Annotated in this window: 50 protein-coding genes (1 of these 50 running past the window's edge); 33 read left to right on the top strand and 17 right to left on the bottom strand. The window is 60.6% G+C overall.

The features are described 5' to 3' along the window. Window positions 1–1,667, top strand: partial view of a TonB-dependent receptor domain-containing protein gene (locus tag DD235_RS12035; protein WP_109062348.1) — the 3' portion only. It extends 406 nt beyond the left edge of the window; the window shows 1,667 of its 2,073 coding nt (coding positions 407–2,073); its start codon lies beyond the left edge, outside the window; its stop codon occupies window positions 1,665–1,667. An 81-nt stretch (window positions 1,668–1,748) separates the two neighbouring features. Here DD235_RS12035 and DD235_RS12030 read toward each other — a convergent pair whose 3' ends face one another. Then, window positions 1,749–2,288, bottom strand: coding sequence for a cytochrome b (locus tag DD235_RS12030; RefSeq protein WP_109062347.1), 540 nt, complete (start codon window positions 2,286–2,288; stop codon window positions 1,749–1,751). Between the two features lie 229 nt (window positions 2,289–2,517). On the opposite strand from DD235_RS12030, the gene DD235_RS12025 reads away from it, so the two are divergent. The 4 genes from DD235_RS12025 to DD235_RS12010 all read left to right on the top strand — a co-directional run bounded on the left by DD235_RS12025 (window position 2,518) and on the right by DD235_RS12010 (window position 8,387). After that, window positions 2,518–4,125 (top strand): Na+/H+ antiporter, encoded by a 1,608-nt coding sequence (locus DD235_RS12025; protein WP_239990130.1) that lies wholly within the window; start codon window positions 2,518–2,520, stop codon window positions 4,123–4,125. Between the two features lie 54 nt (window positions 4,126–4,179). Then, window positions 4,180–4,644 carry a Smg family protein gene (locus DD235_RS12020; RefSeq protein WP_109062345.1) on the top strand — a complete coding sequence of 155 codons (465 nt, stop codon included), beginning with the start codon at window positions 4,180–4,182 and terminating at the stop codon, window positions 4,642–4,644. A 69-nt stretch (window positions 4,645–4,713) separates the two neighbouring features. Beyond that, entirely contained in the window at window positions 4,714–5,571 is an 858-nt protein-coding gene (gluQRS, locus tag DD235_RS12015; protein ID WP_239990129.1) for a tRNA glutamyl-Q(34) synthetase GluQRS, read from the top strand. 146 nt (window positions 5,572–5,717) lie between these two features. Next, window positions 5,718–8,387, top strand: a complete 2,670-nt coding sequence (locus tag DD235_RS12010; protein WP_109062343.1) for a DNA topoisomerase III — start codon at window positions 5,718–5,720, stop codon at window positions 8,385–8,387. 87 nt (window positions 8,388–8,474) lie between these two features. On the opposite strand, the gene DD235_RS12005 is transcribed toward DD235_RS12010, so the two are convergent. Next, window positions 8,475–9,194 carry a DUF554 domain-containing protein gene (locus DD235_RS12005; RefSeq protein ID WP_109062342.1) on the bottom strand — a complete coding sequence of 240 codons (720 nt, stop codon included), beginning with the start codon at window positions 9,192–9,194 and terminating at the stop codon, window positions 8,475–8,477. A 68-nt stretch (window positions 9,195–9,262) separates the two neighbouring features. Beyond that, a complete protein-coding gene (ilvB, locus tag DD235_RS12000) occupies window positions 9,263–11,017 on the bottom strand; it encodes a biosynthetic-type acetolactate synthase large subunit (protein ID WP_109062341.1) in 1,755 nt (584 codons plus the stop codon). 103 nt (window positions 11,018–11,120) lie between these two features. Here ilvB and DD235_RS11995 point away from each other — a divergent pair, with 103 nt between their 5' ends. From DD235_RS11995 to panB, 5 genes are all read left to right on the top strand, one after another. Next, window positions 11,121–11,591 carry an Lrp/AsnC family transcriptional regulator gene (locus DD235_RS11995; protein WP_109062340.1) on the top strand — a complete coding sequence of 157 codons (471 nt, stop codon included), beginning with the start codon at window positions 11,121–11,123 and terminating at the stop codon, window positions 11,589–11,591. Window positions 11,592–11,680: 89 nt separating this feature from the next. Then, the gene (locus DD235_RS11990; RefSeq protein WP_109062339.1) at window positions 11,681–12,193 is read left to right on the top strand and encodes an RNA polymerase sigma factor; all 513 of its coding nucleotides are present in this window, start codon (window positions 11,681–11,683) and stop codon (window positions 12,191–12,193) included. Further along, on the top strand, window positions 12,183–13,070 hold the full coding sequence (locus DD235_RS11985; RefSeq protein ID WP_162300481.1) for a FecR family protein: 888 nt from the start codon (window positions 12,183–12,185) through the stop codon (window positions 13,068–13,070). The genes DD235_RS11990 and DD235_RS11985 overlap by 11 nt, the downstream gene beginning before the upstream one ends. An 89-nt stretch (window positions 13,071–13,159) precedes the next feature. Next, complete coding sequence (locus DD235_RS11980) at window positions 13,160–15,547, top strand: TonB-dependent receptor (protein ID WP_109062337.1); 2,388 nt, start codon at window positions 13,160–13,162, stop codon at window positions 15,545–15,547. Window positions 15,548–15,599: 52 nt separating this feature from the next. Beyond that, window positions 15,600–16,427 carry a 3-methyl-2-oxobutanoate hydroxymethyltransferase gene (gene panB, locus DD235_RS11975; RefSeq protein WP_109062336.1) on the top strand — a complete coding sequence of 276 codons (828 nt, stop codon included), beginning with the start codon at window positions 15,600–15,602 and terminating at the stop codon, window positions 16,425–16,427. Here panB and DD235_RS11970 read toward each other — a convergent pair. Further along, entirely contained in the window at window positions 16,424–17,164 is a 741-nt protein-coding gene (locus tag DD235_RS11970; protein WP_109062335.1) for a GntR family transcriptional regulator, read from the bottom strand. The two genes, panB and DD235_RS11970, sit on opposite strands and share 4 nt — an antisense overlap. Before the next feature lie 173 nt (window positions 17,165–17,337). On the opposite strand from DD235_RS11970, the gene DD235_RS11965 reads away from it, so the two are divergent. From DD235_RS11965 to DD235_RS16825, 3 genes are all read left to right on the top strand, one after another. Beyond that, a complete protein-coding gene (locus DD235_RS11965; protein ID WP_109062334.1) occupies window positions 17,338–18,150 on the top strand; it encodes an amidohydrolase family protein in 813 nt (270 codons plus the stop codon). 33 nt (window positions 18,151–18,183) lie between these two features. Continuing rightward, complete coding sequence (locus DD235_RS11960; protein ID WP_109062333.1) at window positions 18,184–19,485, top strand: SLC13 family permease; 1,302 nt, start codon at window positions 18,184–18,186, stop codon at window positions 19,483–19,485. 328 nt (window positions 19,486–19,813) lie between these two features. Beyond that, on the top strand, window positions 19,814–20,098 hold the full coding sequence (locus DD235_RS16825; RefSeq protein ID WP_109062332.1) for a hypothetical protein: 285 nt from the start codon (window positions 19,814–19,816) through the stop codon (window positions 20,096–20,098). Window positions 20,099–20,255: 157 nt separating this feature from the next. On the opposite strand, the gene DD235_RS11950 is transcribed toward DD235_RS16825, so the two are convergent. Further along, complete coding sequence (locus DD235_RS11950) at window positions 20,256–21,428, bottom strand: YncE family protein (protein WP_109062331.1); 1,173 nt, start codon at window positions 21,426–21,428, stop codon at window positions 20,256–20,258. A 208-nt stretch (window positions 21,429–21,636) separates the two neighbouring features. Between DD235_RS11950 and DD235_RS11945 the strand changes: the two genes are divergently transcribed. The 3 genes from DD235_RS11945 to DD235_RS11935 are packed head-to-tail and all read left to right on the top strand — an operon-like array spanning window position 21,637 to window position 23,366. After that, entirely contained in the window at window positions 21,637–22,179 is a 543-nt protein-coding gene (locus DD235_RS11945) for a cytochrome b (protein WP_109062330.1), read from the top strand. A gap of 1 nt (window position 22,180) precedes the next feature. After that, window positions 22,181–22,759 (top strand): YceI family protein, encoded by a 579-nt coding sequence (locus tag DD235_RS11940; protein ID WP_109062329.1) that lies wholly within the window; start codon window positions 22,181–22,183, stop codon window positions 22,757–22,759. A 25-nt stretch (window positions 22,760–22,784) separates the two neighbouring features. Next, a complete protein-coding gene (locus DD235_RS11935) occupies window positions 22,785–23,366 on the top strand; it encodes a YceI family protein (RefSeq protein WP_109062328.1) in 582 nt (193 codons plus the stop codon). Between the two features lie 148 nt (window positions 23,367–23,514). Here DD235_RS11935 and DD235_RS11930 read toward each other — a convergent pair whose 3' ends face one another. Next, window positions 23,515–24,810, bottom strand: a complete 1,296-nt coding sequence (locus DD235_RS11930; protein ID WP_109062327.1) for an MFS transporter — start codon at window positions 24,808–24,810, stop codon at window positions 23,515–23,517. 45 nt (window positions 24,811–24,855) lie between these two features. Then, entirely contained in the window at window positions 24,856–25,812 is a 957-nt protein-coding gene (lhpI, locus tag DD235_RS11925; RefSeq protein ID WP_109062326.1) for a bifunctional Delta(1)-pyrroline-2-carboxylate/Delta(1)-piperideine-2-carboxylate reductase, read from the bottom strand. A 126-nt stretch (window positions 25,813–25,938) separates the two neighbouring features. Between lhpI and DD235_RS11920 the strand changes: the two genes are divergently transcribed. Continuing rightward, on the top strand, window positions 25,939–26,544 hold the full coding sequence (locus DD235_RS11920; protein ID WP_109062325.1) for a helix-turn-helix domain-containing protein: 606 nt from the start codon (window positions 25,939–25,941) through the stop codon (window positions 26,542–26,544). 144 nt (window positions 26,545–26,688) lie between these two features. Beyond that, window positions 26,689–28,320: a methyl-accepting chemotaxis protein gene (locus tag DD235_RS17160; RefSeq protein WP_162300480.1), complete on the top strand. Its 1,632-nt coding sequence runs from the start codon at window positions 26,689–26,691 to the stop codon at window positions 28,318–28,320. Between the two features lie 12 nt (window positions 28,321–28,332). On the opposite strand, the gene DD235_RS11910 is transcribed toward DD235_RS17160, so the two are convergent. From DD235_RS11910 to dnaA, 10 genes are all read right to left on the bottom strand, one after another. Continuing rightward, entirely contained in the window at window positions 28,333–28,872 is a 540-nt protein-coding gene (locus DD235_RS11910; protein ID WP_109062323.1) for a DNA-deoxyinosine glycosylase, read from the bottom strand. Beyond that, the gene (locus DD235_RS11905; protein ID WP_109062322.1) at window positions 28,838–29,122 is read right to left on the bottom strand and encodes an acylphosphatase; all 285 of its coding nucleotides are present in this window, start codon (window positions 29,120–29,122) and stop codon (window positions 28,838–28,840) included. The genes DD235_RS11910 and DD235_RS11905 overlap by 35 nt, the downstream gene beginning before the upstream one ends. A 3-nt stretch (window positions 29,123–29,125) precedes the next feature. After that, window positions 29,126–30,283: an alpha-hydroxy acid oxidase gene (locus DD235_RS11900; protein WP_109062321.1), complete on the bottom strand. Its 1,158-nt coding sequence runs from the start codon at window positions 30,281–30,283 to the stop codon at window positions 29,126–29,128. A gap of 76 nt (window positions 30,284–30,359) precedes the next feature. After that, complete coding sequence (locus DD235_RS11895; protein WP_109062320.1) at window positions 30,360–30,938, bottom strand: NUDIX domain-containing protein; 579 nt, start codon at window positions 30,936–30,938, stop codon at window positions 30,360–30,362. Window positions 30,939–31,061: 123 nt separating this feature from the next. Next, on the bottom strand, window positions 31,062–33,515 hold the full coding sequence (locus DD235_RS11890; RefSeq protein WP_109062319.1) for a TonB-dependent siderophore receptor: 2,454 nt from the start codon (window positions 33,513–33,515) through the stop codon (window positions 31,062–31,064). Between the two features lie 80 nt (window positions 33,516–33,595). Further along, window positions 33,596–34,534 (bottom strand): FecR family protein, encoded by a 939-nt coding sequence (locus DD235_RS11885; RefSeq protein WP_109062318.1) that lies wholly within the window; start codon window positions 34,532–34,534, stop codon window positions 33,596–33,598. A 3-nt stretch (window positions 34,535–34,537) separates the two neighbouring features. Continuing rightward, on the bottom strand, window positions 34,538–35,110 hold the full coding sequence (locus DD235_RS11880; RefSeq protein WP_109062317.1) for an RNA polymerase sigma factor: 573 nt from the start codon (window positions 35,108–35,110) through the stop codon (window positions 34,538–34,540). A 466-nt stretch (window positions 35,111–35,576) separates the two neighbouring features. Next, on the bottom strand, window positions 35,577–38,039 hold the full coding sequence (gyrB, locus tag DD235_RS11870; RefSeq protein WP_109062315.1) for a DNA topoisomerase (ATP-hydrolyzing) subunit B: 2,463 nt from the start codon (window positions 38,037–38,039) through the stop codon (window positions 35,577–35,579). Between the two features lie 21 nt (window positions 38,040–38,060). Further along, window positions 38,061–39,170, bottom strand: coding sequence for a DNA polymerase III subunit beta (gene dnaN, locus DD235_RS11865; protein ID WP_109062314.1), 1,110 nt, complete (start codon window positions 39,168–39,170; stop codon window positions 38,061–38,063). A 2-nt stretch (window positions 39,171–39,172) separates the two neighbouring features. Beyond that, the gene (gene dnaA / locus DD235_RS11860; protein WP_109062313.1) at window positions 39,173–40,657 is read right to left on the bottom strand and encodes a chromosomal replication initiator protein DnaA; all 1,485 of its coding nucleotides are present in this window, start codon (window positions 40,655–40,657) and stop codon (window positions 39,173–39,175) included. 238 nt (window positions 40,658–40,895) lie between these two features. On the opposite strand from dnaA, the gene rpmH reads away from it, so the two are divergent. The 15 genes from rpmH (at window position 40,896) to DD235_RS11785 (ending at window position 57,527) form a co-directional block, all read left to right on the top strand. After that, the gene (gene rpmH / locus DD235_RS11855; RefSeq protein WP_043679136.1) at window positions 40,896–41,030 is read left to right on the top strand and encodes a 50S ribosomal protein L34; all 135 of its coding nucleotides are present in this window, start codon (window positions 40,896–40,898) and stop codon (window positions 41,028–41,030) included. After that, window positions 41,027–41,416: a ribonuclease P protein component gene (locus DD235_RS11850; protein ID WP_239990128.1), complete on the top strand. Its 390-nt coding sequence runs from the start codon at window positions 41,027–41,029 to the stop codon at window positions 41,414–41,416. The genes rpmH and DD235_RS11850 overlap by 4 nt, the downstream gene beginning before the upstream one ends. Then, entirely contained in the window at window positions 41,410–41,706 is a 297-nt protein-coding gene (gene yidD / locus DD235_RS11845; RefSeq protein ID WP_109062312.1) for a membrane protein insertion efficiency factor YidD, read from the top strand. Before DD235_RS11850 ends, yidD begins: the two co-directional genes overlap by 7 nt. Before the next feature lie 84 nt (window positions 41,707–41,790). Continuing rightward, the gene (yidC, locus tag DD235_RS11840; protein ID WP_109062311.1) at window positions 41,791–43,503 is read left to right on the top strand and encodes a membrane protein insertase YidC; all 1,713 of its coding nucleotides are present in this window, start codon (window positions 41,791–41,793) and stop codon (window positions 43,501–43,503) included. 149 nt (window positions 43,504–43,652) lie between these two features. Next, entirely contained in the window at window positions 43,653–44,357 is a 705-nt protein-coding gene (locus DD235_RS11835) for a MarC family NAAT transporter (protein WP_109062310.1), read from the top strand. A 27-nt stretch (window positions 44,358–44,384) separates the two neighbouring features. Beyond that, entirely contained in the window at window positions 44,385–45,902 is a 1,518-nt protein-coding gene (gene mnmE / locus DD235_RS11830) for a tRNA uridine-5-carboxymethylaminomethyl(34) synthesis GTPase MnmE (RefSeq protein WP_109062309.1), read from the top strand. 183 nt (window positions 45,903–46,085) lie between these two features. Then, window positions 46,086–47,276 (top strand): tyrosine-type recombinase/integrase, encoded by a 1,191-nt coding sequence (locus DD235_RS11825; protein WP_109062308.1) that lies wholly within the window; start codon window positions 46,086–46,088, stop codon window positions 47,274–47,276. 161 nt (window positions 47,277–47,437) lie between these two features. Then, entirely contained in the window at window positions 47,438–47,755 is a 318-nt protein-coding gene (locus tag DD235_RS11820) for an HVO_A0114 family putative DNA-binding protein (RefSeq protein ID WP_035269521.1), read from the top strand. Between the two features lie 26 nt (window positions 47,756–47,781). Next, entirely contained in the window at window positions 47,782–48,774 is a 993-nt protein-coding gene (locus DD235_RS11815; protein WP_162300479.1) for a restriction endonuclease, read from the top strand. Window positions 48,775–49,079: 305 nt separating this feature from the next. After that, on the top strand, window positions 49,080–50,615 hold the full coding sequence (locus tag DD235_RS11810; RefSeq protein ID WP_109062530.1) for a class I SAM-dependent DNA methyltransferase: 1,536 nt from the start codon (window positions 49,080–49,082) through the stop codon (window positions 50,613–50,615). Beyond that, window positions 50,605–51,885: a restriction endonuclease subunit S gene (locus tag DD235_RS11805; RefSeq protein WP_109062306.1), complete on the top strand. Its 1,281-nt coding sequence runs from the start codon at window positions 50,605–50,607 to the stop codon at window positions 51,883–51,885. The genes DD235_RS11810 and DD235_RS11805 overlap by 11 nt, the downstream gene beginning before the upstream one ends. Next, window positions 51,882–52,622 (top strand): abortive infection family protein, encoded by a 741-nt coding sequence (locus DD235_RS11800; RefSeq protein WP_109062305.1) that lies wholly within the window; start codon window positions 51,882–51,884, stop codon window positions 52,620–52,622. The genes DD235_RS11805 and DD235_RS11800 overlap by 4 nt, the downstream gene beginning before the upstream one ends. Continuing rightward, complete coding sequence (locus tag DD235_RS11795; RefSeq protein ID WP_109062304.1) at window positions 52,622–53,296, top strand: hypothetical protein; 675 nt, start codon at window positions 52,622–52,624, stop codon at window positions 53,294–53,296. The genes DD235_RS11800 and DD235_RS11795 overlap by 1 nt, the downstream gene beginning before the upstream one ends. Then, window positions 53,296–56,505: a type I restriction endonuclease subunit R gene (locus tag DD235_RS11790; RefSeq protein ID WP_109062303.1), complete on the top strand. Its 3,210-nt coding sequence runs from the start codon at window positions 53,296–53,298 to the stop codon at window positions 56,503–56,505. Before DD235_RS11795 ends, DD235_RS11790 begins: the two co-directional genes overlap by 1 nt. Further along, complete coding sequence (locus tag DD235_RS11785) at window positions 56,502–57,527, top strand: virulence RhuM family protein (protein ID WP_109062302.1); 1,026 nt, start codon at window positions 56,502–56,504, stop codon at window positions 57,525–57,527. Before DD235_RS11790 ends, DD235_RS11785 begins: the two co-directional genes overlap by 4 nt. Window positions 57,528–57,671 lie beyond the last annotated feature (144 nt).

Genomic DNA, 57,671 nt, shown 5'->3' with positions numbered 1-57,671 from the left:
TCGGTCAGCAGGATCTGGACTGGATCTCGCCCGAAATGATCGAGCGCATCGAAGTGGTGCGCGGCCCGATGTCCTCGCTCTACGGTTCCGATGCCATGGGTGGTGTGATCAATATCATTACCCGCAAGGTCTCGCCTGTCTGGGCCGGCACCTTCACCAGCAACTACAGCAAGCCCGACAATTCCGACCGGGGCGATACCTATCAGTTGGGAGCCAATGTCAGCGGGCCACTGACCGAAAGCCTCGGCCTGCGCCTGGGTGGCAATGTCACTCGCCGTACTGCCGACGATGTCGCTGGCGGCGCTTCCGGCACGCGCAACCAGAACGTCAATGCGCTGCTCAACTGGCAGATCACGCCCGACCAAAGCATCAGCGCCGACGTGGCCCAGGGTATCCAGCGTGCCACGCCATCCACCCAATTGGCGGCCAACGGCAACCCCATCGTCGCGGCATGGGGTTCCAGCAAGCTGACACATACCAGCTACGGGCTGACGCATGATGGCCGTTATGGTTCGGTTTCGTCCAAGGTCAACCTGTACCACAACAAGTACGAAAACAAAGGCAGCTCTGCTGCCAGCAACTCGAGCGAAACCATCCTCGACGGCAAGATTGATCTGCCCTATACCCTGTTCGTCGACAACCTGCTGAGCACCGGCCTGCAGTGGAAACGCGAAGAACTCGAAAACTCGGATACCATCGGGACCGTGCCTGTCACCTGGAATGGCGACGCCTCGCCCGGTGCAAAACTCGACAGCAACACCTGGGCCGTCTTCGGCGAAAACCAGATGTTCCTGCGCGACGACCTGACGCTGACACTGGGCCTGCGCATGGATCACCACGAGAAATACGGCAACCACTGGTCGCCACGCGGCTACCTGGTCTACCACCCGACCGAAGCCTGGACCCTCAAGGGCGGCATCGCGCGGGGCTTCCGCGCCCCCAACCTCAAGGAGAACTCGGCCGGTGCCGCCACCCAGTCGGGTGGCAACGGCTGCCGCAGTCTGGCCGGCATGGGCTGGACCAGCAGCAGCACCAATGCTGACGGCACACGCGGTTGCTACATGGCCGGCAATCCCAACCTCGAACCGGAAACCAGCACCAGCTATGAATTCGGAGCCGGCTATGCAGCCAACGGCTGGAGCGTCGAAGCCACCTACTTCCATACCGACTTCAAGAACAAGATCGACTACGCGCCGCTGGGGCTGATCAACGGCTACTGGTGGACCCGCATGGAAAACGCGCAGAAGGCCCGTACCCGCGGCCTGGAAGCCAGCCTGAGAGTCCCGCTGCTGAGCACGCTGGAGTGGCGCAGCAACCTGACACGCATGTTCGAATCAAAGAACCTGTCCACAGGCCAGGATCTGCTGGTCGTACCCAAGCTGACCATCAATTCCGACCTCAACTGGCGCATCACCGACCGCTGGACGGCCAACCTGAGCGCGCAGTACGTGGGCAAGCAATCCGTACCGTCGGAAATTCCGCGCGGCGGCCTGACTTTTGCCAAGGCATACACGACCTTCGACCTGACCACGCACTACGACGTGAACCAGAACCTGACCCTGCGTGCGGGGGTCATCAACTTGACCAACAAGTCCACGCTCGATAGCGGCAACAACTACGACAGCGGCAACCGGACCTACTTCGTGGGGCTGACCAGCCGTTTCTGAAACCAGCCGCCATGAGCGCAGGGACGGACAAGGTGCCGGGACATCCGGCATCCCGCCCTGCCCGAAAACGCATGGCATCTGTCAGGCCATGCGCTGCCACACATCATCACGCTTGGCTACGCGGTGCCAGATCGCCATGCCGAGGTGACCGACGATGATGGCCAGCAACACCCAGCCGAGCAGGCCATGGGCCGCATTGCCGGCTGCCGTCATCCACTCGACCTTGTCCTCGCCTGCCGACCACAGTGGAATGCCGAAGGGCGAAAATGCACGGCCCGAACCATAGCTGCGCAGCAAGGCCAGACTCGGCACCGCGAACATCAGCACATACAGGGCCACGTGTCCAAGGCGGGCCATCAAGCCACTACAGGATGCCTCATAGCCTGGCCGACGACGGGCGTTGTACAGGGCCCAGACCAGACGCAATGCCACCAGCAGGAACAGCAGAGCCCCCAGCGAGGCATGCGAACTCGTAAAGAATCCCGTCAGCGGGGTCTTGCCCAGGGTGACCTTGAAAATCATGCCGAGGAATTGCCAGGCGAAGATCGCCGCCATGCCCCAGTGAAGCAGTCGTGAGACGAGTCCATACTTGCCGGGACTGTCGAGCCAGTTCGCTTTCATTTTTTCTCCTGTCTGCGAATGAATTTAGACACCCCGAAGAGTGCCACACGCTGTTGCCTTTTATCTACACGCAGATCAAGCACGCGCCATTTCTCACGGGATCTGCACACAATCTTCATAAAGTCTGCACAAAGTCCGCACGACGCATCCGGTCTTTGGGGCAAAATAGACTGTATCTATCAATACATCGCGGGATAGCACTCTGGATACCATCGGTCTTGTTCTGGTCATGCTGCTGGCCGTGGTCGTCAGTGGCTGGATTGTACGTCTGCTGCCCATCGCCATCCCGCTGCCCCTGGTTCAGATTGCACTGGGCGCGGTGATGGCCAGCATCTTCCAGTACGACATCCAGCTGGAACCGCACATTTTCTTCCTGCTGTTCCTGCCGCCGCTGCTGTTTCTGGATGGCTGGCGAATTCCCAAGCGGGATCTGCTGCAGGACAAGACCATGATCATCCAGCTGGCGCTGGGACTGGTCATTTTCACGGTCATCGGGCTGGGCTACCTGATCCACTGGATGATCCCTGCCATGCCGCTGGCAGTCGCCTTCGCGTTGGCCGCTATCGTCTCGCCCACCGATCCGGTCGCAGTCTCCTCGATTGCGGCGCGCATCCCCATCCCGAAACGCCTGATGCACATCCTTGAGGGCGAATCCCTGCTTAACGATGCATCGGGTCTGGTCTGCTTTCGTTTCGCGGTTGCAGCGGCCGTCACCGGCACCTTCTCCCTGCCTCATGCCACGCTCACCTTCCTGTGGGTAGCGGCAGGCGGCCTGCTCTGCGGAGCGGGTTTTACTCTGGCCATTTCCTACGCCCAGACCTGGCTGGGTCGTCGCATCGGTGAAGAACCCGGGGCCCAGATCCTGGTCAGCGTCCTGATCCCCTTCGGGGCCTACTTGCTGGCCGAAGAGGTGGGGGCCTCGGGCATCCTGGCAGCCGTCGCCGCCGGCGTAGCCATGAGCTATGTCGAGCTGTCGGGCCGGGCACTGGCTGCCACGCGCATCCAGCGCAAATCACTGTGGGACATGATTCAGTTTTCCCTGAACGGCATCATGTTCGTCCTGCTGGGCGAACAGTTGCCCGGCATTTTCGAAGGCGCTGTCCGTGTCGTCCAGGAAACCGGCCATGAAAATCCCTGGTGGCTGCTGGTCTATGCGCTAGTGATCAATATCGCCCTGGGCCTGCTGCGCTTTGGCTGGGTACGCCTCTGCCTGCTGATCAATGGCTGGATCGCACGTCGCCGTGGTCAGGCCGAAACCCAGGTCGGCATGCGACTGACTGCTGCCGTGTCGCTGGCTGGCGTGCGCGGTGCCGTGACGCTGGCCGGCGTGCTCACCCTGCCCCTGCTCCTGCCCAACGGCGAAGCCTTCCCGGCCCGTGACCTGGCGATCTTCCTGGCTGCCACCGTGACCATCATCTCACTGATCACCGCCAACCTCGGCCTGCCTCGCCTGCTCAAGGGCCTGCACATCCCCGACATTTCCTCCCAGGCGACCGAGGAGGCCCAGGCCCGACGCCTGGCCGCCGACGCCGCGATCCATGCAATCGAGCAGTCACAACACACCCTGGAGGCCCGCTACGAGAATCCCCAGCTGTGCGCGGAAGCAGCCGCCCGGGCCATGGATGCCTACCGGCGCAAGATCGAGGCCGGCACGATTGCCGCCGAAGAAGCTTCGGACCTGCGGCTGGGGGCCTCCATCGAACAGGAGTTGCGCCTGACCGGCCTGCAGGCCGAGCGGGCCGCGGTCTTCCGGCTGGCGCGCGAACACCGCATCACCGACGAAACCTCGCGCAAGCTGGTCCATGAAATCGATCTGATGGAAGCCCGGTTGCGCTGACCACAGAAGCCCCGACATCCGGGGTACACTGTCGATATAGCAGACGAGCCGCTTATGTTTGACATTCTGGTCTACCTGTTCGAGAACTACTACACCCCGCAATCCTGTCCCGAAGCCGATGTGCTGGCACGCCGCCTGGCGGCAGCCGGTTTCGAGCGCGAGGACATCCACGATGCGCTGGGCTGGCTCTATGGGCTGGCCACGTCCACCGAGCAGTGCGTCGAACTCGCCGCCCGCCCGGCGGGGCAGTCCTGCCGCATCTATACCGACGACGAGTACCAATTGCTGGGCAGCGAGGCTGTCGGCTTCCTGTCTTTCCTGGAAAACAGCGGTGCCCTGCCTGCGCCCATCCGCGAAATCGTGGTCGAGCGCGTATGGGCGCTGGACGAACGTCCCATCGGACTGGACAAACTCAAGACCATCGTGCTGATGGTGCTCTGGAGCCAGGAAGCCGAGGTGGACCACCTGATTCTGGAAGAACTGCTGTCCGCGCAGGAAGACCCGCGCCCCCTGCACTGATGCCGGACGCCAGAGCGGGATCGACGTACCGCTCTTCCACCGTTCATGCTCCCCGGAATGACCGCTGACATGGGTGCCCCTTCTTACCCTTCTTACATCGGCCGCTTTGCCCCCAGCCCGAGTGGGCCGCTGCATGCCGGTTCGATCGCCACAGCCCTGGCCAGTTGGCTCGATGCCCGTGCCGCCGATGGTCTCTGGCTCCTGCGCATAGAAGATATCGACACCCCGCGTACTGTCGCCGGTGCTGACCGGATCATCATGCAGCAATTGCAGGACCTGGGCCTGCACTGGGACGGCGAACCTGTCTGGCAATCCCGACGCCAAACGCTCTACGCCAATGCCCTGACATACCTGCGGGCATCTCACGCCGTCTACGGCTGCGGCTGCACACGACGAGAAACCGGCGGCGGCATCTATCCAGGCACCTGCCGCCAGGGTCTGCCACCTGGCCGCACGGCTCGTGCCTGGCGCTTCCGGGTGCCGTCCGGCATCGAAACCTTCGAAGATCGCTGGCAGGGCATCCAGAAGCAGGATGTCGAGCATGAGGCAGGTGACTTCATCCTGCGCCGTGCCGATGCGCTCTGGGCCTACCAACTGGCCGTGGTGGTCGATGATGGCGCACAGGGCATCACCCATGTCGTGCGCGGTACCGACCTGTTGGACTCGACCGCACGCCAGCGGATGCTGTGCCGGGCGCTCGGACTGTCACTGCCGGTCATGTTGCATACACCGCTGGTACTGGATCCGGCCTCGGGCCTCAAGCTCTCCAAGCAAAACCATGCTCCCGCCGCCGACACTGGCCGAGCCCTGGAAACACTGCGCCAGGCCTGGCACGATCTGGGCTTTGCGCCCTTGCCCGCGACACAGCGCGATACTTTCCTCGCCACCGCCATCCTGCACTGGCAGGCCCGCTTTCCGTTATCCTGACCACTTCGCCAGCCGGCCTGCGCAGGCACCGGAACCGGCGATGCAGCAGTCCATGTGTGCGCCTCTTTGGCGCAGCAGACTTGCAAAGCTGCTTTGTCCACCCGTATCATCCGCGCTATTGTGGCGCAAGCCTGCATTGGATTCACATGACTAAAGCACTGATCATTGCCGAGAAACCTTCCGTCGCCCTGGACATCTCGCGTGCCCTGGGCGGATTCAAGCGCGAAGGTGATTTCTTCGAGAGCGAACACTATGTGCTGGCTGCCAGCATCGGCCACCTGCTGAGTCTGGTCGCCCCCAATGATCCGGTGCGCGGCAAGTGGAGCTTTACCCATCTGCCGGTCATTCCGCCCGAGTTCACGCTCAACCCCGTCGACAAGAAAGCCACCGAGCGCCTCAAGCTGCTGGTGCGCCTGGTCAAGCGCAAGGACGTGGATCGGGTCATCAATGCCTGTGACGCGGGGCGTGAGGGCGAACTGATTTTCCGCTACATCGTGCAGTATGCCGGCAGCAAGAAGCCGGTCCAGCGCCTGTGGCTGCAGTCGATGACCCAGAACGCCATCCGCGAGGCCTTCGAGAACCTGCGCGACGATGAAATGCTCAAGCCGCTTGAGGCCGCCGCCCGTTCGCGCGCGGAGGCCGACTGGCTGGTGGGCATCAACGGCACGCGTGCCATGACTGCCTTCAACAGCAAGGACGGCGGTTTCTTCAAGACACCGGTGGGCCGTGTGCAGACGCCGACGCTGGCCATCGTGGCCGAGCGCGAGGACCGCATCCGCCGTTTCGTGCCGCGCGACTACTGGGAGGTCAAGGCCCAGTTCGTGGCTGCCGCCGGCCTGTACGAAGGCCGCTGGATCGACCCTGACTTCACCAAGGACGAGCGCGACCCCGAGAAACGCGAATCGCGCCTGTGGTCGCAGGCCGCTGCCCAGAGCGTCGTGGCAGCCTGCCGCGAACAGCCCGGCAAGGTGACCGAGACCTCCAAGCCCAGCACCCAGCTGTCGCCGCTGCTTTATGATCTGACTTCGCTGCAACGCGAAGCCAACTCGCGCTTCGGCTTCTCCGCCAAGACCACACTGGCACTGGCCCAGACACTGTACGAACGGCACAAGGCACTGACCTATCCACGTACCGACTCGCGCTACCTGCCCGAAGACTACATCGCCACCGTCCAGCAGACCATGCAACACCTGGCCTCGGGCGAATCGGCTGCCGTCGGCAACCTGAGCCGCCATGCCACTCATGTGCTGGAGCAGCACTGGGTCAAACCCAACCGGCGCATCTTCGACAACAAAAAGGTATCGGATCACTTTGCCATCATCCCCACACCGCAACTGCCCCGGGAACTGAGCGAAGCCGAAGGCAAGCTCTATGACCTGGTGCTCAAGCGCTTTCTGGCTGTCTTTTTCCCGGCTGCCGAATTCCGCGTCACGACGCGACTCACCGAAGTGTCCGGCCATACATTCAAGACCGACGGCAAGGTGCTGGTGGCACCGGGCTGGCTGGCCGTGTATGGCCGCGAAGCCCAGGGCGACGATACCAACCTGGTGCCGGTCGCCGAAGGCGAGACCGTGCGAACCGAGGATATCGAAGCCATTGGCCTGCAGACCAAACCGCCTGCCCGTTTCAACGAAGGAACGCTGCTCTCCGCCATGGAAGGTGCCGGCAAGCTGGTAGAAGACGAGGAACTGCGCGAGGCCATGTCCGAGCGCGGCCTGGGCACACCTGCCACACGGGCAGCCATCATCGAAGGCCTGCTGACTGAAACCTACCTGCGCCGCGAAGGTCGCGATCTGGTGCCCACAGCCAAGGCCCGCCAGCTCATGACGCTGCTGGCCGGCCTGAACGTGCACGAGCTCACCTCGCCCGAACTGACCGGCGAGTGGGAACACAAGCTCAAGCAGATCGAACAGGGCAAGCTGCAACGCGAAGCCTTCATGCGCGAGATTGCACAGATCACCCAGGTCATCGTCAAGCGCGCCAAGGAATACGAGCGCGATACCGTGCCGGGCGACTATGCCACGCTGTCCACGCCCTGCCCGCATTGCGGCGGCGTGGTCAAGGAAAACTACCGGCGCTATGCCTGCACCCAGTGCGATTTTTCCATCGGCAAGCATCCCGGTGGCCGTACGTTCGAGATCCCTGAAGTCGAGGAGCTTCTGGCCAAGAAGGAAATCGGCCCGCTCAACGGCTTCATCAGCAAGATGGGTCGCCCGTTTGCCGCCATTCTGCGCATCAATGACGAATTCAAGCTGGAATTCGATTTCGGCCAGAATGACGAAGAAGATGACGAGGCCGTCGATTTTTCGGGTCACACGCCAGTCGGCCCCTGCCCCAAGTGCCAGGCCAGCGTGTTCGAGCACGGCATGAGCTATATCTGCGAAAAGTCCACTGGACCGGCCAAGACCTGCGATTTCCGCTCGGGCAAGGTCATCCTGCAGCAGGACATTTCGCGCGAACAGATGGGTAAGCTGCTGTCGGAAGCAGGCCGCACCGACCTGCTCGACGGTTTCGTGTCCAGCCGCACCAACCGCAAGTTCAAGGCTTTCCTGGTGCGTCAGCCCGACGGCAAGGTCGGCTTCGAGTTCGAGCCCCGTCCTGAAAAGAAGGGATCCGCCGCCAAGCCTGCCGCCGCGCGCAAGACTGCAGCCAGTACGGCCAAGGCCAAGACGACGACTCGTACGACCAAGGCGGCAACAGCCAAGAGCACAGCTGCCAAGAGTGCCACCGCATCCAAGGCGAGCGCGACAAAAACCACGGCCACCCGCAAGACCGTGGTCAAGAAAGCCAAGCCAGACGATAGCGCCGGCAACTGACCCTGGCCATCAGGCTGCCACGGGTCGGGCAGCCTTCGGCGCAACCGTTCAGGGATACAACGCAGGATAAAACAGGTTGCCCTGCCGTCAGAAAAACCGGCTCCACAACGCCGACAGCGGCATCGCGAGCACCAGCGCCGGCAACAGGTTGGCGACTGGCAGATTCAGCATGCCGCAGATCCGGAACCCGGTTGCCAGCAACAGCAGGCCGCCCGTACCGGAGAAGTCTGCCTGCATGCCGGCATCGGTCAGTGGCATCAGAAATCCCGCAGCCAACGCCAGCATCAGTTGGATTGCCAGTTGCGGCGCAGCAATCACGGCCACGGCATAGCCCAGGCTGGAGGCAAAAATTGCCGCCGTGAACAGGTCCAGGAACGCCTTGGCGAGCAGCACACTGGCATCGCCCGTCATGCCTTCCTGCATGGAACCGAATACCCCGGCCCCACTCGCGCAGAACAGCACGACCACCACCACATAGCGATCCAGAAAGGCTTCTTCATCCGCCGGCGCGGCCTGACCCGTACCGCTGCGACGTTCCACCAGCAGCCGCACCGCATTGCCGACGCGACCGATCCAGTATTCCAAACGGCACAGCTCGCCAATCACTGCCCCCAGCAGCAGCGCCATCACCGCAACCGGCAAATGCGCGGTACGCACGGTCAGCATGACGCCCATGCCCAGGGCCGCCAGGCCAAACACCGATGGCAGCGTCTTGCGCAGACTGGCCGGAATCCGGTCTCCCAGCGCCGCACCGCCGATACCACCCAGCAGGATGGCGGCGCTGTTGATGAAAGGACCGATAACCATGGAGCACTCCGCAAGACCAGATCAAGTCGGCCATTCTACTGCTGTCGGCACGCTCGACATATCTCCCGCTACGCCGCCGGGTGCGTCCGGAACCAGGTTTCTGCGTCCAGCATGATCTCGTTGTGTCCCACGCCCGCCGGCATCATCGGAAAACAGTTTTCCTGGTCAGCCACGCAGACATCCAGGAAATAGGCACCCGGATGATCCAGGCAACGCTGTAGCGCCGCCTCAAGCATGGCGGGCTCTGACACACGTTCAGCAGCCCAGCCGAAGGCCTGCGCCAACAGCACGAAATCGGGCTGCGCCACATGCTGGCTGTGGCTGTAGCGCCCGCCGTGAATCAGTTCCTGCCACTGCCGGACCATACCCATGAAGCCGTTGTTGCAGAGCACCACCTTGACCGGTACGCCATGCTGGCTGGCCGTGGCCAGTTCCTGGATATTCATCATGATCGAGGCATCACCGCTGACGCACACCACGGTACGTGCCGGATGGGCAATCTGCGCACCGATGGCCGCTGGCAATCCGTACCCCATGGTGCCCGCACCACCTGACGTCAGCCAGCGCCCCGGCCCTCGCACCGACAGATGCTGTGCCGCCCACATCTGGTGCTGACCCACATCGGTGGAGACCACGGCATCGCGCCCCACCAATGCCCGGTCCAGCGACTGCATCAGCGCCTGCGGCAGGATGTGCTGGTCATTGTCAGGCACGGCCAGGCACTGCTGCGCGCGCCAGGTCGCGATCCTGCCCCACCAGTCGGCCAACCGCCGCGGCGCGGCATCCAGTTCAGGCCAGAATGGCTCAAGCGCCGCCTCCAGCCCCTGCAGCATCTGCCCGCAATCGCCCACCAGGGCCACATCGACAGGCACCACCTTGTTGATCGACGTCGGATCGATATCAATGTGGACTTTCTGCGCGCCCGGACAGAAGGCATCCAGGCGACCGGTAATGCGGTCATCGAATCGGGCTCCGACGCAAACCACCAGATCGGCCTCATGCATGGCGAGATTGGCCTCCAGCGTACCGTGCATGCCCAGCATACCCAGGAACTGGCAGTCGTCAGGCGGATAGGCTCCCAGCCCCATCAGGGTCAGCGTGCAGGGTGCCCCGACACGCCGTACCAGGGCCGTGAAATCCGCGCAGGCCTGAGGTCCGGACTGAATCAGGCCGCCCCCCCCATAGAATACGGGCCGCCGGGCCGCTGCGATCAACTCCGCCGCTCGCGTCAGGCCACCACGCGGCAGGCGGGGTGCTGCCTCCTGCCGCCCCCGTCCATAGCCGGCACGCTGCGGGGCTCGTCCCTGCTGCACATCCTTGGGCACATCGACCAGCACCGGCCCCGGTCGCCCCTGACGCGTCAGCGCATAGGCGCGCTCGATCACCCTGGCAACATCGGAGCTTGAGCGGATCTGCGTATTCCACTTGGTCACAGGCCGGGAAATCCCCACCGCATCACATTCCTGAAAGGCATCGGTGCCGATCGCAGCCGTCGAGACCTGCCCACTGATACACAGCACAGGGACCGAATCACACATGGCATCGAGCAGCCCGGACACGGTATTGGCCATGCCAGGGCCGGACGTGACCAGGACGACACCGGTCCGTCCCGTGCTGCGGGCATAGCCTTCCGCGGCGTGAACGGCAGCCTGTTCATGGCGCACCAGAACGTGGCGCAACCTGGGCTCGGCATGCAGCGCATCATAAAGTGGCAATACTGCCCCCCCCGGATAGCCAAAAATGGTATCGACCCCAAGGGCGACGAGTTGATCGAGCAGCGCCTGGGCGCCGGTTCTGAGCTGGAGATCACGGGAACTGTTCATGCCGGATATCGTATCTGTGCAACTGCAGAATAGGCATCCTTTATTTCTCCAGTTTTCCACCTAAAATAGGAAATATTTCTTCAAAAAATCGCTTTTAAAGAAAATGAACCTCGATAAATTTGATCTGGCCATTCTGGCATCCCTGCAACGCAATGCCCGCGCCAGTCTGAGCGAGATCGGTGCCGAGGTCGGACTGTCGTCCACGCCCTGCTGGAACCGCATCAAGCGCATGGAACAGGCTGGCGTGATCCGGGGCTATACCGTCGATCTCGACCCTGCCCAACTGGGCTATCAGGACACGGTGATCGTACATGTCACGCTGGATGACCACAGCGAGCAGACGCTCTACGAATTCGGCCGCGCCCTGGCCGATATCCCTGAAGTGCTGGAGGCCTATCTGGTGTCGGGTGACTACGACTATTACATCCGCATCGCCGTGCGCGATACGCGCGACTATGAGCGGCTGCTGCGCGAACGGCTCTATCTGATCCCGGGCATCCGCCACAGCAAGTCCAGTTTCGTGCTGCGCCAGCTCAAACAGGGACGGCTGCCGCTGCAGCGAAAAGATACATAGGCCCGAGGTTTATGTGGGTATCACACCCAACAGGTAATAATAACCATTATTAATGCTAAAATCGTCGGAACAATTCAATCGTGTTTCCGATGTCCACACCTACCGCGACGCCCATCCTGGCTGCCCTGATCCGCCACTATGATGCGCTGGTCGGCCACATCCAGACACGCTTTGGCTGCCGGCATTTTGCGCAGGACGTGGTCCAGGATGTCAGCGTTGATCTGCTGACCACGCCACGACAGGCCATTCGCCAGCCCCGTGCCTTTCTCTACCGCCTGGCCACGCATCAGGCCATTGATCACTGGCGTAGCCAGCGTACCCGACAGGCAGCGCTCGAACAGCCCGCCGCACAGCACTGGCTGCAACCCGAAGCCGCGCCCGGCCCACACGAAGCGCTGGAAAGCCTGCAGACCGAGGCCCGCCTGATCCAGTGCCTGGCCAGCCTGCCATTGCGCTGCCAGGAAGTCTTTTCACTGCATGTACTGCATCAGGTTCCGCAGACCCGCGTCGCAGACATGCTGGGCATATCGCGCACCATGGTCGCCCGGCACCTTGAACGCGCCCATGCCGCCATACGGGAAGTGCTCGACCATGCTGCCTGAGCCAGCAACCGGCGGTCCCGTATCCGGCCATGCCTCGCCGCCCATCACCAGCGAGCCTGTCGCTCAGGAGACCTTGCAACCCTATCTGGAAACCCTGCGCCTGGTCCTGCCCACCCCGGATGAAATCCTGCGCCGTGCGCGCCGCCGCAAACGACGCCTGACAGCAGCCGCCAGCCTGGCGCTGCTGGCCATCCTGTCCACCGGCCTGCGGCTCTGGAATCCGGTTCTGGAACAGCACACCCTGCAGATGCGCATCGGCCAGCGCGGACACTGGACACTCTCGGATGGCAGCGCACTGGCACTCAATACCGATAGCCGCATTGCAGTGCGCTATCGGCTGTTTTCCCGGGAATTCACACTGGAGCAGGGCGAGGCCATCTTCACCGCCGCCCACTCCGCGCTGCGCAGCTTTACGGTGCAGGCCGGACCGGTACTGATTGAAGATATCGGTACGGTCTTCGCCGTGCGTCATACGGACCAGGGCGCACAGATCGGCGTCATGGTATTGGAGGGACGTGTCGATGTGCTGGATGCCCAGGGTCGACGCCACATCCTGCGTGAACAGGATGCCCTGCGCCTGACACAGGCCGGCACGCACACCACACACCGCAATGCCGATCCAGACCGGCTGGCATGGCGCGACGGCAAGCTGCTGTTCCGTCAGACACCGTTGGGCACGGTGCTGTCCGAAATCCAGCGTTACCGGCAGGCACCGATCCGCCTGCACGACAACAGCCTGGCGACCCTGCCGATCACCGGACAATTTGAACTCGGCAACCTCGAGGATATTCTGGCCTTCCTGCCCCGTATCGCACCGCTGGCCGTACAAAAGCAATCCGACGGCAGTCTTGATATTCGTCGTCGCCCGGCAAGATGAAATAATTTGTAAATTCAGGTTGGCACTCTACCATCCAGAAACGGCTTACTCCCACATCGCATCTTGATTCACCCAGGGAGGTTGTTTCCGTGTCTCGCTTCTTTCCACCGGCCCACAGCGCAATCTGCGCCCTGGCACTGGCCGGCGCATCCACGCTGTCTGTCCAGGCCCATGCACAGCAGGCCGCCCAGACCTTTGCCATCCCCGCCCAACCCTTGAGCGCCGCCATCCAGGCCGTCGCGCAGCAAAGCGGCATCCAGATCCTCTATGTGGACAGCATTCCGGCCAGCCTGAACGCTCCGGCACTGGCAGGCCAGCATACACCCCGCCAGGCGCTGGAGCGCCTGCTGCAGGGCAGCGGCCTGCGTGTCGACAGCAGCGATGAGCGCATCTTCACGATCGCACCGGCACGCGAAAAAGCAGCCGTATCGCAACTATCGGCTGTTCATGTGCACGGCCAGCAGGACGTGTTCGACGTGCGACCCGGGCTGGTCACCACGGCCACCAGAACGGCCCTCAACCCCATGGATATCCCCCAGACGCTGGACTTTGTGGACACGCAGCGGGCCAAGGACTACGGCATCAACGAACTGAGCACGATGCTGGCAGGCATCCCCAATATCGACACGCAACCAGACATGCGGGCCGACTCCATCATGATCCGGGGTTTCGAGGCATCGTCGAACGATATTTACCTGGATGGCATCCGCGCCAGTGGCCAGATCCGCCACAGCACGGCCAATATCGAACGGGTCGAGGTCCTGAAAGGCCCCGCATCGGTACTCTATGGTCGTGGCAGCGGCGGCGGCATCGTCAACCAGATCAGCAAACAGGCCCGCTTCGACCTGGGCAGTTCAGTCACACTGCGTGGCGGTTCATGGCAAACAGCCGGCGGTACGCTCGACATCAACGAGGTCGTACACCCGAATATCGCGGTGCGTCTGACCGCCGATGCCGAGAACGGCCACAGTTTCCGGGATGACATCCGCTATCGCAACCGAATGGTCTCGCCCAGCATTCTGTTCGACAACCACGACAATTTCAGTTGGTTGCTGCAATACACCCACGACGAAGCCTGGCGTGTGCCGGACCGCGGGCTGGCCTACGACAACCTGCCCTCCGGGCTGTCGATCCGGCGCGCTTTCGCCCACCCCGATGATTATGCCGAAGACAGGCTGCGCTATTTCCGCTCGGACATGAAGTACGCCTTCAACGACAACTGGGCGCTGCGCTGGGTGGTCGGGCATCGCAAGCAGTCCCAGAACTTCGACCACCTGTACAGCGGCTTTTTCTGCAGTGCCGACGGGGTCAATCAGACCTCCGGCGCATCTTGCTCTCAACCTGCAGCCTTGCAAGGCCGCGACACACTGCAGGGCCGGCTACGGGCCTGGCAGCAAACCGATAACACCACCCTCACGACCAACCTCGACCTGACCGGCCAGTTCGAACTGGCCGGCATGGCACACGACCTGCTGGTCGGGCTGGACTATTCGCATGAACAGCGCCGCCCCAGTCTGGCCACGCAGCGCAATGCCATCGCCCCTATCGACATCGATAATCCGGTCTGGCTCCCCAAGCCGCCACAAGGCGCAGCCACACAGGAGAATCGTCACCAGGCCTATGCCAGGGCCATCTACCTGCAGGATCTGATCAGCCTGACCCCCGAGTGGAAAGTCCTGCTGGGCCTGCGTACCGAACAGTTCCGTTTTCGGTCACGCAACCAGTTGTCAGGCCAGAGCCGCGCGTACGAAGGGACCACCACCAGCCCACGTATCGGCCTGATCTGGCAACCCGTGCCCGAACACAGCCTGTATGTGTCTTACGGTAAGACTTTCACCCCCTATGGTGGCTCCGGATTGCTGAGTGTCAGCGTCGATCAGACCGCGGTCTACAACACCGATCCCGAATACACCCGGCAATACGAGACCGGCATCAAGAGCGAATGGCTGGACGGCAATCTGTCGACCCAACTGTCGTTCTTCCAGCTGGAACGCTACAACATTCGCTATCGCCCTGATTCCATCAACGAGCCGGATCGCTGGGAGGTGGCCGGCAAGGAACGTACCCAGGGCATGGAGCTCAGCCTGTCGGGCAGGATTGCCCCCAACTGGTACGTGCGCGGCGGCATCGGCCTGCAGTCAGCCAAGGTGGTCGAAGACGCCAGCTCACCCGACCGCGAAAACCAGTACAAGAGCGGAACTGGTCGACGCAACGGTAGTCTGTTCCTGACGTACGCGCCACAGACCGGATTTTTTGCCGAAACCGGACTGACCTATGTGGACGCACGCTGGATCGACATTCCCAATACGGAAAAACTGCCCGGCTATACCCGCTGGGACGCCATGATCGGCTGGCGCGAGGCAGCTTGGCAGGCGAGTCTGGCCGTCACCAATCTGGCCGACCGGGAGTACTGGCGCTCGACCAGCATGCCTGGGCAGCCGCGTACCGTGCTGGCCACCATGACATACCGCTTCTGAAGGAAAACGCCCCCTTGTGCGCTCCGGTGCGGGACAGGTATGCTGTCCCGCAATGAGCATACACACCGACATCCGCCGCACGACTATCCCGCAACTGGTGGCACTCAAGGGCCAGCGCAAGATCGCCGCCCTGACCGCCTACATCGCGCCGATCGCGCGTGCCATCGATCCGCACCTGGATTTCATCCTGGTGGGTGATTCCACGGCCATGGTGGGCTATGGCCTGCCCGATACGCTGACCATCAGCGTCGAGCAGATGACCTCACACGCAGCCGCCGTGGTCCGTGCCACGCAACGCAGTGCCGTGGTGGTGGATATGCCTTTCGGCAGCTATCAGGAGTCCCCGGAACAGGCGTTTCGCAACGCGGCCCACATGATGGCGTACAGTGGCGCGGCGGCGGTCAAACTTGAAGGCGGCGCGGCACTGGCCCCGACCGTGGCTTTCCTGGTGGCACGCGGCGTGCCGGTGCTGGCCCATGTCGGCCTGATGCCTCAGTACGTCAATACCATGGGTGGTTTCAAGGCCCAGGGCATGAACGACGAGGCCGCCGCACGCATCCTGGCCGATGCCCAGGCGCATGCCGAAGCCGGGGCCTTCGGCGTGGTGCTGGAAGGCATCGCCGAGCCGCTGGCACGGCGCATCACCGAGGCGCTCGCCATTCCGACCATCGGCATCGGTGCCTCGCCTGGCTGCGATGGGCAGGTACTGGTCACCGAAGACATCCTGGGCCTGAGCGGCGCGACCATCCCGCGCTTTGCCAAACGCTATGCGGATATCGGTGCCCAGATCGGCGAAGCGGCCGCGCAATATGCCGAAGAAGTGCGTACCCAGGCCTTTCCGGGTCTGGAACACTGCTTCGGGGTAAAAAAATCCGGCTAGACGATATCGATCTGATAACGGAACTGCTCGGCGGCACCACGTGACAGGCGATACTCTATCGGTCGCTGGTCATAGCCCAGGGCCAGCCGCTCGATGACCACGACGGGCTTGCCGGCCTCCATGCCCAGTTCGGATGCCACGACGTCATCGGCAGGCTCGATGGTCAGGGTTTCGCGTGCCGACGCCACGATTTCGCCACACTTTTCTTCGTATAACGGATAAAGCAGATTGCCGAATTCGTCGAGCGGCAATGCCTGCAACGCCGCAAAACGATCAGCAGGCAGCCAGATATCCTCATAGATCAGACTGGATGCTCCCATACTGCGTCGTCGCTTGAGCTGCAACACCTTGTCACCGGAACTCAGTGCCAGTGCCTGACTGACCCGTTCGCAGGGTGTCTCACAGGATTGGGACAAAATGCGACTGACCGGTACCGACCGCACGCCGTCTGCATCGACCTGACGGAAGAATCGGAAAAAAGACCGGTCAAAACGTGGCCGGCGCAAGTAGGTTCCTCGCCCCTGGCTACGCAGCAGCAACCCTTCCTGAACCAGCATATCCACCGCCTTGCGCACCGTGCCGATCGCCACAGCATAGGTGCGAGCCAACTCGGCCTCAGTCGGGATAGGTTCGTCGGGATGCCAGGCCCCTGATGCGATCCGGCTTTTGAGATCGTCCCTGAGTTGATGATAGCGCGGCAAGCGATCATCGACGGCTTCGGCGTGGGTCAGTGTCATGTGTTATTCCAACACTTAAAACAGGGAATTTAGCACCGACTCGATGCATCCTGCACCATTTGACAGCAGGCATCCACCAAACGTATATTCGCCGAGTCATATATATGAATATATGATTACAGAGAGTCCACCCGGATTCCAAGATAACAAGTACATGACAGGTGACAACGCTCATGCCCACACTCACTGGGATTGATACCCACGCCCATATCTTCCGCCCCGATCTGCCCATGACGGCTGATCGCCGCTATGCGCCAGGCTACGACGCACTGGTCGATGCATTCATCGGCAACCTGCACGACAACGGCCTGTCGCACGGCGTCCTGGTTCAGCCCAGTTTCCTGGGTACGGACAACAGTTTCATGCTGTCCGCCCTGGCACGCCACTCCGACATCCTGCGCGGTACGGCCGTCGTCGAGCCCTCCATCAGTGAAGCTGAACTCGATGCACTGGCCGAAAGCGGTGTGGTCGGCATCCGTCTCAACCTGATCGGCAAGCCGCTGGCCGACTACGCCGATACCGGCTGGCAGGCATTCTTCGAACGACTGGCGCGACGCCGCTGGTCAGTCGAAATCCAGCGCGGCATGACAGACCTTGCAGACATTCTGCCGGTCATCGGTCAATCCGGCGTGGCCGTCATCGTCGACCATTTCGGCCTGCCCACGCATGCACCGGAAGAGGCCGAGCGCCTGGATGCCTTTCTCAAGCAACTGCCTGGCTCCAACATCTGGATCAAGCTATCGGCCCCCTACCGCAGTCAGTCCTCTGCACAACAGGCAGCGGCCCTGTTGACGCAGTTGCGCACGGCCTACGGCCACAGCGACCATTTCCTCTGGGGCAGCGACTGGCCTCACACCCGCTTCGAAGATCAGACCCGCTATGCCGAACAGCTCGCCCTGTTCCACGACATGGTGACCGACCGCGCCGAGCAGCAGAAAATCCTGGTCGACAATCCGGCCCGCCTGTTTCATTTTCCCCTGCGCTGACCGTAGTGCGACATTCCTGAGGAATACACTGTCATGATGAGTCTGATCGTCATCTCTGCCCTCGTGCTGGCCATCGTTCTGGGCTATCGCACCAACATCAACATCGGTCTGTTCTCGATCGCCTTCGCCTATATCATCGGCTGCTTCATGATGGGCATGAAGCCGGGCGAAATCATCGAGTTGTGGCCGCTCAAGATCTTCTTCGTGATCTTTGCCGTCTGCCTGTTCTATGGTTTTGCCATCGTCAACGGCACCCTTGAGCGGCTGGCCGAGCATCTGCTCTATCGCTGCCGACGCTTTCCCCACCTGCTGCCCTACGCCATCTACCTGACCTCGACCCTGATCGCAGGCATGGGAGCGGGTTACTACACCGTACTGGCCTTCATGGCCCCGATCACACTGCTGATCTGCAGCCGCACCGGCATGAGCCTGATCCTGGGCGGGATGGCCGTCAATTATGGTGCGCTGGCGGGGGCCAATTTCATGTCGAGCCAGAGTGGCGTCATTTTCCGCAGCCTGATGGGCAATGCCGGGCTCTCTGAAGAGACCGCCCTGCTCAACAGTGTCGGGATTTTCCTGAGCACGTTGGTCATTCCGCTGATCGTGATTTCGCTGTTTGTGTTCGTTTTCGACCGCAAGCGACATCAGTCTGGTGCCGACCTGGAGATCCAGGTGCCCCAGGCGTTGAACAGTCAGCAAAAAACGACTTTGCTGTTGACCCTGGGCATGATGGTGCTGGTGCTGATCCCGCCACTGACCCTGCTGGCCCTGCCTGGCAATGAAACCATCCGCTTCATCAACTCGCGCGTCGACATCGGCCTGATTGCCAGCGTCTTTGCCGTGATTGCCCTGCTGCTGAAACTGGGCGATGAACGCAAAGTGATCGCCTCCGTGCCCTGGAACACGCTGATCATGATCTGCGGTGTGGGGATGCTGATCTCGATTGCCATCAAGGCCGGTACCATCGATATGCTGGCATCCTGGGTCGGCACGACTATTCCGGCCTGGCTGGTGCCTGTCGTGGTGGGCGTGATTGCGGCCATCATGTCGCTGTTCTCCAGCACGCTGGGCGTCGTGACACCGGCGCTGTTCCCGATCGTACCGCCACTGGCAGCATCGCTGTCGCTTGATCCCATGCTGCTGTTCATCTGCATCGTGGTCGGTTCACAGGCGACCTCCGTATCGCCCTTCTCCTCGGGCGGCAGTCTGCTGCTGGGTTCCTGCCCCAACGATGAAGACCGCAAGCATCTGTTCCCCAAGCTGCTGTTCCAGGCTGCGCCGCTGGGCTTTGCAGCGGCAGTCGTCTTCAATATCGTGCTGTCGTTCTTCATGTAGCCAGCCACAAGGAGGGCGCTTGGCCCCGGCGTCCTCCGACTTCAACACCTGGAATGGCGCTCTTCAGCGACCGATAGCGTTAAAGCATGCACAGGCGAGCCGAGAGTGACTGCGATAAAGTCATTTCCCAGCATCAATGGCGGATCCGTGCCTCGACTTCCTGAGTCAGGGCAACCATCAACGAAGCAGCACTTCGATGTCGTAGCCATGGCGAAGATTATCCGGCCCACAACGACATCAGATCGGCGCGCCCCTGACTTGATCGTTTACAGATTCAGCGCAAACAATGGACAGCACCGAATAATTTGAATATCAACAATTGAAATTCATGAATGATTTAAAAAGTTTGAATGGTGTGGATGCCGACAAGCCTGGATTTAAAAATCTTTTGTTTTTCATGGTGATTTGCGCCCTTTTGCTCTCTTCAACGATCGCTCTCGTGTACGGCGGGGTGTGGCTCTATTATCACTTCGTTTTGCAAATACCATCAGGTATGGACTTCCGAATATTGTTAATGAGAGCATTGCGCATTGGGACATCTACGGGGTGTTTGGCCGGCCTCGGCGTTTGGATACACATACGCATGCAGTACGGCAGAGGAGATAGGTCTTGATTTCGTACGGGCAAGCCCAATGCTCCTTGGCATAGTTGCAGTACATATGCATATGCCCCACATCAGAATAGCCAGCCGTACGGTACTGGCATCATCGTGCGACAAAAAACCCCGCCTCCGTTCCCGGAAGCGGGGTTTTTCACATCATGCGATCAGCTTATTGCAGCGAGATACGCACCACGCTGTCAACGGAACCCTTGCGGGCCGCCGGGTGCTTGTCGCCATGCGGTGCCTTGACCGTAACGAACAGCGTCTGCTGGTCAGGACTCAGGGCCAGCGAATTGGGATGCACAGGTAGATCGATCACGCGCTTGACCGCATAAGTCGCACCATCAACCACCGTGACCTGGCCGGTACCCTCGGGCTTGCTGCGCGAGGTGCCGCGATTGCTGACATAGATCTCGTTGCGGGTCGGGTTGTAGAGCACATCGAGCACGCCCACACCGATCGGAATGGTACGCAACAGTTCACCATTGGTCGTATTGAAGACCAGCAGGCCGTCGGCATTACCATCGGCGGAGAACAGACGCTGCCCCTGCGCATCGAGTGCGCTGTTGATCAGGAAATGCTCCTTGCCGTCGGACAGGATGAAGCGTTCGACGATCTCGCCCTTGTCGGGATTAATCACGGCCACCACCTCGCCGGTATCGCCACCGTGGCTAACGTACAAACGATTGCGTTCGGCATCATAGGCCGCACCGGCAGCCCACTTGCCGACGTTGTCGAGGGTATGGGTCAGTTGACCGGTCGCGCCGTCGATGATCCAGACCGTGCCACGCTGATTGGGGCTGGTCACGAACACGCGATTGTGCTGTTCGTCGATGATGACCTTGCGGGTATGGTCATAGTTGCCTTCGGCATCGGCCTGGGCCAGCTGGATCACGCCAAGCACGGCACCGTTGCGGCTGTCGACAACCGTGAGCGAACCTTCCATGGTGTTACCCACATAGAGTGCGCCGGTCTTGCTGTTGAGACCCAGTGCAAACGTGCGGCGCGGTACCTCGATCGTTTGCAGGATCTGCAGCGTGCCCGGATCCAGGCGATACAGGAAACCGGCCGACTTGGGATCGAAGTCGGGCGTGGCTGCCACGAACAGGGCACCACGCGCCTCGTCGTAGGTCACCTCATAGAGTCCCGGTACCAACGACTGGCGCAGTTGCGCAGCCTGCTGCAGCGCATCAACGGCACGGACCGTCTGCGGTCCCTGGTCTGCCGTCTGCGAACCCACGGCGGGATTGGTCTGGCATGCAGCCAGCGCGGACACAACGGCCAGCGACAGGGCGACACGGGTCAGATTCGGCAGCAGCAGCCGTTTTTTCAGTTCGGACATCGAATTTCCTCTGTAAACTTGAAAGGGCGAATGGGAATTCTACCTGTTTCCATTTGAGAAAGTTCAGTAAATGAATCCGACTCATGCAGCCACATGCAGAGATTAGATCCATTTCTGGAACAATATATTTCATCTCCATGCTGACAGGGAACTTAACGAAACACAGTACCTCTGATACATTTCGCTGATTCCCCTCCAGTTCCCGCCCATGACGATACGTTACACCCGTACCGCCCGCAGCCTGCACTGGCTGATGGCCCTGCTGCTGACCGGCCTTGTCGGCCTTGGTTTCTACATGCAGACCATGCCGCTTTCCCCGACCAAGCTGCAAGTCTATTCCTGGCACAAGTGGCTGGGCATCACTATCTTCCTGCTGGCCGTCATCCGCCTGGCCTGGCGTGCCGGCCATAAGCCTCCTGCCCTGCCCGACCACATGGGTTCGTTCGAACGACTGGCGGCGCATGGCGGCCATGTCGCGCTCTATCTGCTGATGCTGGGCATCCCCCTGAGCGGCTGGCTGATGAGTTCGGCCATGGGCTTTCAGACCGTCTGGTTCGGCGTCCTGCCGCTGCCCGACCTGCTGGCACGCGACCGTGAACTGGGCAAATCACTGGTCCAGGTCCATGCCACGCTCAACATCGCCCTGATCGTGATGGTCGTCCTGCACATCCTGGCTGCCCTCAAACATCAGTTCATCGACAAGGACCAGATTCTGTCCCGCATGATGTTCACTTCATCCAAGGAGAAATGACATGAAGTCCATCCCGGCACTCGCCTCCAAAACCCTGCTGGCCCTGTCGCTGGCCGCCCTGCTGCCCGCCGCGCAGGCCGCGCAATACGGCCAGGTGCTGCCTGCCGACAGTCAGATCGGCTTCCAGTACAACCAGATGGGCGTCTCCATGGACGGCCAGTTCAAGCGCTTCAATGGCGAACTGTCCTTCGACACCGCCGCCCCCGAGCAGGGCAGGATTGCCCTGGATGTCGAGTTGGCCAGCATCGATGCCGGTTCCGACGAGGCAGACGAAGAGGTGGTGACGCCCACCTGGTTCAACGTCGCCCAGTTCCCCACGGCACGCTTTGTTTCCGAACAGATCAAGACAATCGGCGACCATGCCTACGAAGTCAGCGGCACGCTGACCATCAAGGGCAAGTCTCTGCCCGTGGTCGTACCCGCCACCTTTGTCGAGCAGAATGGCCAGGGTGTGTTCGAGGGTGCCTTCACCCTCAAGCGCGGTGACTTTGCCATCGGCGAAGGTGCGTGGGCCGCCTTTGACATCGTCGCCAACGACATCGACGTTTCTTTCCGCATCACGGCCGCTGCCGGCCAATAACCCCCCTACACAAGGAGCATCCCTCATGCAGAAGACTTTTGCCCGCCTGACGCTTGCCGCTGCACTGGCGACCGGCCTGTCCGCCGCCGCACTGGCCGCCCCCACCACCTATGAGGTCGAAGGCTCGCATACTGCGGCCCGCTTCTCGTACGATCACCTGGGCCTGAGCACCCAGATCCACCGCTTCGACACCACCACCGGCACCATTGTGCTGGACCCGGCTGCCAAGACCGGCACGGTCGACATCACCATCGATACCACTACGGTCGATACCGGCCATGAAGCCTTCAACGGCCACATCCAGGGTGCCGACTTCCTCGACACCGCCACCTATCCGACGGCCACCTTCAAATCGACCAAGGTCAACTTCGACGGCGACACCCCCGTGTCGGTCGACGGTGACCTGACCATCAAGGGCGTGACCAAGCCGATCACCCTGAAGCTGGATTCGTTCACCGCCAAGGAACACCCGATGATGAAAAAGCCCGTGATCGGTGCCAACGCCACGGCTGTCATCAAGCGCTCCGACTTCAACGCCGGCAAGTTCGCGCCGGCCGTGGGTGACGAAGTCACGCTCAATATCGCTCTGGAAGCCGTGCAGAAGTAAACGGGCCGGGTTGCCTCGCGCATCCTGCCGGATGACGGGGCATGCCAACCTGCCGTGTCACGACAAAGACCAGCCCTCGGATCGAGGGCTGGTCTTTTCTTCATGGATTGAACCCTGCCGCCCATACAGCCGCAGGGCATGAAGGCAACTACGCCACCTTGCGCACCCGCACCGCCGACACCGCCGCGATCGAGATCAACGCCGCCACGATGATGTACACCGCCACCGGCACCCACGAACCATCATAGCGGCTCATCAGCCAGGTCGCGATCAGCGGTGCCGTGCCGCCGGCCAGGGCCGCGCCGATCTGGTAGCCCAGCGTAATCCCCGTATAGCGTACCCGGGTCGCGAAGATCTCGGAGAACATCGTCCCCAGCACTGCCGTGATCGGTGCCCAGATGATGCCCAGGGCCACGACCGTCGCCACCATCAGGGCCGTCGTCGAACGCATGTCCAGCAGCATGAAATACGGTACGGCAAACAGCGCCATCGCCAGAGCCCCCGCCACGAACACTTTGACCCGCCCGACGAAATCGGACAACAGGCCCATCAGTGGAATGCAGAAGGTTGTGACCAGGGTCGCCACCGTCACGGCATTGAGCACATCGAAGCGCTCATACTTCAGGCTGCCCGTCGCATAGCTGACCACGAAGGTCGAGAACAGGTAGAACGGTGCCGTTTCCACGACCTTGGCACCGATGGCAATCAGCACTTCACGCCAGTGGTCGCGCAAGGTCTCGGCCAGCGGCATTTTGGCCACATTGCCCTCTTGCTTGGCTTTCTGGAAATCGGGGGTTTCATCAATGCCATTGCGCACCCACAGACCTAGAAACACCAGACCGGCACTCGCCAGGAAGGGAATGCGCCAGCCCCAGCTCATGAACTGTTCATCCGGCAGCATGCTCATCAGCGTCATGGCCAGGGTCGCCAGCAGCATGCCAATGGTCACGCCCATCTGCGGCACGCTGCCGAACAGACCGCGACGTTGTGGTGCTGCATATTCATAGGCGAGCAGCAGTGCCCCGCCCCATTCACCGCCGATGCCCAGCCCCTGGATCAGGCGCAACAGCACCAGCAGAATCGGTGCCAAGACACCAATCGTGTCGTAACCCGGCAGCAGACCGATCCCCACCGTGGCACCGCCCATCAGCGACAGCGTGATCACCAGGGTTTTCTTGCGCCCGATCCGATCACCGATATGGGCAAAAATCAGGCCACCCAGCGGGCGGATGAAAAAAGTCAGCGCAAACGACAGATAGGCCAGCATCAGCCCGACCACCGGATCGAAGGTCGGGAAGAACAGTTTGTTGAACACCAGTGCGGCCGTGGTGCCGTACAGGAAATAGTCGAACCATTCGATCGAGCTGCCTGTCAGGCTGGCCAATAGAACCCGCCGCCCCGACGCCCGCTTTGCCTGTGGCGCGGCTGTTTGTGTTGCCGTCATTTCATCATCCCCTTGAAACTGGATAGTGTGGTTACCGGTCTGCCATCAGCCCGGCTGTTGTTGCTGCTGTTGCCAGGCGTCATACGCCAGCGTGGCGGCGGCAAGATCCTCCAGGGCCGTACCGACGGCCTTGAAAAGCGTGATTTCGGTATCGCTGCTGCGCCCGGCATGCTGCCCCCGGCACAGGTCTTCGAGCGTGGCGGCAATCTGCTGCGGATCGAAGGCACCGCTCTTGACGGGTTCGAGAATGTCGCCGGCCTTCATGGGGGCCTCGTCGGTATCCACGAATACCGTGGCCCAGCGGAAACATTCGTCATCGCTTTCGCGCATGGCCGGGGCGAAGCTGCCGATCAAATCCAGATGCACGCCAGGGCGCAGCCATTCACCCTTGATGAGCGGTGCCGTCGACAGCGTGGCGCACGAGATGATGTCTGCCTCACGCGCAGCAGCTTCGAGATCCGGCGCGTGACGGGCATCAATGCCGGCAGCCTGCAGGCGCGCCACCAGGGCCTGTGCGCCGGCTTCGTGCAGATTCCAGACCAGCACGGTCTCGATGGGACGCACGCTGCGATAGGCGTCGGCCAGCAAACTGGCAACCCGACCCGACCCGACCACCAGCAAGGTACGGGCATCACGGCGGCTCAGCCAGCGCGCTGCCAGTGCAGAAGCCGCCGCGGTACGGCGCGACGTGATCACGTCACCATCAAGTGCCGCCAACGGCCGCCCGGTGACGCCATCAAACAGGGTGTAAGTGGAATGCAGGCCCGGCAGCGCATGCGCGCCGTTGCCCGAAAAGATGGAGACAGTCTTCAGCCCCAACCGCTTGCCTTCCTGCCAGGCCGGCATCAGCAGCAGCGTCCCGTCTTCGCCACCGGGATTGCCGATACGGTGGTTATGTCGGAGCGGTACGTTGCAGCCCTCGACGAACATGGCCTCGAGTGCCCCCAACAGGCGATCGAATGGCAGGAAACGCTCGGTTTGCGCTTGATCCAGTATTTGCATGTGAACTACCATCTGCGCACAGGCCATGCCTGTACTGTTTTGGAAAAAATTTTCTTATGCGAAATAATATTGCTGTTAGTGGAAATTTTCCCTAAGGGTTTTCCAGTAGCAGCGCCTGACGCGCCCATGCAGAACACAGACTCCTCTTCCGTCGAACACAATCCCGGCAGCGCCCTGCCCGGCAAACTGCGCCAGTTGCGGCGCGATGCCGGACTGACACTGCAGCAACTGTGCAAACGCTCCGGCATCTCGGTCTCGACCCTGTCCAAGATCGAAAACGGCCAGTTGTCGCCAACCTATGAAAAAATCGCGGCCCTGGCGCGTGGCCTGGACATCAATGTCGGCGAGCTGTTCAGCGCCGCCCCCAAGCCCACGCCTCTCGGACGCCGCAGCGTGACGCGCAAGGACCAGGGCCTGCGACACGACACGCGCCAATACGTCTACGAAATCCTGCACGGGGATCTGGCCGACAAGCTGTTCATCCCGCTGATCACGACCATCAAGGCACACGACTCCAGGGAATTCCCCGAACTGCTGCGCCACGATGGCGAGGAGTTCATGTACGTGCTCAGCGGCCGGGTGGTGGTGCATACCGACTTCTATGCGCCACTGGAACTGGATAGCGGCGACTCCTGTTACTTCGACAGCACCATGGGGCATGCCTGTATCTCGAGCGGCGAGGCCGATGCCGTGGTGCTGTGGGTCAGCTCCCATCCCCGGTTGCGGGATTGAGACATGTCCTAGAAAGTTCTGAGATATTCAGAAGCATCTCGATTAAACTTCGGTGCCTGCATCACTCTACCTGCCACAAGGGCCGTGTTTGCTGCCATGCACGTCAACCGACGTCGCCTGCATCCCTCCCCTCCCGCATCTCCCATGAAAAACATGTCTATCCGCAGCGGCCTGATCACGGCGCTGCTCCTGTTCCTGCTCGTCGTGCTTGGCCTGGGCCTGTATGCACGCTCCCAGATATCCGAGTCGGCAGCGTCGATTGCCAACGTCAACAGCATTGCAGTCGAAAAACAGTTGGCACTGGAAAAGACATTCACATCTATGATGCGAGCCCGCCTGGGTGCGGCTGTTGCCCAATTCGCCCGTGAAGAAAACAATCCCGCCGAAGCCGACAAGCTGATCGACATCATCGGTGGTCACGAACGCAATGCACGTCGTTATATCGACGAGTTTGCCGCCATCACGATGCAGGAGGAAGAAGGCCGTACCCTCTCCGACGCGCTGGCCGCCTCGATGCGCGACTATCTCGATCGCTATGTCACGACCGTCATTGCCGCCGCCAAGGCCAACGACACGTCGCTGGTACGCCGCCTGCAACTCGACACCACCGAAGGCACACTGGCGCTGAATCGTGCTCTGGAACGCTTCAACAACTACAACCAGCCACGCACGCAAGCACTGGTACAGGAAGCGGCAGAAGACGCCAGCCAGGCGCAATACATTCTGATCGCCACCATGCTGGCGACCCTGCTGCTGGCAGTCCTGATCTACGTGGCCCTGATGCGAGTCGTGATCCGACCGCTCGATGCCGTATCGCGTCAACTGGAGCGCATCGCCGGCGGCGATCTGAGCCAAACCGTCGAAGCCGGTGCCCACAACGAAATCGGTCGCCTGCGCACCGCGCTGGCCACCATGCAACAGGGCCTGCTGCGCCTGATCGGCCAGGTACGCAATGGCGTACACGAGATTCACACCGGCGCCCAGGAAATCACCATGGGCAACACCGATCTCTCCAGCCGCACCGAGCAACAGGCCGCTTCGCTGGAAGAAACGGCCGCAAGCATGGAGCAACTGGCCTCAACCGTGAAGCAAAATGCCGACAACGCCCAGCAGGCCAACACTCTGGCCGGTACGGCAGCGCAGGTCGCACAGCGTGGCGGTACGGCAGTCGGCCAGGTCGTCTCGACCATGCGCGACATCTCGCAGAGTTCGCAGCGCATCGGCGAAATCGTCAGCGTGATCGACGGGATTGCCTTCCAGACCAATATCCTGGCGCTCAATGCCGCCGTGGAAGCGGCCCGCGCCGGCGAGCAGGGCAAGGGTTTTGCCGTGGTCGCCAGCGAAGTCCGTACCCTGGCCCAGCGCTCGGCCTCGGCTGCCCGTGAGATCAAGGAGCTGATCTCGACCTCCATCAGTACCGTGCAAACCGGCTCGCAGCAGGTCGAATCGGCAGGCGAAACCATGGACGAACTGGTCAACTCGGTGCGCCGCGTTGCCGACATCGTGGGCGAGATCGCTGCCGCCTCCGGCGAACAGGCCGGCGGAATCGACCAGGTCAACCAGGCGGTCACACAGATGGATCAGGTCACGCAGCAGAATGCCGCGCTGGTCGAACAGGCCGCAGCCGCAGCCGGCTCGCTCGAGGAGCAGGCCCGTCAGTTGCAACATGCCATCGGCGTGTTCCGTCTGCAAGGCGACGGCCATACCCTCGACGCAACGCCGGCACTGTCCCACCGGGCAGCGCACAAGCCGGTACGCGCCTTGCCGGCCGCCTGAGCGCCTATCGACTCAGATCAATGCCTCGCACCAGAGGCGCTGCTTGTCCTCGAAGGACATGCCGGCATGCGCCGGACTCGTCGATGGCAGGCGACGCCGGTCTGGCGGCAGGCATCCCGCCGCCAGCAACCCCGGCGCAACATGACGCTCGAAGAGATCGCACGCCGCGGCACCATTGAAACAGATCCGGACGATGCCAGGATGGCGTGCCAGCAGGCCCGCAAAATCGTTGAAGACCATCGAGTCGCGACGGATCGCTGCATCCAGGCTGCCGGGCCGCTCGCAATACTGCAGCACATCCCACAACACGATGCCATTGGCCTGCAGCCACGCCAGCCGCTGCGCATACGCCGGCAACGGCACCTGTGCGTCGGCATCCGGCACCAGTGCATGCATCATGATGCGCCAGAAGGCATTACGTGGATGGGCGTAGTATTGCCCGGCGCGCAGCGACTGCACGCCCGGCATCGATCCCAGCACCAACAGGCGCGCCTGGGGTGCTTCGACCGGCGCAAAGCTATAGCTGCTGGAAGCGTTCGTAGCGCTTGTCATGGGCAATGGTTTCGCTGACGACTTCATCCACCCGCGCAGCGGGCGGTCCCTGCCGCATCCAGGCCAGCATCCGGTCGATCTGATCAGCCTCGCCCTGCAGCAGGGCATGCACACTGCCATCGTCGATGTTCTGCACCCAGCCGCACAGCTTGAGTTCGTGCGCCATGCGCACGGTATTGTGCCGGTAGTAGACCCCCTGCACTTTGCCGGTGATCACGACTTTGACCGTCTCGATAGAGTTGATACGCATCGTTCAGAATGCTCCCGGCAGCAGCACCGAGCGGTCGACCTGGGACAGGTTTTTCCGGCCGCACAGCGCCATGGTAATGTCGGCTTCCTTGTGAATGATTTCCAGCGCGCGCCGCACGCCCTCTTGGCCAAAGGCACCCAGCCCGTACAGGAAAGGACGGCCGATCAGCGTACCGCGCGCACCCAGCGCCCAGGCCTTGAGCACATCCTGCCCGGAACGGATGCCACCGTCCATCCAGACTTCGATATCCCTGCCAACCGCTTCGGCAATGCCAGGCAGCGCCTCGATGGAAGACATCGCCCCATCCAGCTGGCGACCACCATGATTGCTAACCACCAGGGCATCGGCCCCACTGTCGGCCGCCATGCGGGCATCTTCCTCATCCAGGATGCCCTTGAGGATCAGCTTGCCGCCCCAGGTCCGTTTGATCCATTCGATGTCGGCCCAGCTCAACTTGGGATCGAACTGTTCGGCCGTCCACGACGACAGCGAGGAAATATCCTTGACCCCCTTGGCATGGCCGACGATATTGCCGAAAGTGCGGCGTGGCGTGCCCAGCATGCCCATGCACCAGCGCGGCTTGGTCACCAGGTCGATCAGGTTGGCCAGGGTCGGCTTGGGGGGCGCGGACAGTCCATTCTTGATGTCCTTGTGCCGCTGGCCCAGAATCTGCAGATCGAGCGTCAGCATCAGGGCCGAGCAGCCGGCATCGCGGGCACGGCCGATCAGGTCTTCGATGAAGCCGCGATCACGCATCACGTAGAGCTGGAACCAGAATGGCTTGCGGGTATGTCGCGCCACATCCTCGATGGAGCAGATGCTCATGGTCGAGAGGGTAAACGGCACACCGAAATCCGCCGCAGCCTGCGCCGCCAGCATCTCGCCATCGGCATGCTGCATGCCGGTCAGCCCCGTCGGTGCCAGCGCCACCGGCATGGACACGTCCTGGCCGATCATCTGCGTAGCCAGCGAGCGTCCTTCCATGTCCACGGCCACCCGCTGGCGAAAGCGAATCTTCTGGAAGTCGCTTTCATTGGCCCGGTAGGTACTCTCGGTCCAGGCCCCGGAATCGGCATAGTCATAGAACATGCGCGGCACCCGGCGACGGGCGACCCGCTGCAGGTCGGCAATATCGGTGATCCTGGAAAGGTCTTTGCTCATGGTTGCCTGTGTGTTACGTACATCTTGAATCGTGAATCGAAAACGCCCGCTGGAACGCGCTTTGCCAGCGCCGAAGCTACGCCATATCCTGCCAGTCCAGCGTCCAGTCGCCGCGCTGCACGTTCTGCAGCCACAGCGCGCAGCTCAGACTCTTGGCATCGGTGACCAGACCGCTACGGCAACCGTCGAGGAAGGCATCGACCGGCATGGCGATCACATCCAGGAACTCGCCTTCGTCGAGCTGACGCTCACCGGCGCTCAGATCACGGGCAAAGTAGATATGGAGGATTTCGTCCGAATAGCCGATCGCCAGATGCATCACCCCGGCCCGCGCCCATTGCCGTGCCGAGTAACCGGTTTCCTCCAGCAGTTCGCGCCGGGCACAATCCAGCGGATCCTCGCCGGCATCGAGCTTGCCCGCCGGCAGCTCGATCATCACCTGGCCGACCGGATAGCGAAACTGCCGCTCCAGCAGCACGCGGCCATCGTCCAGCAGGGGAATGACCACGACCGCGCCGGGATGCTTTACGTATTCACGCGTCGTGACGGCCCCATCGGGCAGACGCACGGTATCGCGCTTGAGGCAGAGGAAATTGCCCTGATAAAGCGTTTCGCTGTCGAGGGCCACTTCCTGCAGGGGATCGTGATCGGTCATGTGTATTCCGGCAATATGCAATGCGAAGGCCAGACTGCCTTCGCGGGATGCCGGAAATTATAGACCTGGCTTTGGCACCAGCCGCCGTATCAAGCGACAGGCGGATCAGTACGTCGGCACAATCTAGAATCCATAGCGGGCCGTCAACATGACATTGCGCGGCGCGCCATACACCTGATTGGGATAGGACGAACCCTGGATACCGGTGTAATAGGTCTTGTCGAACAGATTATTGACGTTGACCTGCACCTCCAGCGACTTGGCTGCACGCCAACCCGCCATCAGGTTCATCACCATATAAGCCTTCTGCACGAAATCGTAATCGCCTTCCTTTTCGTAGATGCGGCTTTGCCAGGCCATGCTGCCGCCGACACGCCAGCGGTCATTCAGGTGATAGAGTACGCCCAGCTTGAACTGGTGTTCGGGCAGGTAGGTTGCATAACGCTGCCCGATGCGCGACGGATTAGCATCCTTGCGGTACTCACGATCCGACCAAGTATAGCCGGCACTCAGCTCCAGGCTGGAGATCAATGCGCCCTGGACTTCCAGGTCAATCCCCTGGCTGCGTACCAAGCCACTGGCGGCATAGCAACTCGAAGTCGGGTAGGTCGGGCACGCGGCCTGGTCGGCCAGCAACATGGCCAGCCGCTCCTGTTCGATGCGGTACAGTGCAGCACTGGCGTTCAGCCTGCCACCAAAATACTCTCCCTTGACTCCAATCTCGTAGTTCTTGCCGATCACAGGATCAAGGAGATTGCCATCGACATCGTAATTGCCCTGGGGCTGGAAAATATCGGTGTAGCTGGCGTAAACGGAATGCCGCGCGTCCAGGTCATAGACCAGGCCCGCATACTTGGTGAGATTCCGGGTCACCTTATAACCCGTACCCTTTTGGACATCGTCGTAGTCGTACCAGTCCAGACGCCCACCCAGGATCATCGTCAGTGGCTCGGACAGACTCAACCGTGTCGTGAGATAAAGACTGTTCTGCTCACGCTTGTTATCGGCGGTATAGGTAATGGCCGTTTCCGGGCGCGGGATGCTGCGCCAATCCCAGTTCTCGACATCAATGTTCTCCGCCACCGTGCCGCCACTGCCCCCTTCCGTATTGGTCCGCGCGCGCCGGCTACTCAACCCCGCCACCAGTTCGTGGCTGCGACCCAGCAACTCGAATGGACCGCTGGCATAGGCATCGTAGCTATGCTGGCGAACCTTGTAGACATAGCCACCGGAGCGCGACTGATTGATACCCCCTGTCGTCTCGTTGCGATAGAGATAAGTACCCAGGTAGTCCAAGGTCGATTGGGTAGCCGTTGCTGCCATCCTGAGCGCCCAGCCGTTGTCCAAACGATGCTCCAGGTCTGCGAACACACCTGAGGTCTTCTGATTCCAGTACTCCCAGTCATTGCCCAGGTAGGTCGAGCGCGACAAGCCCAGATCGCGACCGGTGGAATCGGCTGCTGCCAGCCCGCCCCAACTATCATCGTTACGATTGTTCTGCCAGGAAAAACCGGCGCTGAGCGTCGTATCCGAACTGAGATCCGCCTCGCCGATTGCATACAGCGTGCTGTATTCATGCTTGACGTAGTCACGGAAATCGCCGCTGTTCCGATATGCCGCCACGGCACGCCCGCGTACGCTGCCACTTTCGTTCAGTCGTCCAGACAGATCGGTTTCGGCACGGTAATTGTCCCAACTGCCGGCATCGATAGCCAGACGCACCTGCCGCTCGGCGGTGGGCCGCTTGCGTACCAGATTGATCGATGCAGACGGATTGCCCGCCCCCTGCATTAACCCGGTCGCACCGCGCACCACCTCCACATGGTCATACATGGAAAGATCCGGATCGGCCACCAGCCCGGCCCCCAGGCTGATGCTGTAGGCAGTAGGCACGCCATCGGTCATGACATTCTCGATCGAAAAGCCGCGGGCATAGAATCCCAGACGCCGAGGCCCTGACCCGTACAGACTGATGCCCGGCGTAGCCACAACGGCATCAGTCAGGCTGCGCATGTTCTGATCATCCATCTGCTGGCGCGTCACCACGCTGATCGATTGCGGCGTTTCGCGGATAGACAGATCCAGTTTGGTCGCCGAACGGGTCGAGCCCGTGGTGTAGCTCCTGGAGCCTTCCGTCACGGCGCTGACGGCACCACGGACCGTGACCGTATCGAGCGCCTGCACAGTGCCATCCTCCTGCTGCGTCACAATAAATGTCCTGGCGTCCCGAGCGCTAGCCACCAGGCCACTGTCGGCCAGCAACAGCCGCAACGCTCCGGCCACGCTATAGTGCCCCTGTACGGCTGGCGCATGCTTGCCTGCCGTCAGCGTGCCGGCATACAGAATCTGCACACCTGCCTGCTGGGCCAGAGCATTGAGCGACTGGCCCAGCGGTGCCGCTGCAAAATCAAGCAGTAAGAGTCCCTGCACCGAATCGCGGATAGGCATTGGCTGCTGTGCCTGCACTGGTGCTGGTAGCGCCAGGGCCGCAACGACCAGAGACAGGCCAACGCCCAGCGCGGACAAGGCAAAAGGTGGATAAATGTTGGTGGCAGGGCACTGCGGTGATGGCTGCATACAGGTTTCCTCGATCCCGTGAATGTGTATCGATGAACCTGTCGTTCGAGCGCGGCCAAATCCCTACCTGGACGATCAACTCAATGGAGCGAGGCGATACCGACTCTGCCGGCCTGCCGCTGCACGCGGACAGGCAAGATGGTCGGCAGCAGCCCCAACAACTGCTCGATGTTACCGCTGTCGAACACGCCAGACAGCAACAGTCCGGCCGTCCTGGCATCCTCGACATGGATGGACAGAGCGGTGTATCGCTGGATCTCTTCCAGCGCCTGCCCAAGCGGCATTTCCTGGAACACCAGCCGCCCCTGCCGCCAGGCGGCCTGACGCGCCTCGTCAAACGGCTGCACGTGCAGGGCTATGTTTTCGTTTATCTGGCCAGCCGGCACGCTCACCTGCTGGCCTGGCTGTAACAGCAGCGCTTGGGTAACGTCCCGCCCATCGCGCCAGACCGCCACCTTCCCCTGGTACACGCTCACCGAGGTCGAAACCGACCGCTGCCACACATCGAAACGGGTTCCCACTACCTGCACCCGGACCGCATCCGCCGCGACCGTGAATGGCCGCCAGGCTGACGGACTGACGTCGAATCGTGCCCGCCCCTGCGCCAGCCGGACCTGCCGGGAACGCAACCGCCATTCGACATTCAATCGGGTATTGGTATCCAGCGTCAGTTGGCTGCCATCGGCCAGCGCGATTTCGGCACGCTGCCCCACCAGGGTAGCAAACTGCTCGGAACGATAGACCGGATCAAGCCACCATGTCCCCGCAGCCAGCAAAACGATGGCCAGGACACCACCTGCCTTCCTGAGCGCACGACGGCGGCGCGAAGCTGCAGGGCGTGCAGGCGGTACAGGAAAATGATGCAGCAACGCGGCGCGATGCTCATCCAGCACCCTGGCCATCTCGTCCCCCCCGGCACCGGCGGCCTCCTGGTTCGGCTGCGCCAGACTGCCAGTCCGTACACCTGTCGCGTTCCGGTCAACCTGGAGTGCCGCGTCTGTGTTCGTCGCTTTGCTCATGCTTCAGGCCGTCACCACACCCGCTTCGTTCAACACATCGGCCAACGCGAAACGGCAGCAGGCGATCCCTGTGCGCAGATGCTTTTCCACGGTCTTGAGCGAAATGCCGAGATGATCGGCTATCTGTCGCTGCGGCCACTGATGGATATTGCACAGCACGAAAACATCCCGGCAGCGCGGCGGCAACGATTCGATAGCCTGCACCAGCAGCTCGAACTGCTGGCGCGCATAGTAGCGATGCTCGGGCTCCTGGTTGGCGCAGGCCGTCAACTCCAGGCACTCGGGATGAAGATCCAGGCTGCCGTTCAACGATTGCCGCAGTACCTCGCCACGCAGGCAATCGATGGCCCGCCGTCGGCTCAGGGTGCGCAGGAACGCGAGCGGAATCCGGACCGTACCGGTCGGCGCATCCTGGCGCAGCAATTGCAGGCACACCTCGTGCACGGCTTCGCGGGCCATATCCCGAGCCTGGTGCGCACTGCGCCCCTGGAACACACGACCAGCATGACGTACCAGTTCATCGTAGTGATGAACCAGTGCGGCAATGAGGGGGTGAGTATCGTTCTGGGCGCGCATGACACGATCGCGTGATTGCGAAACGTGCAAGATTATCACAAAAGAGAAGCGTTATTTTTTACGTGTATCTCTCAATGGCTTGCGGGTTCAATGACCACACCACCCAGCTCTTGGACTTTCAAAATCATCTCTCGCGTTGCCTCAGCATATTTTTCACATGCATCGGCCACAGAAAATTGCTGTAACGCAGTTTGAATATAGGTTGACAGGCAATCTTCTGTGCTCAGTCCCATATGGCCAGCAACGGCCTGGGCCGTGCCAGCGATCAGTGCGGCATCGCCCGCACAATGCCTGCCATTTCGCAGTTGGTAGCAGTGAGATTCGCCAGGGAAAGCGCGTGCAAGGGTATGGCAGATGTATGGATTTTCACTTATACGGTTTTGCCTTCAGGTAGACATTCGTATCAAAACATCAAGGGGCTGCAATCATGCAACCCCTTGATGGCACTCAAAACACCTCAAACAGCCTAGATATCCAGATTGGCTGCCGTCAGTGCATGCGTTTCGATAAACGCCCGGCGCGGCTCGACCTCGTCACCCATCAGTGTGGTGAAGATTTCGTCTGCTGCCAGGGCATCCTCGATCTCCACGCGCAGCAGGCGACGTACGGTCGGATCCATGGTGGTTTCCCACAACTGGTCGGGATTCATTTCACCCAGACCCTTGTAGCGCTGCTTGGACAAGCCGCGCTCGGCATCGGAGAACAGCCACTGAATGGCCTCGCGGAAATCGGCGACCGGCTTGTCGCGGCGCTTGTCACCCGTACCACGGGCCACCACGGCACCGTTGCCGACCAGCCCCAGGAACGTCTGCGCGGCACGCGACAGCACGCCGTAATCAGCGCTGCGCAGGAAATGCTGATCGATCACCGTGACCCGGACATTGCCATGATGCTGGCGCTGAACGATCAGGCGCGGCACACCGCTTTCGACATCGGTCTCAACCAGCACAGTCACATTCTCGGGCACCAGCGGGTTGAAGAGTGCTTCCTGCAGGCGCTTCGCAGAGGCTTCGGCCTGGGCCACGTCGTCAAGCTCAATCGCTACGCCTTCGGCCAGGGCGCTCAGCGTGGCCTCATCCATGATGCGGCCCAGACGTGAAATCACGCTATTGGCCAGCAGGTATTGGCGCGCCAAGGTTTCGAGTGTGTCACCGGTGATGAGATCGCCCTCGGCGGACGGCTTGAGTTCCGCATCGCGCAGCGCCAGTTGCAGCATGAACTGCGCTTCCTCGACATCATCCTTGAGATAACGCTCATCCTTGCCGACCTTGACCTTGTACAGCGGCGGCTGGGCGATATAAATATGGCCGCGCGTGACCAGCTCAGGCATCTGGCGATAGAGCAACGTCAGCAGCAGCGTGCGGATGTGAGCGCCATCGACGTCCGCATCGGTCATGATGATGATGCGGTGATAGCGCAGCTTGTCGATATTGAAATCGGGTCCGATGCTGGTACCCAGCGCGGTGATCAGGGTCGCGATCTGCTCGCTGGCGACCAGTCGGTCAAAGCGTGCCTTCTCGACGTTGAGCACCTTGCCACGCAGCGGCAGAATAGCCTGGAATTTGCGGTCACGGCCCTGCTTGGCCGAGCCTCCTGCGGAGTCACCCTCGACGATGTACAGTTCGCACAGCGACGGATCCTTTTCCTGGCAGTCGGCCAGCTTGCCGGGCAGGCCAGCCCCTTCGAGCACACTCTTGCGCCGCGTCATTTCACGGGCACGACGGGCCGCTTCACGAGCACGGGCGGCCTCGACCACCTTGCCGCACAGAGCCTTGGCATCGGCCGGATGCTCCAGCAGCCAGGTTTCGAGCGTACGCGCCACAGCCTCTTCGACGGCCGGACGCACTTCGCTGGAGACCAGTTTGTCCTTGGTCTGACTGCTGAACTTGGGCTCGGGCACCTTGACCGACAGTACGCAGGCCAGGCCTTCGCGCATGTCGTCGCCGGACGTCTCGACCTTGGCCTTCTTGGCCAGTTCGTTGTCGGCGATGTACTTGTTGATGACGCGGGTCATGGCGGCGCGCAGGCCGGTCATATGGGTACCGCCGTCACGCTGCGGAATATTGTTGGTAAAGCACAGCACGCTTTCGGCGTAGCTGTCGTTCCACTGCATCGCAACCTCGACACCCACGGACACACCACCGGCCGACGATTCGGTCGACACCGAGAAAATATCGGGATGCAGGACCGTCTTGCTGCGATTGATGTACTCGACAAAGCCCTTGACGCCACCCGAGTAGGCAAAATCGTCTTCCTTGCCGGTGCGCTTGTCGACCAGGCGGATCTTGACACCGTTGTTGAGGAAGGACAGTTCACGCAGCCGCTTGGCCAGAATTTCGTAGTGAAACTCGATGTTGTTGAAAATCAGCGGATCGGCCAGGAAGTGCACCTCGGTACCGTGCTGATCGCTTTCGCCGATCACGGCCAGCGGTGCGACGCGCACACCCTGGCGAAACTCCATGTGATGCACCTGGCCCTTGCGGCGGATCGTCAGGCGCAGCCACTCGGACAGCGCGTTAACGCAAGACACGCCCACGCCGTGCAGACCACCGGAGACCTTGTAGGAATTCTGATCGAACTTGCCGCCCGCATGCAACTCGGTCATGACAATTTCGGCAGCGCTGCGGCCGTGCTCGTCATCATGGTGGATATCGGTCGGGATGCCCCGCCCATTGTCCGTGACCGAGATCGAGCTGTCGGCGTGGATGGTGACCACGATGTCATCGCAATAACCGGCCAGCGCTTCGTCGATGGCGTTGTCGACCACCTCGAATACCATATGGTGCAGGCCAGTACCATCTGACGTGTCACCGATATACATGCCCGGACGCTTGCGTACCGCCTCCAGGCCCTTGAGCATCTTGATCGAGTCGGCACCGTATTCGGTACCGGAAGAAGTCGGCGTAGTCGTATTCTGTTGATCGGACATAGTGTTGTGCGGTCCTGTCGGTTAGATGCGCATCGGCATGACGACGTACTTGAAGCTTTCGTCGTCGGGCAGGGTGATCAGCGTGGAGGCGTTGCCATCGGGCGCGACCGACCAGCGGATGTTCTCGGTCTTGACGTTGCCCAGCACGTCCAGCAGATAACTGACATTGAAGCCGAAATCGAGCGGTTCGAAGCTGTAGTCGATCTCGAGCTCTTCCTGCGCCTCTTCCTGCTCGGCATTGGAGGAGGAAATACGCATCTGATGAGTGGTGAACTGCACGCGCACGCCCTTGAACTTGTCGCTGGTCAGGATAGCGGCGCGCTGCAGGCTGCCCTGCAATGCATCACGGCGGATATCGACGTGACGGGTGTAGCTGGTCGGGATCACGCGGGTGAAATCGGGGAACTTGCCCTCGACCAGCTTGGAGATCAGCTCGACATCGCCGAAACGGAAACGGATCTGGCCCTGGGCCACATCGATCTGAACGGGCTCTTCGCTCTCATCGAGCAGGCGCAGCATTTCCATCACGGTCTTGCGCGGCACAATGACCTCGTGGCGCTGTGCCGGGCCGGTGACCGGCGTGGCATCGTGAGCCAGGCGGTGACCATCGGTCGCCACGGCACGCAGTTGCTCGGGTTCGAACACCAGCAGCATGCCGTTGAGGTAGTAGCGGATATCCTGCTGAGCCATGGAGAAATGCACCATGTTGAGCAGGTGGCGCAATGCCTTGCGGGTCAGAGTGAGCGACACATCCCAGGTCTCGGGCTGGCTGAGGGTCGGAAACTCGCTGGCTGCCAGGGTCTGCAAGGCAAAGCGGCTCTTGCCGGACTGCACGTTGAGCTTGCTGCCTGCCAGGCTCAGGCGCACGTCGTTGCTGTCGGGCAGCGCACGCAGGATGTCGAGCAGCTTGCGGGCGGCCACCGTAGTGGACTCGGCCTCGGCACCGACGCCAAAGCTGCCTTGGGTGGTGATCTGCACTTCGAGATCAGTCGCCACGAAGGATACGTTCTCGCCTTCCTTGCGCAGCAGGATGTTGGCCAGGATGGGCAATGTATGGCGGCGCTCGACGATGCCAGCCACCGTAGTCAACGGCTTGAGCAGGGCATCACGCGTGGTCTGTACGAGTTGCATGGTTATCCTTTGAGCGTTTGTTCGAGTACGTGCAGGGAATGGTTGAGTTCGGTCTGCTTGGTGCGGGCATCGGAGATTTTACGCACCGCGTGCAGCACTGTCGTGTGATCGCGACCGCCAAACAGATCGCCGATCTCGGGCAGGCTTTTCTGGGTCAGTTCCTTGGCCAGGTACATGGCAATCTGGCGCGGCAGTGCAATATTGGCAGGCCGGCGTTTCGAATACATGTCGGCGACCTTGATCTTGTAGAAATCGGCCACCGTTTTCTGGATGTTCTCGACCGTGATCTGGCCGTTGGAGACCGACAGCAGGTCCTTGAGCGCATCCTTGCACATCTCGACCGTCAGCACATCGCGGCCATGAAAGCGTGCATAGGCCAGCACCTTGCGCAGCGCACCTTCAAGCTCGCGCACGTTGCTGCGCAGATGCTTGGCGATGAAGAAAGCCACCTCCTCGGGCATGGGCATGCCTTCGGAATCGGCCTTGCGCAGCAGGATGGCGACGCGCATTTCGAGTTCGGGCGGCTCGATGGCGACCGTCAGGCCGGAATCGAAGCGCGAGATCAGGCGGCTGTCGATGCCTGCCAGTTCCTTGGGGTAAGTATCGCTTGTGATGATGATCTGCTTGCGCTGTGCCACCATCGCCTCGAAGGCGTAGAAGAACTCTTCCTGGGTTCGATTCTTGCCGGAGAAAAACTGGATATCGTCGATCAGCAGCAGGTCGAGCGAATGGTAGTAGCGCTTGAAATCGTCGAACGCCTTGCGCTGGTAGGCCTTGACCACGTCGGAGACATACTGGTCGGCGTGTACGTAGCGCACCTTGGACTTGGAGCCGGTGCCGGCCTGCACCATGGCGTTGCCAATGGCGTGGATCAAGTGGGTCTTGCCCAGGCCCACGCCGCCGTAGAGGAACAGCGGGTTGTACGAGACGCCTGGATTTTCGGCCACCTGCAGCGCAGCGGCGCGCGCCAGCTGGTTGGCCTTGCCGGTGACGAAGTTGTCGAACGTCATGTCGGTGTTGAGCCGCGAACGATCGTAAACCGCCTGACCCGTAGCCTGGGACGCCAGCACCAGTGTCGGGGCCTCGATCCGGGTCGCGTGCTGCGTACCGGTATCGGCCTGGAAAACGGACGAAGCAGGTACCTCAGCCGGCAGTGGGGTTTCAGTAGGCAGCAGGCCAATGGCCGGAGCCGGGATCGGTGCGGGCGCAGCAGGAGCCGGCGCAGGTGCCAGGCCAGCCCGCCCCTGGGCCAGTTCAAACGTGACCTGCACCGGGCGATGGAACCACTCGGCTGCCAACTCCTCGATGCGCAGTGAATAATTCTTGCGCACCCAGTCGAGCTTGAAGCGATTGGGTGCGGCCACGCGCAGCACCGCCTGCGTTTCATCGTACGCAAGCGGTACCAGCGGGCGTATCCACGCGCTGATCTGTTGGGGGGGAATATCCTGCTCCAGCCGGGAAACGCAGGTTTGCCAGAACTCGTTCATTTGACTCTTATCCAAACCTCGATTCTACCCTGTCCCGGCCCATGTTATCCACAGGCCGCCTACCCGGTTACACGTTCACCACCTCTAACCGTTTGACTACACTGCAAAAATTTGATGAAATAGAGGGCTTTTCACTGTAGCGGGCGATTTTCTGCTGCGCAGGCCATGCCTGATGCAGCCTGGGATGCGGCTCGGTACTGCCCTTGGACCAACCCTCCAGACCAACCCGGATCTGAACATGAAACGTACTTTCCAACCCTCCGTTACCCGTCGCAAGCGCACCCACGGCTTTCGCGTGCGCATGAAGACCCGTGCCGGCCGCGCCGTGCTGAGCGCACGCCGTGCCAAGGGCCGCAAGCGCCTGGCAGTGTGATCGAGCCTCGGCCGACAGCCCGCTTTCCCGCTGCCGCCCGCCTGCTGCGCCCTTCCGAATACGCCGCGTGCCTCAAGAACCGCCGCGTATCCCGAGGGGCTTTGTTCGTACTGCATAGCGCACCTGCAGCGACCTCCGACGCGCCCGCCTGCTCGCGCGCGCGCCTGGGGCTGATCGTTGCCAAACGCCTTGCACCACTGTCGGTCAGTCGCAACGCCCTCAAGCGTGTGGCTCGCGAAGCCTTTCGCCAGATACAGGGGCAACTGCCGCCTGCCGACTATGTCGTGCGCCTGGGCAACCGCATTCCCGAAACTTCGCTGACCGAGCTCAAGCGCCAGGCACGCGCCGAGCTGGACAGGCATTTTCGGAGGGCGGCCCAATGCTGAAGTCACTGCTGATCGCACCGATCCGCTTCTACCGCTATTTCATCAGCCCCTGGACCGGCCACTCGTGCCGCTTCACCCCCACCTGCTCCCAGTACGCCATCGAAGCCATCGAGACGCATGGCGCATGGAAGGGATTCTGGCTGATGGTGCGACGCATCGGCCGCTGCCACCCATGGGCCCAGGGCGGCATCGATCCGGTACCGGGCTGCCAGTGCGGCGCGAACCACGCACCGCATGGGCCGCAACACGAACACGGCGAACATGACGGACGCCACCATCCGCAGCCTTAACCGGCTAAACTTGTGGACTTTGCCGCAAACCTGATTCCGACACACCCTTTCCGCTCCGGCCGGATTTAACTCTCTGCAGGCACCATGGATATTCGACGCACCATCCTCTGGATGATCTTTTCTTTCGCGCTGCTGCTGCTCTGGAACAACTGGCAGACCCATAATGGTCAGCCCGGCCTGTTCAGCTCCCAGCCGGCACAGGCCGATACCACGAGCGCACCCATTGCCGGTACGCAGAGTGCCGCCGATCCGGCCGTGCCCGCGGCCGCGCAGGCCCCTGCCGCAGCCACCGGCACCGTGCCGGGCGCATCACAGCCCACGCTGGCCAGCGTGCCCGCAGACAACGCCCCGCAGGATCGTCTGCTGGTCGTCTCCAGCGATGTACTGCGCCTGACCTTCGACACCCAGGGTGCGCAGATCATCAAGGCGGAGCTGCTCAAGTATCCGGCCAGCAGCGGCTCCGACCAGCCCACTATCCTGCTCGACAACGTGCCTGCCCTGACCTACCTGGTGCAGACCGGTGCCGTGGGTGCGCCCGCCGGTGCCGAGGCCTACCCCAACCACCTGTCGCAATTCAGCGTGATCAGCGCCGACCGCGAACTGAACGGCGACAATCTGACCGTGGTGTTCCAGGCCGAGTCGGGCGGCGTACGCCTGGTCAAGAGCTTCAGCCTGCAAAAGGGCAGCTACATCGTTGACGTCAAGCATGCCCTGACCAACACCAGCGAAGCTGCCAAGTCGCCCTCGGTCTACCTGCAGATCACCCGCGATGGCAACCAGCCCGCCGACTCGTCGAGCTTCTACCGTACCTTCACCGGTCCGGCCGTATACTCGAACCAGGACAAGTTCCAGAAGGTCACCTTCTCCGACATCGAGAAGAACAAGGCTGACTACGTCCGTCAGGCAGACAATGGCTGGATCGCCATGATCCAGCATTATTTCGCCACGGCCTGGGTACCGCCGCAGGGCAAGCTGCGCACCAACGACATCGTTGAGCTGCAGAAGAACCTGTTTGCCGTGCGCGCCATCGAACCCGTCGATGCCATCGCCCCTGGTGCGACCACCATCGCTTCGGCCCGCCTGTGGGTTGGCCCCCAGGATCAGCAAGCCATGGAAGCCCTGGCCCCCGGCCTGGACCTGGTGGTGGATTATGGCTGGTTGACGATCATCGCCAAGCCGCTGTTCGCGCTCATGACCTGGCTGCACATGCTGCTGGGCAACTGGGGCTGGACCATCGTCGCCCTGACGGTGCTGATCAAGGCCGCTTTCTACCCGCTCGCTTCGGCCAGCTACCGCTCGATGGCCAAGATGAAAATGGTCGCCCCGCGTCTGCAGGCCCTCAAGGAGAAGTATGGCGACGACAAGCCCAAGCTCAACGCCGCCATGATGGAGATGTACCGCAACGAGAAGATCAATCCGCTGGGCGGCTGCCTGCCGATCCTGGTGCAGATCCCGGTCTTCATCTCGCTGTACTGGGTGCTGCTGGCCAGCGTCGAGATGCGCGGTGCCCCCTGGATCCTGTGGGTGCATGACCTGTCGGTGCGCGATCCGTACTTCATCCTGCCCGCCGTGATGATGGCCACCATGTTCCTGCAGATCAAGCTGAACCCGACGCCGCCCGATCCCATGCAGGCCAAGATCATGATGATCATGCCGCTGGTGTTCGGCGGGATGATGTTCTTCTTCCCGGCAGGTCTGGTGCTGTACTGGTGCGTCAACAACATCCTGTCGATCGCACAACAGTGGTACATCACCAAGAAGATAGAAAAGCAGACGGCAGCAGCCGCCAACAACTGAGCGGCATGACGAGGCAACGGGCTGTCCGACATCCTTGGGGATGACCATCGGCCCGTTCCACGACGCAGTCTCCGAAGGCGCCAGGCAGACAGCCGGCGCCTTTTTGTTTATTGTCTACCCTTGCTGAGTTTTTCCCGGAGCACACTGAGATGCTGAAAGACCTGACCGACCTTGTTTCGCTGACCGGCCTGGGCCTGCTGCTGATGCTGCCGCTGTCCAATCCGTTGACATCGATGATCATGTTCCTGTCACTGAGCCGCTTCATCCCCTACAAGGAGCGTCAGGCACAGGTGCGCCAGGCCACGCTCTATGTCTTCATGATCATGATCGTCACCTTCTTTGGCGGACATCTGATCATGCAGTCGTTCGGGATTTCCATACCCGGCATGCGCATCGCCGGTGGCCTGATCGTGGCCTTCATCGGCTTCACCATGCTGTTTCCCAGCAGCAACACCGATCTGCCCGAGGCCCAGAAGACCAACGAGACGGCCATGGCCAGCGCCAATGTGCCCAACATCGCCTTCGTACCGCTGGCCATGCCGGGCACGGCCGGCCCCGGCACCATCGCGATGATCGTCAGCGTGGCCGCCACCATCAACGGCAGCGATACCAAGGAATATGCAGACTGGGTCCTGATGGTCTCGCCGGTCATCGTCTTCGCCTTGCTGGCCCTGCTGTTCTGGCTCTGCCTGAGCTCGGCTGAAAAGATCGTCAAATTCATCGGCCACAACGGCGTGGAGGCCATTTCACGCATCATGGGCTTCCTGCTGGTCTGCATGGCGGTCCAGTTCGTGATCAACGGCGTGCAGGAAATCGTCACCCCAACCACGGCAGCACCCGCTGCAGCGTTCTAGCGGCAGCTCGCGCCAGCAGGAGTTTGCATGAATGCCCATCACACCGACCTGATCGCCGCCATCGCCACCGCCCCAGGCCGGGGCGGTATCGGTGTGGTGCGCGTGTCCGGCCCGGACCTCACCACACTGCGCACACGTCTGTTCGCCCAGCCCCTCAGACCACGCCACGCACACTTCCTGCCTTTTCTGAGGGACGACGGCAGTACCATCGACGAGGGTATCGTGCTGTCCTTTCCCGGCCCGCATTCGTACACCGGCGAGGATGTGCTTGAGCTGCAAGGCCACGGCGGCCCGGCTGTGTTGCGACAGGTGCTGGAGCGCTGCCTGGAAGCGGGCCGCGACCTGGGCCTGCGGCTGGCCGAGCCGGGGGAGTTCACCCGGCGGGCCTTTCTCAATGATCGCCTCGACCTGGCGCAGGCCGAGGCCGTGGCCGACTTGATCGAAGCCTCTTCGGACGCCGCCGCACGCGGTGCCATGGCCTCGTTGTCCGGTGCCTTTTCGACCCAGGTCGATGCGCTGGCAGGCGACATTGTGGGCCTGCGGACGCTGGTCGAAGCCACGCTGGACTTTCCCGAGGAAGAAATCGATTTTCTCGAAAAATACCAGGCACGCGGTACGCTGCAACAACTACGGGAGACCCTGCAGACCATCATCGCTCAGACACGCCAGGGCGTGATCCTGCGCGAAGGTCTGCGGGTCGTGCTGGCTGGCCAGCCCAATGTGGGCAAATCGAGCCTGCTCAATGCGCTGGCCGGCTTCGAGGCCGCCATCGTCACCCCGATTGCCGGCACCACCCGCGACAAGGTCGAGCAACAGATCCACATCGACGGCGTGCCGCTGCACATCGTCGATACCGCCGGCCTGCGCGACACCGAAGATACGGTCGAACGCATCGGCATCGCCCGCAGTTGGCAGGAAATCGAGAAGGCGGACGTGGTGCTGCATCTGCGAGATATCCGCTCGGTGATGGAACTGACCGACGGGTCGGCACAGAACACCGATGCTGCGGCAGCCCGCAGTCACGTCAATGAGCCGGGGGCCTCCGATCTACCCAGAGGCAGTCATCTGCCTGCCATGGGTGAATCACCCATCCTGGAGCCGGACATTGCCGCCCGCGTGCCGGCCGGCACGCCGGTACTGACCGTCTACAACAAGCTGGACCTGCTGCCGGGCGGCACGGACACCCTCGCCTGCGCCGCACAGCCTTCCCCCAACGGACGGCGCGATGCCGGCGAGATCCTCTGTATTTCCGCCGCCACCGGCCAGGGGCTGGATACGCTGCGCCAGACACTGCTGCGGCTGGCCGGCTGGAATGCCTCGATGGAATCCCCCTGGCTGGCCCGGGAACGACACATGCAGGCGCTGCTGCGCGCCAGCGAGCACCTGGAAATGGCCTGGGCGCACGCACAGATGGATGACCGCGTGCTGGATCTGTTTGCGGAAGAGCTGCGGCTGGCACACGAGGCGCTGGGGGAGATTACCGGAGTTTTCAGTAGTGATGATTTGCTGGGGGAGATTTTTTCCAGCTTCTGCATCGGGAAGTGATTTTGGATTCAAGGACATCCACTGAAGTCTGCTTATGTGCCTGTAACCCGCATAAATAAAGGGATTTTTGTCTACTGAGTGATTCGGTGATACAGTCAAGGCTACTCACTTTTATGTCCAAGTTTAGTTCCAAGTAGCGGGTTTATTGCTTTCCTCTGTCTACTTGGACATACGGAGGATGAGATGGCCCTGACCGACAACGCACTCAAGGCGCTCAAGCCCAGAGACAAGACCTACACGGTCACCGACGACCGGGGGCTTCATGTGGAAGTGTTCCCGACCGGGGGTATCGTCTGGCGTTACCGCTACCGGCTGAACGGCAAGTACGAGAAGCTGACGCTGGGCAAGTACCCTGCGCTAACGCTGAAGAACGCTCGGCTGAAGCGGGATGAGGCGGCCCAGCAAGTGGCAATGGGCGAATCACCGGCAAAGAAGAAGCAGCAAGCCAAGGTGGCCGGCGCAGAAGACGCCACCGTGGCTAAGTTCTCCGAACGCTTCTTCAAGGACATCCAGTCACGCGACCGCAAGGACGTAACCATGCCTCGCCGCTACCTGGAGAAGGACATCCTGCCGCACATCGGTAGCAAGCCGGTCCGGAACATTACCGCAGAGGACGTGCGCGGCGTCATCTGGCGCAAGAAGGAACAAGGCTTCGATGCCGCGGCCGGCCAGGTGCGCGGCTTGCTCAAGCGCATGTTCGACTACGCGCTGACCTGCGGCCTGATCCAGGCCAACCCGGTCATGGCTCTGCCCATGCGGCACGTCTACCGCGCCGCCGCCCGCGACCGGGCGCTAACGCCGGACGAGATCCGGCAGTTCCTGCGCGCCATGCAGACCTCCAACATCCGCCGCCAGTTCAAGATCGCCTTCCAGTTGATCCTGATGACCCTGGTGCGCAAGTCCGAACTGATGCTGGCGCAGTGGAAGGACGTGCACCTGGACGAAGGCGAATGGCACATTCCGGTCGAGAACTCCAAGACCGGCAAGCCACACATCGTCTACCTGTCCACCCAGGCGCAGACGCTGTTCAAGGAACTCAAGCCGCTGGCCAGCAGCAGCGACTGGGTGCTGCCGGGGCGTGGCACCCTGGCCAAGCCCTTCGCCAACAATGCGCTGAACCAGGCGCTGAAGGTGTCATTACAGGGGCAGGAGATTCCTGCCTTCACCATCCACGACCTGCGGCGCACCGCATCGACGTTGCTGCATGAGCAAGGCTGGCCTTCGGATGTGGTGGAAAAGGCGCCGAACCACACCATCGGCGGCGTGCGCGGTGTCTACAACCGCGCCGAGTACGCTGAGCAGCGGCGGGAGATGTTGCAGGCGTGGGCGGACTACATCGACGGGCTGGCACCGTCGGGAAATCTGGTGGTGTAGTCCATCCGGGGGAAGACTATGGCCTTTTCCTTTTCTGAATAGGGCCGTTGTCCCTTGATTGCCATTCCCTTGCCTTTTCCTTTTTGACAGGCATTTATGATCGACGATGATTATCAGAGACTGATACAATTTTGAGTCAACGTGTCATTGGATTTGCGATCATGAAGCGCTGCATTGTGGGTATCCGACAGCCAGAAGGTTCGCCACCAAAGGGAAGCGAAACGCCCAGTATTTGGTTTCCGTCACTGGCATCACTGGCAGCGGTGCTGTCGGACGACAACCGCCGCCTGCTGCGCCTAATCCACGACAAACAACCCAAATCCCTGACCGAACTGGCCGAACTCAGTGGCCGCAAGGTGCCGAACCTGTCGCGCACGCTGCGGATGATGTCGGATTACGGCCTGGTGTCGCTGCAGCGCAATGTTCGAGATGTTCAGCCGACAGCGCTGGCGACTGAGTTTCTGGTGGTGCTGGATTGATGGCTACGAATAAGAGAGGGAATGCAATGGCACGGATGTGGATGGTGCGAGGCGAAGGCGGAAGCTTGTATGACGCCTTTCGAGAACGCGGCGTAGCTGCCGTGGGCTGGAATCAATTGGCAGCCCATGCCAAACCCGGTGTCGGACGCAAGCAGCTAATCGCCCTGTACCAATCCGCCGACCCACAGGCAAAGCAAGGCACAGTGGTATCGGGTGCATCGCAGGTCTGGCGCTTCGTCAACGACATCCAGGATGGCGACTGGATCATCACCTATTCGCCAGCCAATCGCCTGTACTCGATCGGCAAGGTCACGAGGTCAGCCGAACACCACCCTGAGTGGGCCGAGCAAGGCATGCCGCTGGCGCGCAAGGTGCAGTGGCAAACGCAGGAATTGCCACGCGACAGCTTGGGCACCAGCACAAAGAACAGCCTGGGTTCGACCCTGACCCTGTTCGAAGTGCCATCCAGCGCGGCAGCCGAAGTGCTGGCGGCGCTGAAGGGTAAACCGGCGCCAGCCGTGGAAGATGAAGCCGAGGAAGTCATCGCCGATCCATTGGCCGATATCGAATCCCAGGCGCTGGAGCGCATCAAGGATCGGGTCAACGAACTCGACTGGGACGACATGCAGCAACTGGTCGCCGGCATCCTGCGCGCCATGGGCTACAAGACGCAGGTCTCGCCTCCCGGCTCGGATCGAGGCAAGGACATCGTTGCCTCGCCAGACGGCTTTGGCTTCGAACACCCGCGCATCGTCGTGGAGGTCAAGCACCGCAAGGGGCAAATGGGCAGTCAGGATATCCGCAGCTTCCTCGGCGGCCGCCACAAGGATGATCGTGGGCTATATGTAAGCACTGGTGGCTTCTCCAAGGATGCCCAGTACGAAGCAGATCGAGCATCCATCCCGCTGGCAATGTGGACGCTGGATCATGTGGTGCGCGCCCTGATCGAGCATTACGACGCCACCGATGCCGAAACCAAACGAATCGTGCCGCTGAAGCGGCTGTACTGGCCCGCTTAAAGCCAGAGGAATAATAAGTGACATCTACTGAACAACTGATTGAACGCTTTATCGCCACGTTGACCTCCTTGGGCGGCAGCGCGGGAAATCAACGTCTGCTCGAAGCACTGGGTTGGCAGGACAGCACTTACCAGCGTATCAAGCAACAACTGATCAAAGACGGCCGAGTCCGCCCAGGACGGGGACGCGGCGGTTCAGTTGCCTTGAACACAACCACGCACGTCGGGACGGTCGTACCCAAAGATGCTCCCAAACCTAAGTCTGCACAGCCCAAGGCCACAACAGCAGCTTCGAGTCAGACACCCGTGTCGGAAATCGACTATGCCGACCAGCTGTGGAAAACCGCCGACAAACTGCGCGGCAACATGGAGCCCAGCGATTACAAGCACGTCGCGCTCGGCCTGATCTTCCTCAAGTACATCTCGGATGCTTTCGAGGCTCGTCATGCAGAGTTGTTGGCGGAAGACCCGCTGGCGGCGGAAGATAAGGATGAATATCTCGCCGACAACATCTTCTGGGTACCCAAGGAAGCACGCTGGTCGCACCTACAAGCTAACGCCAAGCAGGCGAGCATCGGGACGCTGATCGACGACGCCATGCGCGCCATCGAGAAAGACAACGAATCCCTGAAAGGCGTGCTACCCAAGGACTACGCTCGGCCTGCCCTCAACAAGGTGATGCTGGGGGAACTGATTGATCTGATTTCCGGCATCGCGCTGAACGAGAGGGGCGACAAGTCCAAGGATGTGCTGGGCCGGGTATACGAGTACTTCCTCGGTCAGTTTGCCGGTGCCGAAGGTAAACGTGGCGGAGAGTTCTATACGCCGCGCAGCGTGGTACGCACCCTAGTGGAAATGATTGAGCCGTACAAAGGCCGCGTGTACGACCCATGTTGCGGCAGCGGTGGTATGTTCGTGCAAAGTGAGAAATTCGTGAACGAGCACGGCGGGCGTATCGGCGATATCGCCATCTACGGCCAGGAAAGCAACTACACCACCTGGCGCCTGTGCAAGATGAACCTTGCCGTGCGCGGCATCGACAGCGACATCCGCTGGAACAACGAGGGCAGCTTCCACAGGGACGAGCTACGCGACCTAAAGGCCGACTTCATCCTCGCCAACCCTCCGTTCAACATTTCCGACTGGGGCGGCGAGCGCCTGCGCGATGACGTGCGTTGGAAATTCGGCTCGCCGCCGGTGGGCAACGCCAACTATGCATGGTTGCAGCACATCTTCCACCACCTTGCGCCGCACGGCTTTGCCGGTGTGGTGCTGGCGAATGGCTCCATGAGCAGCCAGCAGAGCGGCGAGGGCGAGATCCGCAAGGCAATGATCGAAGCCGGCGCGGTGGATTGCATGGTTGCGCTGCCGGGGCAGTTGTTCTACTCCACGCAGATTCCAGCCTGCCTTTGGATACTGGCCAAAGACCGTAGCAACGGACTGGCGAAGAACAGCAAGCTGCGCGACCGGCGCGGAGAAATCCTGTTTATCGACGCACGCAACATGGGTGTGCTCGTTGACCGTACCCGACGCGAGTTGACCGAAGACGAAATATCCAGGATTGCAGATACCTACCATGCATGGCGGGGCGAAAAGCATGCGGGCGTATACACCGATGTACCCGGCTACTGCAAATCCGCATCGCTTGCTGACGTTCGCAAACACGGTCATGTGCTCACACCGGGGCGCTACGTCGGCGCTATGGCGCAAACGGACAATGGTGAACCATTCGATAAAAAAATGCAGCGCCTCGCAGCGCAGTGGCGCAAACAGCAATCAGAAGCGGCAAAACTTGATGCACTCATCGAAGTCAACCTGTCGGAGCTGGGCTATGGTTGCTGAATGGCGTGAGGTATCGCTCGGCGATTTATTTAAGGTGAAACACGGCTTCGCTTTTAAGGGTGAGCACTTCACTGATGAACCGCAAAAAACTGTGCTGGTAACACCTGGGAATTTTGCTATCGGTGGTGGCTTTAAAGACGACAAGCGAAAGTATTATCGCGGACCAGTTCCGCAAGATTATGTTCTCAGGCCTGAGCAAGTCGTTGTGACTATGACCGATTTGAGCAAAGAGTCGGACACGCTTGGTTATGCAGCAAGCATTCCTAGGGATGAAATGACTTGGTTGCATAACCAGAGAGTCGGGCTGCTGGAATTCAACCCAGACGTGCAAACATCTCCGCGCTTTGTGCAATATCTGTTACGCACACATGAATATCGTTCGTGGGTTGTAGGTTCTGCTACAGGTACTACGGTCAAGCACACGTCACCAGGACGAATTGAGAGTTTTGTAACGTGCATCCCTCCTTTCGAAGAACAATGCGTCATCGCCCGTATCCTTGGTGCGTTGGACGATAAAATCAACCTTAACCGACATATGAACCAGACGCTGGAAGCGATGGCCAGCGGTCTGTTTAAGTCCTGGTTTGTAGACTTTGACGGCGTACCGCCAGAGGATATGTGGGAATCAAAACTAGGCTTGATTCCGAAAGGCTGGCGTGTATCTACAGTCGGTGAGGAGGTCGCCATATTCGGGGGCTCGACGCCGAGCACTAAGGAAGTCGAATACTGGGATAATGGTACATACCACTGGGCCACGCCCAAAGATTTGTCCTCGATCGTCTTTCCAGTGTTATTGGCTACTGAACGCAAAATCACCGACGCGGGCTTGGCAAAAATTACGTCGGGTTTGTTGCCCTCCGGGACCCTGTTGCTTTCATCGCGTGCACCAATTGGTTACCTGGCGATTACAGAAGTGCCGACAGCTATCAATCAAGGCTTTATTGCCATGAAGTGCAACGGAGTGCTGTCCAACGTTTTCATGTTGAACTGGTGCCGCGAAAACATGGATGCCATCGTCGGAAATGCCAACGGCTCAACCTTTCTCGAAATCAGTAAAAGCAACTTCCGTCCTCTACCCATAATCGTTCCACCTGCAGAAACCCTACATAAGTTCGAACAGAAAGTAAGACCATTACATCAGCGTATCGTTGAGAACGAACGCCAATCCCGGACACTCGCCCAACTCCGCGACACCCTGCTGCCAAAGCTGATTTCAGGCGAGTTTCGTGTAAAGGATGAGGAGCAGCGCTTCCGGGGAGAAACAACATGAGTCTGGACTGGTGCCCTGGTATCCGTGAGGCTTGCCTATATTGGCGCGATGCGCCAATGTTGCAGCAGACTTTCGAGGCACTGGAGCGCACGCTGGACCAGGACAACGACGCGTGCATCGACTGCGCGAAATCCATCGTCGAAGTTTTCTGCCGCATCATCGTGAATGAACTGGATTCACTTACCCAACCCGTCAAGCCGAAAGCCACGGCTCCGGATTTCGGTGAGTGGGTCAGTGCTGCAGTACGCGTGCTGAAGCTTGGAGAAAACCAGAACAACAAATTTCTCAAGCTGGTATCGCAACATCACAAACTGACAACAGCATTGGGCGATCTACGGAACGAATCTGGTCCAGTGAGTCATGGGCGGGATGGATTTCTTGCCAAACTGTCCATCCATCATCGCCGCTCAGCAGTCTTATCAGCGGATGCGCTGGTGATGTTTCTGCACCAAGCCTATCTGGAAGCGCAGCGAGACCCGGTCAATTCGCGCGAGCCATGGGAGCGGTTTGAAGAATTCAACCAGTTGATTGACGCTCATGTCGGGTTGGAACTGCTGATGGACGATGACGGCAATCCTGAGTTTCGTATTCTTCTGCCTGGCCATGATTCCTTTCCCCTCAATGTTTCCGTTAGCCGTTTGCTCTACCAGCTTGATCGTGATGCTTATATCGAAGCATTGAACGCCGCACGTGATGCTCCTATAGCGGAGCAAGACGCAGAACAAGGAGAACCCTGATGGCCTGGGATTGGGCAGTCATTGGAACCGCGGTGGGTGGCTTTTCCACCCTGATCTACACAGCATTCACTTATGCGCTGCTACGCGAAAACCGCGCGCTGCGGAAAGCGGGCAGTTTGCCGCAGGTCGTTGCCCATTTTGAGCCACACCCAGACGGTAATGGAGCCTTGCAACTCTCACTTTCCAATGTGGGCTCGGGCCCAGCCTTGGATGTCTGCTATTCGTTCGAGCGTGAAGACGGCGATTTCGAGAATTATCATATTCTGTTCAAGCACACCGAAGAACGCCCTGCGCTGACCATGATTGGTCAGGGTGAGAAGTTCAGCTTTACCTTTGCCATTGGGTTCAATCTGTTCAGGCCCAAAGACACGAACGTCAGCAAGCAACTCAAACCTTTTTACGTCAAGGTTAGCTGGCGTGCTGCTGGAGAAAAGAAGCTACACGCTGAAAAATACCTTTTGGATGTCTCGGCGTATGCCGGACTCCCGGGGATTGTCGAAAAGCCATCCATTGTCAAGATCGCTGATGCGCTGACTGACATCAAGAAGCACATGGGCACATTGGCCAAAACCGCTGACGCACAGATTCGATTTATTGATGCAACCTCAATCGAGGAGCACATAAGGAAAGTCGTTCCGGCACGACAACCACCTTCCGATGAGGAGCAGAGCTGATGGCATTTCTATCAGAAGCCGCAGTTGAGCAAGCCCTGCTCGAACAACTACGCAGGTTGGGCTATACCATAACCTCGGACAACACCATCGGCCCGGACGGCAGTGCGCCGGAGCGTGAAAGTCATGATGTCGTCATTCTGAAAGCGCGACTAGAGGATGCTGTATTACGGCTTAATCCGCAGTTGCCGCCGGAGGCGAGGGCCGACGCCATCCGCAAGCTCACCCAGAGCGAACTACCAAACCTGCTGGAGGAAAATCGCCGTATCCACAAGCTGCTGACCGAAGGCGTGGATATCGAATACTACGCAGACGACGGTGTACTCACCGCAGGCAAGGTATTGCTGCTCAACTTCGAGCGGCCCGAGAGCAACGACTGGCTTGCTGTTCAGCAGTTCGTGGTCATAAGCGGTCAATACAAGCGCAGACCGGACGTGGTGTTATTTGTCAACGGTCTGCCACTGGCGGTGATCGAGTTGAAAGCGCCCGGCAGCGCTGGGGCAAACCTGGTGGGCGCGTTCAATCAGTTGCAGACCTATAAGCAGCAGATCGCCGCGCTATTTCACACGAATGCCGTGCTGGTCACCTCCGATGGCATAACGGCACGGGTTGGCTCGCTGTCCGCAGATCTGGAACGTTTCATGCCATGGCGTACCACCGACGGCAAGGACGTGCTACCCAAGGGACAGCCCGAGCTACCGACACTGATCGAAGGCGTGTTCGAACCTCGACGCCTTCTCGACCTGCTGCGTTGGTTCACTGCGTTCGGAGAGGCTGGGCGCGGATTGGTCAAGATTATTGCTGGTTATCACCAGTATCACGCGGTCAACCACGCCATTGAATCCACCATCCGAGCCGCCAGCTCAAGTCGAAGTGTGCACGAAGAACCTGGGCACTACGGATTGCCCAGCGTGGAGACACAGGCACATGGTGACCGGCGCGCAGGCGTGATCTGGCACACCCAGGGCAGCGGAAAGAGCTTGCTGATGGCCTTCTACGCCGGTCGTCTGGTACAGCACTCGGCGATGAAGAACCCAACACTGGTAGTGCTCACCGACCGTAATGACCTGGATGACCAGTTGTTCGCCACCTTCTCGATGTGCAAGGACTTGATCCGGCAAACGCCGGTGCAGGCCGAGAACCGTGAGGATTTGCAGAAGTTGCTCGCACGTGCTTCCGGCGGCGTGATCTTCACCACTTTGCAGAAGTTCGGTGAAGTGAGCGAACCGCTGACCGAACGCAGCAATGTGGTGGTCATAGCCGACGAAGCGCACCGCAGCCAATATGGGTTGAAGGCCAAGGTGGATAGGAAGACTGGCGAAGTCTCCTATGGCTTTGCTAAATACATGCGCGATGCGCTACCCAATGCCTCTTTCATCGGCTTCACCGGTACGCCCATCGAAGCCACTGACGTGAACACCCCTGCGTTGTTTGGCAATTACATCGACATCTACGATATCAGTCGTGCAGTCGAAGATGGGGCAACAGTACCGATCTATTACGAATCGCGGCTGGCTCGTATTGAACTGGATGAAGACGAGAAGCCCAAGCTGGACGCCGAGGTTGAGGCCTTGTTGGAGAACGAAGGCTCGGATGAAAGAGAAAAGTTCAAGGGGCGTGCCGCCGCTGTTGAACGGCTGGTCGGCAGCCAGAAGCGACTGGCCTTGGTGGCACAAGACTTGGTGACACACTTCGAGGAGCGGGTCGCTGCGCTGGATGGCAAGGCGATGGTGGTGTGCATGAGCCGCGAAATCTGCTTTGATCTGTACAAGGAAATCATCAAACTTCGCCCTGACTGGCATAACGCTGACGATACGTTGGGAGCTGTCAAGATCGTGATGACCGGCGCAGCCAGCGACCCGCCGGAGTGGCAACCGCATATTGGCAACAAAGCCCGGCGCGATCTGTTGGCCAGGCGAGCGAAAGACCCTAACGATCCGCTGAAGCTGGTGATCGTGCGCGATATGTGGCTGACTGGCTTCGACGCACCATCCATGCATACCATGTATGTAGACAAACCGATGAAGGGTCACGGTTTGATGCAGGCCATCGCAAGGGTCAACCGCGTGTTTCGTGATAAGCCTGCCGGCTTGATTGTCGACTACATCGGTATTGCCCAAAACCTGAAATCCGCACTGGCGCAGTATTCACCACGGGACAAGGAAAATACTGGTATCGACGAGGTACAGGCCATCGCACAGATGCGGGAGAAGTACGAGGTGGTACGAGACATGTACCACGGCTTCGACTATCTCACAGCTTTGGGCGGCACACCACCGCAGCGCTTGGTGATGATGGCTGGCGCCATTGAGTGGATTCTGGATAAGCAGCAGCAATGGGCAGCGGCAGAAACTACCGACGAAGGCAAAAAGAACGCACAACGTCGTTATCAGGATGCGGTCCTCGCCTTGTCCACGGCCTATGCCCTGGCTTCCGCCTCGGATGAGGCGCGCGCCATTCGCGAGGAAGTCGGCTTCTTCCAGGCTATCCGCGAGGCATTGGTCAAAAGCGCCACAGGGTCGGGCATCAGCACACAGGAACACGACCTAGCCATCCGACAGATCGTCAGCCGGGCGGTGGTCTCCACCGAGATCGTAGACATACTCAAGGCGGCCGGCATCCAATCGCCGGACATTTCCATCCTGTCTGACGAGTTCCTCGCTGAAGTGCAGCAGATGGAGAAGAAAAACCTGGCGCTGGAGGCATTGCGCAAACTCGTCAATGACGGCATCCGCTCACGCAGCAAGAACAACATCGTGCAGACCAAGGCATTCTCAGAACGGTTGGAAGATGCGATTGCGCGCTACCATGCCAATGCCATTACCACCGCTGAGGTGTTGCAGGAACTGATTCAGATCGCCAAAGACATCCGCGCTGCGCGTGCGCGGGGCGAGGAGCAAGGCCTGAGCGCGGATGAAATCGCTTTCTACGATGCACTGGCTGAGAACGACTCGGCAGTGCAAGTAATCGGCGATGACAAGCTCAAGGTGATTGCTCACGAATTGCTAGTGAGCCTGAGGGGCAACATTTCAGTGGATTGGGCACGCCGAGATTCGGCGCGGGCGCGAATGCGTGTGCTGGTCAAGCGCATCCTGCGTAAATACGGTTACCCGCCAGATTTACAGGACGCAGCGGTGCAGACGGTGTTGCAACAAGCTGAAGCACTGTCAGCTATGTGGAACCTGCCAACTTCCGGAGGAGATGCGCTATGAGTGGCAAACGCACCTTAATCCGCAACAGCACATCCGAGTTTCTGATCTTCACTGGACAGGCCGGCGAGCAGAGCATCGAAGCTCGCTACGAGGACGAGACCCTGTGGCTGTCGCAGAAGCTGATGGCTGAGTTGTTCGGGGTGGATGTGCGCACCATCAGCGAGCATCTGAAGAACATCTTTGCCAGCCAGGAACTGGCCGCAGAAGCAGTTATCCGGAAATTCCGGATAACTGCCAGTGACGGCAAGAACTACCAGACCCAGTTTTACAACCTCGACGCCATCATTTCCGTTGGCTACCGGGTCAATTCCCTACGCGCAACGCAGTTCCGCCAGTGGGCGACTGGCGTGCTGCGTGAGTTCGCTATCAAGGGCTATGTGCTGGATCGTCAGCGCATGGAAAACGGCAGCTTCCTGGGCGAGGACTACTTCGAGCGGCTGTTGGCAGAAATCCGCGAGATACGCCTCAGCGAGCGACGCTTCTACCAGAAGATCACCGACATCTATGCCACCAGCGTGGACTACAACAAGGACGCACCGACCACCAAGACCTTCTTCGCCAAAGTACAGAACAAACTGCACTACGCCATCCACGGCCATACCGCTGCAGAGTTGATCCGCAAGCGGGCCGATAGCAGCAAGCCACATATGGGGCTGACTTCCTGGGCGAGCGCGCCCGAAGGCAAGATCCTGAAAACCGACGTGGCCGTGGCCAAGAACTACCTGACCAAGGACGAGTTGGATTCATTGGGTCGTATCGTCAACGCCTATCTGGAACTGGCCGAGGATCGTGCTCGCCGCAAGATTCCCATGAGCATGGAAGACTGGTCCAAGCGGTTGGACGCTTTCCTCGAATTTGATGAACGGGAAGTGCTGCAGAACAGCGGAAAGATTTCTGCAAAACTTGCCCAGACACATGCGGAAAGTGAATTTGAGAAGTACAGAATTGTGCAGGACCGCCTGTTTGAAAGCGATTTCGACAAAGCAGTGAAAAAACTGGCGGCCGGTGAGCCGAACACCTAAGTCCAAGCTCTCCCCCTCCCCCAACTACTCCAACGCCTTCCGAATCTTCTCCGTAGAAACCGGAAACTCATAGAAGCGTTTGCCGATGGCATGAGCTATCGCATTGCTGGTGGCCGCCACGATGGGAATCATGCCCAGTTCGGC

Origin of the sequence: Corticimicrobacter populi (assembly GCF_003123725.1) — a bacterium.
In the GTDB taxonomy this organism is placed as follows: Bacteria; Pseudomonadota; Gammaproteobacteria; order Burkholderiales; family Burkholderiaceae_B; genus Corticimicrobacter; species Corticimicrobacter populi.
This window is presented reverse-complemented; position numbering and strand designations above follow the sequence as displayed.

Excerpts from the sequence above, each read along its gene's own strand:
- DD235_RS12030 (WP_109062347.1), bottom strand. The coding sequence starts at position 2,288 with ATGAAAGCGAACTGGCTCGACAGTCCCGGCAAGTATGGACTCGTCTCA.
- DD235_RS12025 (WP_239990130.1), top strand. The coding sequence starts at position 2,518 with ATGCTGCTGGCCGTGGTCGTCAGTGGCTGGATTGTACGTCTGCTGCCC.
- DD235_RS12020 (WP_109062345.1), top strand. The coding sequence starts at position 4,180 with ATGTTTGACATTCTGGTCTACCTGTTCGAGAACTACTACACCCCGCAA.
- gluQRS (WP_239990129.1), top strand. The coding sequence starts at position 4,714 with ATGGGTGCCCCTTCTTACCCTTCTTACATCGGCCGCTTTGCCCCCAGC.
- DD235_RS12010 (WP_109062343.1), top strand. The coding sequence starts at position 5,718 with ATGACTAAAGCACTGATCATTGCCGAGAAACCTTCCGTCGCCCTGGAC.
- DD235_RS12005 (WP_109062342.1), bottom strand. The coding sequence starts at position 9,194 with ATGGTTATCGGTCCTTTCATCAACAGCGCCGCCATCCTGCTGGGTGGT.
- ilvB (WP_109062341.1), bottom strand. The coding sequence starts at position 11,017 with ATGAACAGTTCCCGTGATCTCCAGCTCAGAACCGGCGCCCAGGCGCTG.
- DD235_RS11995 (WP_109062340.1), top strand. The coding sequence starts at position 11,121 with ATGAACCTCGATAAATTTGATCTGGCCATTCTGGCATCCCTGCAACGC.
- DD235_RS11990 (WP_109062339.1), top strand. The coding sequence starts at position 11,681 with ATGTCCACACCTACCGCGACGCCCATCCTGGCTGCCCTGATCCGCCAC.
- DD235_RS11985 (WP_162300481.1), top strand. The coding sequence starts at position 12,183 with ATGCTGCCTGAGCCAGCAACCGGCGGTCCCGTATCCGGCCATGCCTCG.
- panB (WP_109062336.1), top strand. The coding sequence starts at position 15,600 with ATGAGCATACACACCGACATCCGCCGCACGACTATCCCGCAACTGGTG.
- DD235_RS11970 (WP_109062335.1), bottom strand. The coding sequence starts at position 17,164 with ATGACACTGACCCACGCCGAAGCCGTCGATGATCGCTTGCCGCGCTAT.
- DD235_RS11965 (WP_109062334.1), top strand. The coding sequence starts at position 17,338 with ATGCCCACACTCACTGGGATTGATACCCACGCCCATATCTTCCGCCCC.
- DD235_RS11960 (WP_109062333.1), top strand. The coding sequence starts at position 18,184 with ATGATGAGTCTGATCGTCATCTCTGCCCTCGTGCTGGCCATCGTTCTG.
- DD235_RS16825 (WP_109062332.1), top strand. The coding sequence starts at position 19,814 with ATGAATGATTTAAAAAGTTTGAATGGTGTGGATGCCGACAAGCCTGGA.
- DD235_RS11950 (WP_109062331.1), bottom strand. The coding sequence starts at position 21,428 with ATGTCCGAACTGAAAAAACGGCTGCTGCTGCCGAATCTGACCCGTGTC.
- DD235_RS11945 (WP_109062330.1), top strand. The coding sequence starts at position 21,637 with ATGACGATACGTTACACCCGTACCGCCCGCAGCCTGCACTGGCTGATG.
- DD235_RS11940 (WP_109062329.1), top strand. The coding sequence starts at position 22,181 with ATGAAGTCCATCCCGGCACTCGCCTCCAAAACCCTGCTGGCCCTGTCG.
- DD235_RS11935 (WP_109062328.1), top strand. The coding sequence starts at position 22,785 with ATGCAGAAGACTTTTGCCCGCCTGACGCTTGCCGCTGCACTGGCGACC.
- DD235_RS11930 (WP_109062327.1), bottom strand. The coding sequence starts at position 24,810 with ATGACGGCAACACAAACAGCCGCGCCACAGGCAAAGCGGGCGTCGGGG.
- lhpI (WP_109062326.1), bottom strand. The coding sequence starts at position 25,812 with ATGCAAATACTGGATCAAGCGCAAACCGAGCGTTTCCTGCCATTCGAT.
- DD235_RS11920 (WP_109062325.1), top strand. The coding sequence starts at position 25,939 with ATGCAGAACACAGACTCCTCTTCCGTCGAACACAATCCCGGCAGCGCC.
- DD235_RS17160 (WP_162300480.1), top strand. The coding sequence starts at position 26,689 with ATGAAAAACATGTCTATCCGCAGCGGCCTGATCACGGCGCTGCTCCTG.
- DD235_RS11910 (WP_109062323.1), bottom strand. The coding sequence starts at position 28,872 with ATGACAAGCGCTACGAACGCTTCCAGCAGCTATAGCTTTGCGCCGGTC.
- DD235_RS11905 (WP_109062322.1), bottom strand. The coding sequence starts at position 29,122 with ATGCGTATCAACTCTATCGAGACGGTCAAAGTCGTGATCACCGGCAAA.
- DD235_RS11900 (WP_109062321.1), bottom strand. The coding sequence starts at position 30,283 with ATGAGCAAAGACCTTTCCAGGATCACCGATATTGCCGACCTGCAGCGG.
- DD235_RS11895 (WP_109062320.1), bottom strand. The coding sequence starts at position 30,938 with ATGACCGATCACGATCCCCTGCAGGAAGTGGCCCTCGACAGCGAAACG.
- DD235_RS11890 (WP_109062319.1), bottom strand. The coding sequence starts at position 33,515 with ATGCAGCCATCACCGCAGTGCCCTGCCACCAACATTTATCCACCTTTT.
- DD235_RS11885 (WP_109062318.1), bottom strand. The coding sequence starts at position 34,534 with ATGAGCAAAGCGACGAACACAGACGCGGCACTCCAGGTTGACCGGAAC.
- DD235_RS11880 (WP_109062317.1), bottom strand. The coding sequence starts at position 35,110 with ATGCGCGCCCAGAACGATACTCACCCCCTCATTGCCGCACTGGTTCAT.
- gyrB (WP_109062315.1), bottom strand. The coding sequence starts at position 38,039 with ATGTCCGATCAACAGAATACGACTACGCCGACTTCTTCCGGTACCGAA.
- dnaN (WP_109062314.1), bottom strand. The coding sequence starts at position 39,170 with ATGCAACTCGTACAGACCACGCGTGATGCCCTGCTCAAGCCGTTGACT.
- dnaA (WP_109062313.1), bottom strand. The coding sequence starts at position 40,657 with ATGAACGAGTTCTGGCAAACCTGCGTTTCCCGGCTGGAGCAGGATATT.
- rpmH (WP_043679136.1), top strand. The coding sequence starts at position 40,896 with ATGAAACGTACTTTCCAACCCTCCGTTACCCGTCGCAAGCGCACCCAC.
- yidD (WP_109062312.1), top strand. The coding sequence starts at position 41,410 with ATGCTGAAGTCACTGCTGATCGCACCGATCCGCTTCTACCGCTATTTC.
- yidC (WP_109062311.1), top strand. The coding sequence starts at position 41,791 with ATGGATATTCGACGCACCATCCTCTGGATGATCTTTTCTTTCGCGCTG.
- DD235_RS11835 (WP_109062310.1), top strand. The coding sequence starts at position 43,653 with ATGCTGAAAGACCTGACCGACCTTGTTTCGCTGACCGGCCTGGGCCTG.
- mnmE (WP_109062309.1), top strand. The coding sequence starts at position 44,385 with ATGAATGCCCATCACACCGACCTGATCGCCGCCATCGCCACCGCCCCA.
- DD235_RS11825 (WP_109062308.1), top strand. The coding sequence starts at position 46,086 with ATGGCCCTGACCGACAACGCACTCAAGGCGCTCAAGCCCAGAGACAAG.
- DD235_RS11820 (WP_035269521.1), top strand. The coding sequence starts at position 47,438 with ATGAAGCGCTGCATTGTGGGTATCCGACAGCCAGAAGGTTCGCCACCA.
- DD235_RS11815 (WP_162300479.1), top strand. The coding sequence starts at position 47,782 with ATGGCACGGATGTGGATGGTGCGAGGCGAAGGCGGAAGCTTGTATGAC.
- DD235_RS11805 (WP_109062306.1), top strand. The coding sequence starts at position 50,605 with ATGGTTGCTGAATGGCGTGAGGTATCGCTCGGCGATTTATTTAAGGTG.
- DD235_RS11800 (WP_109062305.1), top strand. The coding sequence starts at position 51,882 with ATGAGTCTGGACTGGTGCCCTGGTATCCGTGAGGCTTGCCTATATTGG.
- DD235_RS11795 (WP_109062304.1), top strand. The coding sequence starts at position 52,622 with ATGGCCTGGGATTGGGCAGTCATTGGAACCGCGGTGGGTGGCTTTTCC.
- DD235_RS11790 (WP_109062303.1), top strand. The coding sequence starts at position 53,296 with ATGGCATTTCTATCAGAAGCCGCAGTTGAGCAAGCCCTGCTCGAACAA.
- DD235_RS11785 (WP_109062302.1), top strand. The coding sequence starts at position 56,502 with ATGAGTGGCAAACGCACCTTAATCCGCAACAGCACATCCGAGTTTCTG.